Annotated in this window: 53 protein-coding genes and 1 pseudogene (1 of these 54 only partly in view); 16 read left to right on the top strand and 38 right to left on the bottom strand. The window is 70.7% G+C overall.

Going from position 1 to position 56156, the window contains the following annotated elements:
* Together G3I71_RS23660 and G3I71_RS23655 are read right to left on the bottom strand one after the other, a co-directional pair.
* A protein-coding gene (locus G3I71_RS23660) for a cation:proton antiporter regulatory subunit (protein ID WP_164316963.1) crosses the window boundary here: on the bottom strand, positions 1-433 show its 5' portion. It extends 53 nt beyond the left edge of the window; 433 of the gene's 486 nt are visible here — the first part of the coding sequence; it begins with the start codon at positions 431-433; the stop codon falls past the left edge of the window.
* A gap of 44 nt (positions 434-477) precedes the next feature.
* On the bottom strand, positions 478-1008 hold the full coding sequence (locus G3I71_RS23655) for a DinB family protein (RefSeq protein WP_203731110.1): 531 nt from the start codon (positions 1006-1008) through the stop codon (positions 478-480).
* Between the two features lie 151 nt (positions 1009-1159).
* On the opposite strand from G3I71_RS23655, the gene G3I71_RS23650 reads away from it, so the two are divergent.
* Positions 1160-2161, top strand: a complete 1002-nt coding sequence (locus tag G3I71_RS23650; protein ID WP_343243059.1) for an LLM class flavin-dependent oxidoreductase — start codon at positions 1160-1162, stop codon at positions 2159-2161.
* Positions 2162-2180: 19 nt separating this feature from the next.
* Here the strand turns inward: G3I71_RS23650 and G3I71_RS23645 are convergent, their stop codons facing one another.
* From G3I71_RS23645 to G3I71_RS23610, 8 genes are all read right to left on the bottom strand, one after another.
* On the bottom strand, positions 2181-2588 hold the full coding sequence (locus G3I71_RS23645) for a hypothetical protein (protein ID WP_164316959.1): 408 nt from the start codon (positions 2586-2588) through the stop codon (positions 2181-2183).
* Positions 2585-4117, bottom strand: a complete 1533-nt coding sequence (locus G3I71_RS23640; protein ID WP_164316957.1) for a hypothetical protein — start codon at positions 4115-4117, stop codon at positions 2585-2587. Before G3I71_RS23640 ends, G3I71_RS23645 begins: the two co-directional genes overlap by 4 nt.
* A gap of 472 nt (positions 4118-4589) precedes the next feature.
* Complete coding sequence (locus G3I71_RS23635; protein WP_164316955.1) at positions 4590-4829, bottom strand: hypothetical protein; 240 nt, start codon at positions 4827-4829, stop codon at positions 4590-4592.
* A gap of 56 nt (positions 4830-4885) precedes the next feature.
* Positions 4886-5722, bottom strand: a complete 837-nt coding sequence (locus tag G3I71_RS23630) for a 1-acyl-sn-glycerol-3-phosphate acyltransferase (protein ID WP_164316954.1) — start codon at positions 5720-5722, stop codon at positions 4886-4888.
* On the bottom strand, positions 5722-6495 hold the full coding sequence (locus G3I71_RS23625; protein ID WP_164316952.1) for a GNAT family N-acetyltransferase: 774 nt from the start codon (positions 6493-6495) through the stop codon (positions 5722-5724). Before G3I71_RS23625 ends, G3I71_RS23630 begins: the two co-directional genes overlap by 1 nt.
* A gap of 218 nt (positions 6496-6713) precedes the next feature.
* Positions 6714-7463 (bottom strand): succinate dehydrogenase/fumarate reductase iron-sulfur subunit, encoded by a 750-nt coding sequence (locus G3I71_RS23620; protein WP_164316950.1) that lies wholly within the window; start codon positions 7461-7463, stop codon positions 6714-6716.
* Positions 7460-9421, bottom strand: coding sequence for a fumarate reductase/succinate dehydrogenase flavoprotein subunit (locus G3I71_RS23615; RefSeq protein WP_164316947.1), 1962 nt, complete (start codon positions 9419-9421; stop codon positions 7460-7462). Before G3I71_RS23615 ends, G3I71_RS23620 begins: the two co-directional genes overlap by 4 nt.
* Positions 9422-10093 (bottom strand): succinate dehydrogenase, encoded by a 672-nt coding sequence (locus G3I71_RS23610; RefSeq protein ID WP_164316945.1) that lies wholly within the window; start codon positions 10091-10093, stop codon positions 9422-9424.
* A gap of 131 nt (positions 10094-10224) precedes the next feature.
* On the opposite strand from G3I71_RS23610, the gene G3I71_RS23605 reads away from it, so the two are divergent.
* Positions 10225-11109 carry a LysR family transcriptional regulator gene (locus G3I71_RS23605; protein ID WP_164316943.1) on the top strand — a complete coding sequence of 295 codons (885 nt, stop codon included), beginning with the start codon at positions 10225-10227 and terminating at the stop codon, positions 11107-11109.
* Between the two features lie 90 nt (positions 11110-11199).
* Here G3I71_RS23605 and G3I71_RS23600 read toward each other — a convergent pair whose 3' ends face one another.
* The 3 genes from G3I71_RS23600 to G3I71_RS23590 all read right to left on the bottom strand — a co-directional run bounded on the left by G3I71_RS23600 (position 11200) and on the right by G3I71_RS23590 (position 15517).
* Positions 11200-13344, bottom strand: a complete 2145-nt coding sequence (locus G3I71_RS23600; RefSeq protein WP_164316941.1) for an EAL domain-containing protein — start codon at positions 13342-13344, stop codon at positions 11200-11202.
* A complete protein-coding gene (locus tag G3I71_RS23595) occupies positions 13341-14153 on the bottom strand; it encodes an SAM-dependent methyltransferase (RefSeq protein ID WP_164316939.1) in 813 nt (270 codons plus the stop codon). Before G3I71_RS23595 ends, G3I71_RS23600 begins: the two co-directional genes overlap by 4 nt.
* Positions 14154-14536: 383 nt before the next feature.
* Complete coding sequence (locus G3I71_RS23590) at positions 14537-15517, bottom strand: SCO0930 family lipoprotein (protein ID WP_164316937.1); 981 nt, start codon at positions 15515-15517, stop codon at positions 14537-14539.
* Between the two features lie 290 nt (positions 15518-15807).
* Here G3I71_RS23590 and G3I71_RS23585 point away from each other — a divergent pair, with 290 nt between their 5' ends.
* The 3 genes from G3I71_RS23585 to G3I71_RS23575 all read left to right on the top strand — a co-directional run bounded on the left by G3I71_RS23585 (position 15808) and on the right by G3I71_RS23575 (position 18143).
* Positions 15808-16554 carry a hypothetical protein gene (locus G3I71_RS23585; protein ID WP_343243055.1) on the top strand — a complete coding sequence of 249 codons (747 nt, stop codon included), beginning with the start codon at positions 15808-15810 and terminating at the stop codon, positions 16552-16554.
* Positions 16555-16572: 18 nt separating this feature from the next.
* Positions 16573-17337, top strand: coding sequence for a DUF4239 domain-containing protein (locus G3I71_RS23580; RefSeq protein ID WP_203731108.1), 765 nt, complete (start codon positions 16573-16575; stop codon positions 17335-17337).
* Between the two features lie 281 nt (positions 17338-17618).
* Positions 17619-18143 carry a hypothetical protein gene (locus tag G3I71_RS23575; RefSeq protein WP_164316933.1) on the top strand — a complete coding sequence of 175 codons (525 nt, stop codon included), beginning with the start codon at positions 17619-17621 and terminating at the stop codon, positions 18141-18143.
* 95 nt (positions 18144-18238) lie between these two features.
* On the opposite strand, the gene G3I71_RS23570 is transcribed toward G3I71_RS23575, so the two are convergent.
* Positions 18239-18724, bottom strand: a complete 486-nt coding sequence (locus G3I71_RS23570) for a hypothetical protein (RefSeq protein ID WP_164316931.1) — start codon at positions 18722-18724, stop codon at positions 18239-18241.
* 342 nt (positions 18725-19066) lie between these two features.
* Between G3I71_RS23570 and G3I71_RS23565 the strand changes: the two genes are divergently transcribed.
* A complete protein-coding gene (locus tag G3I71_RS23565; protein WP_164316930.1) occupies positions 19067-19729 on the top strand; it encodes a class F sortase in 663 nt (220 codons plus the stop codon).
* Between the two features lie 45 nt (positions 19730-19774).
* On the opposite strand, the gene G3I71_RS23560 is transcribed toward G3I71_RS23565, so the two are convergent.
* Positions 19775-20620 (bottom strand): polysaccharide deacetylase family protein, encoded by an 846-nt coding sequence (locus tag G3I71_RS23560; RefSeq protein WP_164316928.1) that lies wholly within the window; start codon positions 20618-20620, stop codon positions 19775-19777.
* 146 nt (positions 20621-20766) lie between these two features.
* Between G3I71_RS23560 and G3I71_RS23555 the strand changes: the two genes are divergently transcribed.
* The 4 genes from G3I71_RS23555 to G3I71_RS23540 all read left to right on the top strand — a co-directional run bounded on the left by G3I71_RS23555 (position 20767) and on the right by G3I71_RS23540 (position 23504).
* Positions 20767-21243, top strand: coding sequence for a universal stress protein (locus G3I71_RS23555; protein ID WP_164316926.1), 477 nt, complete (start codon positions 20767-20769; stop codon positions 21241-21243).
* 251 nt (positions 21244-21494) lie between these two features.
* On the top strand, positions 21495-22043 hold the full coding sequence (locus tag G3I71_RS23550; RefSeq protein ID WP_164316924.1) for a sigma-70 family RNA polymerase sigma factor: 549 nt from the start codon (positions 21495-21497) through the stop codon (positions 22041-22043).
* A gap of 146 nt (positions 22044-22189) precedes the next feature.
* Positions 22190-22705: a hypothetical protein gene (locus G3I71_RS23545; RefSeq protein WP_164316922.1), complete on the top strand. Its 516-nt coding sequence runs from the start codon at positions 22190-22192 to the stop codon at positions 22703-22705.
* Between the two features lie 139 nt (positions 22706-22844).
* Positions 22845-23504, top strand: a complete 660-nt coding sequence (locus G3I71_RS23540; protein ID WP_164316920.1) for an anti-sigma factor — start codon at positions 22845-22847, stop codon at positions 23502-23504.
* 34 nt (positions 23505-23538) lie between these two features.
* Here G3I71_RS23540 and G3I71_RS23535 read toward each other — a convergent pair whose 3' ends face one another.
* From G3I71_RS23535 to G3I71_RS23485, 11 genes are all read right to left on the bottom strand, one after another.
* Positions 23539-24402 carry an Fpg/Nei family DNA glycosylase gene (locus G3I71_RS23535; protein ID WP_164316918.1) on the bottom strand — a complete coding sequence of 288 codons (864 nt, stop codon included), beginning with the start codon at positions 24400-24402 and terminating at the stop codon, positions 23539-23541.
* Between the two features lie 31 nt (positions 24403-24433).
* The gene (locus G3I71_RS23530; protein ID WP_164316916.1) at positions 24434-26521 is read right to left on the bottom strand and encodes a SpoIIE family protein phosphatase; all 2088 of its coding nucleotides are present in this window, start codon (positions 26519-26521) and stop codon (positions 24434-24436) included.
* Between the two features lie 64 nt (positions 26522-26585).
* Positions 26586-26849: a hypothetical protein gene (locus G3I71_RS23525; protein WP_164316756.1), complete on the bottom strand. Its 264-nt coding sequence runs from the start codon at positions 26847-26849 to the stop codon at positions 26586-26588.
* 89 nt (positions 26850-26938) lie between these two features.
* Entirely contained in the window at positions 26939-27775 is an 837-nt protein-coding gene (locus tag G3I71_RS23520; RefSeq protein ID WP_164316913.1) for an amidohydrolase family protein, read from the bottom strand.
* Positions 27772-28086: an L-rhamnose mutarotase gene (locus G3I71_RS23515; protein ID WP_164316911.1), complete on the bottom strand. Its 315-nt coding sequence runs from the start codon at positions 28084-28086 to the stop codon at positions 27772-27774. Before G3I71_RS23515 ends, G3I71_RS23520 begins: the two co-directional genes overlap by 4 nt.
* Positions 28083-29066 (bottom strand): aldo/keto reductase, encoded by a 984-nt coding sequence (locus tag G3I71_RS23510; RefSeq protein WP_164317029.1) that lies wholly within the window; start codon positions 29064-29066, stop codon positions 28083-28085. The genes G3I71_RS23515 and G3I71_RS23510 overlap by 4 nt, the downstream gene beginning before the upstream one ends.
* Before the next feature lie 56 nt (positions 29067-29122).
* The gene (locus G3I71_RS23505; RefSeq protein WP_164316909.1) at positions 29123-29878 is read right to left on the bottom strand and encodes an SDR family NAD(P)-dependent oxidoreductase; all 756 of its coding nucleotides are present in this window, start codon (positions 29876-29878) and stop codon (positions 29123-29125) included.
* Positions 29875-31215 carry an L-fuconate dehydratase gene (locus G3I71_RS23500; protein WP_343243058.1) on the bottom strand — a complete coding sequence of 447 codons (1341 nt, stop codon included), beginning with the start codon at positions 31213-31215 and terminating at the stop codon, positions 29875-29877. Before G3I71_RS23500 ends, G3I71_RS23505 begins: the two co-directional genes overlap by 4 nt.
* Before the next feature lie 72 nt (positions 31216-31287).
* The gene (locus tag G3I71_RS23495; RefSeq protein ID WP_164316905.1) at positions 31288-32313 is read right to left on the bottom strand and encodes an ABC transporter permease; all 1026 of its coding nucleotides are present in this window, start codon (positions 32311-32313) and stop codon (positions 31288-31290) included.
* Positions 32306-33832, bottom strand: a complete 1527-nt coding sequence (locus tag G3I71_RS23490; RefSeq protein WP_164316903.1) for a sugar ABC transporter ATP-binding protein — start codon at positions 33830-33832, stop codon at positions 32306-32308. The genes G3I71_RS23495 and G3I71_RS23490 overlap by 8 nt, the downstream gene beginning before the upstream one ends.
* Positions 33829-34908, bottom strand: a complete 1080-nt coding sequence (locus G3I71_RS23485; RefSeq protein WP_164316901.1) for a sugar ABC transporter substrate-binding protein — start codon at positions 34906-34908, stop codon at positions 33829-33831. Before G3I71_RS23485 ends, G3I71_RS23490 begins: the two co-directional genes overlap by 4 nt.
* A 165-nt stretch (positions 34909-35073) precedes the next feature.
* On the opposite strand from G3I71_RS23485, the gene G3I71_RS23480 reads away from it, so the two are divergent.
* Complete coding sequence (locus G3I71_RS23480; RefSeq protein ID WP_343243054.1) at positions 35074-35802, top strand: FadR/GntR family transcriptional regulator; 729 nt, start codon at positions 35074-35076, stop codon at positions 35800-35802.
* 140 nt (positions 35803-35942) lie between these two features.
* Here G3I71_RS23480 and G3I71_RS52740 read toward each other — a convergent pair whose 3' ends face one another.
* Positions 35943-36251 (bottom strand): discoidin domain-containing protein, encoded by a 309-nt coding sequence (locus tag G3I71_RS52740; RefSeq protein ID WP_343243057.1) that lies wholly within the window; start codon positions 36249-36251, stop codon positions 35943-35945.
* A 163-nt stretch (positions 36252-36414) separates the two neighbouring features.
* A pseudogene (locus tag G3I71_RS23475) lies at positions 36415-37524 on the bottom strand (beta-N-acetylhexosaminidase); the annotation flags it as partial.
* Positions 37525-37786: 262 nt separating this feature from the next.
* Here G3I71_RS23475 and G3I71_RS23470 point away from each other — a divergent pair.
* The gene (locus G3I71_RS23470) at positions 37787-39130 is read left to right on the top strand and encodes an amidase (RefSeq protein WP_164316899.1); all 1344 of its coding nucleotides are present in this window, start codon (positions 37787-37789) and stop codon (positions 39128-39130) included.
* A gap of 57 nt (positions 39131-39187) precedes the next feature.
* On the opposite strand, the gene G3I71_RS23465 is transcribed toward G3I71_RS23470, so the two are convergent.
* On the bottom strand, positions 39188-39685 hold the full coding sequence (locus G3I71_RS23465) for a GNAT family N-acetyltransferase (protein WP_164316897.1): 498 nt from the start codon (positions 39683-39685) through the stop codon (positions 39188-39190).
* Positions 39686-39750: 65 nt separating this feature from the next.
* Positions 39751-39924, bottom strand: coding sequence for a hypothetical protein (locus G3I71_RS50390; protein WP_343243053.1), 174 nt, complete (start codon positions 39922-39924; stop codon positions 39751-39753).
* Positions 39925-40364: 440 nt separating this feature from the next.
* Here G3I71_RS50390 and G3I71_RS23460 point away from each other — a divergent pair, with 440 nt between their 5' ends.
* On the top strand, positions 40365-40823 hold the full coding sequence (locus G3I71_RS23460) for an inositol oxygenase family protein (RefSeq protein WP_164316895.1): 459 nt from the start codon (positions 40365-40367) through the stop codon (positions 40821-40823).
* 55 nt (positions 40824-40878) lie between these two features.
* Positions 40879-41670, top strand: coding sequence for an SDR family oxidoreductase (locus G3I71_RS23455; RefSeq protein ID WP_164316893.1), 792 nt, complete (start codon positions 40879-40881; stop codon positions 41668-41670).
* Positions 41671-41755: 85 nt separating this feature from the next.
* On the opposite strand, the gene G3I71_RS23450 is transcribed toward G3I71_RS23455, so the two are convergent.
* The 6 genes from G3I71_RS23450 to G3I71_RS23425 form a co-directional block, all read right to left on the bottom strand.
* Complete coding sequence (locus G3I71_RS23450) at positions 41756-43267, bottom strand: SDR family NAD(P)-dependent oxidoreductase (RefSeq protein WP_164316891.1); 1512 nt, start codon at positions 43265-43267, stop codon at positions 41756-41758.
* 115 nt (positions 43268-43382) lie between these two features.
* A complete protein-coding gene (locus tag G3I71_RS23445; protein WP_164316889.1) occupies positions 43383-44729 on the bottom strand; it encodes a wax ester/triacylglycerol synthase family O-acyltransferase in 1347 nt (448 codons plus the stop codon).
* Positions 44730-44894: 165 nt separating this feature from the next.
* Positions 44895-47207, bottom strand: coding sequence for a GH92 family glycosyl hydrolase (locus G3I71_RS23440; protein ID WP_164316888.1), 2313 nt, complete (start codon positions 47205-47207; stop codon positions 44895-44897).
* Between the two features lie 228 nt (positions 47208-47435).
* Entirely contained in the window at positions 47436-48656 is a 1221-nt protein-coding gene (gene glgC / locus G3I71_RS23435) for a glucose-1-phosphate adenylyltransferase (RefSeq protein ID WP_164316887.1), read from the bottom strand.
* 53 nt (positions 48657-48709) lie between these two features.
* The gene (glgA, locus tag G3I71_RS23430; RefSeq protein WP_164316885.1) at positions 48710-49879 is read right to left on the bottom strand and encodes a glycogen synthase; all 1170 of its coding nucleotides are present in this window, start codon (positions 49877-49879) and stop codon (positions 48710-48712) included.
* A gap of 37 nt (positions 49880-49916) precedes the next feature.
* Positions 49917-50660 (bottom strand): IucA/IucC family C-terminal-domain containing protein, encoded by a 744-nt coding sequence (locus G3I71_RS23425; RefSeq protein WP_164316884.1) that lies wholly within the window; start codon positions 50658-50660, stop codon positions 49917-49919.
* 215 nt (positions 50661-50875) lie between these two features.
* Between G3I71_RS23425 and G3I71_RS23420 the strand changes: the two genes are divergently transcribed.
* The gene (locus G3I71_RS23420; RefSeq protein ID WP_203731106.1) at positions 50876-52009 is read left to right on the top strand and encodes a DMT family transporter; all 1134 of its coding nucleotides are present in this window, start codon (positions 50876-50878) and stop codon (positions 52007-52009) included.
* On the opposite strand, the gene G3I71_RS23415 is transcribed toward G3I71_RS23420, so the two are convergent.
* Positions 51999-53186: a transglycosylase family protein gene (locus G3I71_RS23415; protein WP_164316880.1), complete on the bottom strand. Its 1188-nt coding sequence runs from the start codon at positions 53184-53186 to the stop codon at positions 51999-52001. The genes G3I71_RS23420 and G3I71_RS23415 overlap by 11 nt on opposite strands.
* Before the next feature lie 339 nt (positions 53187-53525).
* On the opposite strand from G3I71_RS23415, the gene gndA reads away from it, so the two are divergent.
* Positions 53526-54965 (top strand): NADP-dependent phosphogluconate dehydrogenase, encoded by a 1440-nt coding sequence (gene gndA / locus G3I71_RS23410; RefSeq protein ID WP_164316879.1) that lies wholly within the window; start codon positions 53526-53528, stop codon positions 54963-54965.
* 527 nt (positions 54966-55492) lie between these two features.
* Here gndA and G3I71_RS23405 read toward each other — a convergent pair.
* Positions 55493-56134, bottom strand: a complete 642-nt coding sequence (locus G3I71_RS23405; protein ID WP_164316877.1) for an aspartate/glutamate racemase family protein — start codon at positions 56132-56134, stop codon at positions 55493-55495.
* Positions 56135-56156: the final 22 nt, after the last annotated feature.

Below are 56156 nucleotides of genomic sequence, written 5' to 3'. Positions count from 1 at the left end.
TCACGATGATGACGTCCCCGCCGGCCAGCCGGAAGGCGGGCGTCGGGGAGGGGATCGCCTCGGCCCGCCGCAGCACGGCGACCACGGAGGCACCGGTCTCCGTCCGCATCTTCGTCTCGCCGAGCACCCGCCCGTTCCAGCGCGAGCCGGCGGCCACCTCCACCCGCTCCGCCACCAGCCCCAGCGGCGTCGTGGACAGCAGGCTGGAGCTGTGGTGCGAGGGGCTCAGCGCGTCGATCAGCGAGGCGGCCTCGGGCGCGGTCAGCCGCAGCGACTGGGCGCACGAGTCCGGATCGTCGTCCCGGTACAGGTTCACGGTACGGCCGCCGTCGCGGTGGGCCACCACCGACAGATGCCGTTGCTCACGCGTGACAAGGTCGTACTGGACCCCGATACCCGGCAGCGGAGTCGCCCGCAGGCGTGGCGCAGACATGTTGGATCCCCTTGCTGGTTGGTTGACTTGAACCTTGTCGGGGCTCAGGTCCCCGTGGCCCCGTCGACGAGTTCGCGCAGGAGGTCGGCGTGGCCGTTGTGGCGGGCGTACTCCTCGATCATGTGCACCATGATCCAGCGCAGCGACAGCCCCTGGGTGCCGGCCAGGGCCGCCTCCGCCTCCGACAGACGTCCGGCCTCGTCCAGTGAGGCAGCGGCTGCGACCAGTTCCCTGCTCCGCGCGACCTCGGCCCGCCAGACGGCCAGCGCCTCGTCGAGCCCGCGCCCGGGGACGAGGGTGAAACCGTCGCCCTTGCCCTCAGCGTAGACGAGGGGCATGTCGAGGCCCGCGAACACCCGCTGGAACCAGTTCCGTTCCACCTCGGCCAGGTGCTGGACGAGCCCGAGCAGCGTCATCTCCGAGGGCGCCGCCGAGGCGAGCCTGATCTGCCGGTCGTCGAGGCCCTTGCACTTGAGGGCGAGGGTGGCGCGGTGGAAGTCGAGCCAGGCGCTCAGCATGGCTCGTTCGTCGGCGTTCGCGGGAGGTATGGGACGGCCGTCCGGTGTAGTCGACATGTTCCGCACCCTTCCACAGGTGCCCGGCGGGCCGCGAGGAATACCGGCGTCCAGGAGATCGCTGACAGGGACACAGCCGAGGACGTGCGGAGCAGCCATGCCGAACCCAGCAGATCAACCGGAGCCGTCGCGGCGACCGGCGCCGAAGCCGGTGCCGGGATCGGTGCTGTCCGCGACCCGGTTCTCCGTGCTCGACCGGTCCCGCACCAGGGAAGGGCGCCCGGACGCCGAGGCCCTGCGGGACACGGTCACGCTGGCCCTGGAGGCCGAGCGCCTCGGCTTCCACCGGTTCTGGGTCTCCGAGCACCACGGCGTGCCCGGGGTCGCCGGGTCCGCGCCCACCGTGCTTGCCGCGGCGGTGGCAGCCGCGACCAGCACGATCCGGGTCGGCACCGGCGGTGTCATGCTGCCGAATCACCAACCCCTGGTCGTGGCGGAGCAGTTCGGGGTGCTGGAGTCCCTGTTCCCGGGCCGGATCGACATGGGGCTCGGCCGCTCGGTCGGCTTCACCGACGGGGTACGCCGGGCGCTGGGCCGCGACAAGGACGTGGCCGACGACTTCTCGGCCCAGCTCGACGAGCTGCTCGGCTGGTTCGCCGGCACCTCTCCGACGGGGGTGCACGCCCGTCCCGCCGACGGCCTCGCCGTACCGCCCTTCGTGCTCGCCATGGGCGAGGGCGCCACGATCGCCGCCCGGGCGGGCCTGCCCATGGTGATCGGCGATCTGCGCTCCCGTGAGCGGATGCTGCGCGGCATCGACACCTACCGTGCCGGTTTCCGGCCCTCGGCCTGGGCGAGCGAACCGTACGTCGTCGTCTCGGGGACGGTCGCGGTGGCCGCCACCCCGGCGGAAGCCCGGCGACTCCTCGTCCCGGAGGCCTGGTCGATGGCGTACTCCCGCACGCACGGCACCTTCCCGCCGCTGCCGCCCGCCGAGCGGGTCGAGTCCCGCACGATGACCGCCAAGGAGCGGGGTTTCTACGAGTCCGGGCTCGCAGGCCAGCTCGCCGGTACGGCGGACGAGGTGGCCCACGAGTTGGAGACGGTGGTCAAGGAGACGGGGGCGCAGGAAGTACTCGTCACCACCAGCACGTACGACCGGGCGGCTCTGGTGGACTCGTACAGGCGGCTCGCCCGGGTCGTGGACCGGTGAGCGCGTGGCGGGAACGGCCTTAGAACAGCGCCGTCACGGCCTGCTGCACGGCGGTCGCCGCGCCAGCCAGAGCCGACACGGTCCGGCCTATGAGTCCGATCGTGTCGGCCGCGCCCTCAATGGTGTCGCGCTGGTCCTCGGGGTTGTCGAGAGCGCCTTCGATGCGGTCGGCCGCGCGCAGACCGGCGTCCCGGTCCTGACCGGCGCCGAGCCGGGACAGGACGTCCCGGAACTCCCTGAGGCTCGCTCGGACCTCCGCGACCGCCGTGTCGTCCGCCGGGGGCGACACCGACTGGCTGACGTTGCTGACGTCCCCTCCCGCGGTCGTCGACTGGATGACGTTGTTGTTGCCCGCCTTCACGTTCGAGGAGACCTGTCGGCGACCCGCCCCGCTCCGCCAACCGCCCTCGCGATGATTTCGGTTCATTCCCCGTCACCCTTCTCTGTCGCCTTGTCGCTCTCGTCCCGATCGGCGGGACGACTCGCCTGTCGGTCATGTGCGGCGTCCGCACCCTGACGTACGTCGCGGGCGTCCCGGCCGGCCGTCACCGTCTGGATGATGTTGTTGTCGCCGGCGTGGATGACCGTCATGATCTTCTGCACTTGGCGCTTGAACTCCGTGACGTCGACTCCCTTGAGTTCAAGGAAGTCCTCGACCGTGGAGAACATGGAGGACTGAACGATCGTCACATGCCTTACGGCGTCCTCGGACACGTGCATGTCGTCCGTGTAGACGGGCGTGTAGCGCTCTCGCAGGCTTGTGGGCATCGGCCGCTTCGGGACTTTGGCCAACTGCTCGCCCGACGCCGTCTCCTCGCTCTCGCGTGCCCACCACCTGAAAAATTGCCACCATCCGTGCCCAAGTGCCACGAGATCGCCTACGGCCTGTACGGGGATCTGTGCGAATGTGGTGATCCGGCGCAGTACCTCGGGGTCCACAGCCTCCTCGATGTCGTCGAAGAGCGGTGGCAGGACATGGGGGCGCACGACGAAGTGCAGTTCCTGACCCTCGATTACCGCCGAGGCCAGCACGGTGATGACCAGCTGTCCGGACCAGGTTTCGACCTGCGCGGACAGGTAGTGGCGGACGACGTTCTCGGAACCACCCTCGTCCGGTGACCGCCCCCACTGGGCGTACTCGTCGGCGTCGGTGCCTGCGTCGCCTTCGGCGCCCGCGTCGGAGGGGTTCTTCGACAGACGGGCCCAGCGCCGGGACGGCCCGCCCCGAACGTAGCGGACCTCGCACTCCAACGGCCGGGACGGTGGCTCCGCGATCCGTAGATCCTCCAGGTCCTGGCTCACGGCCGTAAGCAGTTCGTCGGTGTCGAAGGAAACGTAGTCCTTACGTATCTCCTCGTCCTCGTCGTCCTTCTCGCCCTGCAGCTTGATACTGATCGTCGCCCGACGCCAGAGGGCGTTGCCGGCTCCGATAAAGCGCCAGTAGCCGGCGTCGAGTTCATACGGGAGAGCGTTGCCGTTCTGCGCGCGTTCGATCGCGGTGATCCGGCCCCGCAGCCTCGGTCCCGTCCACGGATCGCGGCCGCCCCGGTCGCAGACCAGGGCGTAGACGACCGCGACGAGCCGGTCCACGATCCGTACACCCAGGTAGGCCAGCGCGGCGAACTCGACCGCCGCCAGGGTCTCCCCCGCCACCCGGCTCGTGGGACGGAACAGCATCACCAGCGACGGAAGCAGGACCATAGCGATCGCGCCGCCCCATGTCCGGCTGAACCGGCTGCGCCGTGGTCTGGCGCGCCACAGCGTGCGCCGAGGGGGCCAGGCGACCGCCAGCGCGAGCGCGACCGTGAACGCCCACAGCGCCACACCGAGCGGGAAGCGGTACGCAATCCAGCCCAGGACGGCCACGAGTACCGTGCGGCGCACGCGCCACTGTCGGCGTGCGGCGAGGCAGTGCGCGAGGACAGGGCCGAGATCGAAGCCGTAAGAGGGCACCACGCGTAGACGCGACAGAAGTATTTTCCCGATCGCCCACCTGGCGAGCGGCTCACCCAGCGGAGGACAGGTCGTGCCCTCCGGCTCCCATCGGGGACGTTCTTCGGCCAGGAGCGCGCGCACCGAGGCGAGGCCCCATCCATGAGTCGTGAGGTGCCGCGCAGCCGCTCCGAGCGGCTCCAGCCGATCGGGACGAGCGTGCGCGGCGGCGCACAGTCGCCTGGTCGCCTCTCTGGGAGGCGTGCGCTCTGCCCCCTCCTCGACCGGTTCTGCCGCGGGTACCTCGGACGTCGTGGCCGATATCGCACTCGGATGAACCGAGATGGCTTGGAAATAGCGTTCTCGCCGCTCCTGCGTGGAAGTTCCCACCCGACGTCCTCCCCCAAGAGGGTGCCGTGACGTGCACAGGCCGTCCTCTACGACGCTTCCCGGTACAGAGTCCACAGAATCCCGGCTGGACCAGATCCGCGCAGCATCAAATCCGGCCGTGTGCGAATCGGCCGGAAGGCCGACTCGACAGCTCCGCCCCTTGGCAGACCCGCACCTCCGTCGCCGCGTCCGCCGCGTCTGCGCAGACTCGGTCTCCCGCGTTCGGTTCGCCCAGGAGCAGCATGTCCGCGAGTCGGTCCTCGGCCTCCAGTCGGGTGTCGCTGCGCGGCGAGTGGACATCGCAGTCGGGCTGGTGACCAGGGTCGGCCCGCGGGTCCTCCGCCACGTCGGTTACCTCATTCCGGGAACCCGCCGCCGTCGGTGCTGATCACGTGTGTCTCGTCACCGAAGGTCGCGGCGCAGGTCACCGCGCTGCTGGCGGAGCACCTTTGCGGGATCATGTGGTGCAAGCAGCTGCGGCTGCGCCGCACGCGCCAGGGCACGCCGGTCCCGATGGCTTCCCGGCGCTATGGCGTCCCGCACCTCCACCTCCGCCACCAGCCCCCGCGCCGACACCACCCGCCACACCGACGTGAGCAACGAGTCCTCGCCGACGAAGGCGGGCGCCGTGCTGGCCGCTCCCCCGGTGAGCCGGTAGTGCAGGTGCACCGGCTGGACGGGGACGCCTGCGTCCAGCGCGGCCTGGAACACCGCCCGGCGGAAGTGGCCCTGGGCCTTGCCGCACCAGGTGCTGCCCTCGGGGAAGGCGACGACCGCCGTGCCCTCGCGCAGCGCGTCGGCGATCTTCGCGACGGTCCCCGGCAGTGCCCGCAGCCGGTCGCGCTCGATGAACAGCGCACCGCTGGTCGCGGTCAGCGCGCCCGCCACCGGCCACCGCCGGATCTCGGCCTTGGCGAGCATCCTCGCCGGTCGTACGGCGGCCAGCAGCGGGATGTCCAGCCACGAGATGTGGTTGGCGACCAGCAGTACGCCCCCGGTGGGCGCGGTGGGGCCGCTCACCCGGAGCCGGACCCCCGCGGCCCGCACGATGGTGCGGGCCCAGCGCCGTACCCACCCGGCAGGGATCTGCCTGCCGAGGGGGCACAGCATGATGCCGGCGAGCAGGACGACCAGGACGGTCACCAGTCGCAGCACGGCCAGGGGTACGGCCGTTGTGGATCCCGTCGTCTCCACGCACGCCCTGGGGGTGCAGGGCGCGCTGGGCAGCCAGACGCTCATCAGGCCGGGACGAGGGAGAGGAAGTGCCGCAGATAGCGCTGGTTGATCCGGCGCATCGACAGCAGCACGTACAGGTCGGCGACCCCGAAGTCCGGGTCGTGGGCGGGCTCCCCGCAGACCCAGGCGCCGAGGCGGACGTAGCCGCGCAGGAGCGGGGGCAGTTCGGTGCGGCCGGCCGGGCGGGTCACACCGTCGGCGGACCAGGGCAGCAGCGGGCGTACCCGGTACTCCTCCGGGGCCAGGTGCTTGGCCCGGACGCGGTCCCAGGTGCCGGCGGCGAGGGTGCCGCCGTCGGAGAGCGGGACGGAGCAGCAGCCGGCGAGCCATTCGTGGCCCCGGTCGACCATGTAGCGGGCGATCCCGGCCCAGATGAGGCCGATGACCGCGCCGTCCCGGTGGTCGGGGCTGACGCAGGAGCGGCCGACCTCGACAAGGCCGGGGCGGATCGCGTCGAGCGGGGAGATGTCGAACTCGCCCTCGGAGTACAGGCTTCCGGCGATCGCGGCCCGCTCCGGGGGCAGCAGCCGGTAGGTGCCGACGACCTGGCCGGTGGACGTGTCGCGGACCAGCAGGTGGTCGCAGTAGGCGTCGAAGGGGTCGATGTCGAGGCCGGGCTGCGGGGAGGACAGCAGGGCGCCGAGCTCACCGGCGAAGACGTCGTGGCGCAGTCGCTGCGCGGCTCGTACGTCGTCCTCGTCGCGGGCGAGGGTGACGGTGTAGCGGGTGGGTGTGGCGGGGAGCGGAGGACGTTCGATGGTGGAAACGCCGGTCATGGCTCTCTCCTGGTCACGGGCCGGGGACGGCGAGGGGTGAGCTGGCCGGTCCCGTTACGTCCGGCCGTATCAGTTCTTCCGACCGCGGCTGTCCGGCGCGTGACTCTCGAAGAGAGGTGGGGTGTGAGCTTGTTGAATGCCAGGGGTGCCTGGCGGGACCGGGGCAGAGCACCACTCCGGTCCCGCCCGTCCGCACCTCGCCGGCGAACGTTCTGGGGTCAGCGTCCGGACACTTTGCGCGTCGCCCGCAGCCACTCCCTGTTCATCCCGGTGATGGAGACGAGGGGGATGCCCTTGGGGCAGGCGGTGGCGCACTCCCCGGCGAGGGTGCAGCCGCCGAACCCCTCCTCGTCCATCTGGGCGACCATGTCGAGCACCCGGGTCTCCCGCTCGGGCGCCCCCTGCGGCAGCACGTTCAGGTGGTTGACCTTGGCGGAGGTGAAGAGCATCGCCGCCCCGTTCGGGCAGGCGGCCACGCATGCCCCGCAGCCGATGCACTCGGCGTGCTCGAAGGCGAAGTCGGCGTCCGGTTTCGGTACGGGGGTGGCGTGCGCCTCGGGGGCGGCGCCGGTGGGGGCGGTGACGTAGCCGCCGGCCTGGATGATCCGGTCGAAGGCCGACCGGTCGACGACGAGATCCTTCACCACCGGGAAGGCTGCGGCACGCCACGGTTCGACGTCGATGGTGTCGCCGTCGGCGAAGGACCGCATGTGGAGCTGGCAGGTGGTGGTGCGCTCGGGCCCGTGCGCGTCGCCGTTGATGACGAGCGAGCACGCGCCGCAGATGCCCTCACGGCAGTCGTGGTCGAAGGCGACCGGGTCGTCGCCCTTGAGGATGAGTTCCTCGTTGAGGGTGTCGAGCATCTCCAGGAAGGACATGTCGGCCGAGACGCCGTCCACCTCGTACGTGGACATGGCGCCGTCGGCGTCCGCGGCGCGCTGCCGCCAGACGCGCAGGGTGAGCTTCATGCGTAGCTCCGCTGGGTGGGGTGGACGTACTCGAAGACGAGGTCTTCCTTGTGGAGGACGGGGGCAGCGCCCGTACCGGTGAACTCCCAGGCGGCGGCGTACGAGAACTCGTCGTCCCTGCGCTCCGCCTCGCCGTCCGGGGTCTGGGACTCGTCGCGGAAGTGGCCGCCGCAGGACTCGGCGCGGTGCAGCGCGTCGAGGCACATCAGCTCGGCGAGTTCGAGGTAGTCGACGACGCGGTTCGCCTTCTCCAGCGACTGGTTGAACTCCTCGCCGGTGCCCGGGACCTTGATCCGCCGCCAGAACTCCTCGCGGATCTGCGGGATGCGGCTCAGGGCCTTGCGCAGCCCGCTGTCGCTGCGGGCCATTCCGCACAACTCCCACATCAGTTCGCCGAGTTCACGGTGGAAGGAGTCGGGGGTGCGGTCGCCGTCGACCGAGAGAAGGAGGTTCAGCCGGTCCTCGGTCTCCGCCAACACCTCCTGTACGACGGGGTGTTGCGCGTCCACGAGATCGCGGCCGGGGTGGCGGGCCAGGTAGTCGTTGATGGTGGCCGGAAGGACGAAGTAGCCGTCGGCCAGGCCCTGCATGAGGGCAGACGCGCCGAGGCGGTTGGCGCCGTGGTCGGAGAAGTTGGCCTCGCCGATCGCGAACAGGCCGGGGACGGTGGTCTGGAGGTCGTAGTCGACCCAGAGTCCGCCCATCGTGTAGTGCACGGCGGGATAGATCCGCATGGGGACGGTGTACGGGTCCTCGGCGGTGATCCGCGCGTACATGTCGAAGAGGTTGCCGTACTTCTCCTCGACCGCCCCACGCCCCATCCGCCGGACGGCGTCGGCGAAGTCGAGGTAGACGCCCTGGCCGCCGGGTCCGACGCCGCGCCCCTCGTCGCAGACGTTCTTGGCGGCGCGGGAGGCGATGTCGCGCGGCACCAGGTTGCCGAAGGACGGGTAGATGCGCTCCAGGTAGTAGTCGCGCTCGTCCTCGGGGATCTCGTTCGCGGGCCGCGTGTCCCCCTTGGCCTTCGGCACCCAGATCCGGCCGTCGTTGCGCAGCGACTCGCTCATCAGGGTGAGCTTGGACTGGTGGTCGCCGGTGCGCGGGATGCAGGTCGGATGGATCTGGGTGAAGCACGGGTTGGCGAAGAGGGCGCCGCGCCGGTGGGCGCGCCAGACGGCGGTGGCGTTGGAGTTCATGGCGTTGGTGGAGAGGTGGAAGACGTTGCCGTAGCCGCCGGAGGCGAGGACGACGGCGTCCGCGAAGTGGCTGGAGATCTCCCCGGTGATCAGGTCACGGGCGACGATCCCCCGGGCCCGCCCGTCGACGACGATCAGGTCGAGCATCTCGGTGCGCGCGTGCATCTCGATGTTCCCGGCGGCGATCTGCCGACTGAGGGCCTGGTAGGCGCCGAGCAGCAGTTGCTGTCCGGTCTGGCCGCGCGCGTAGAAGGTCCGCGAGACCTGGACGCCGCCGAAGGAACGCGTGTCGAGCAGTCCGCCGTACTCGCGGGCGAAGGGAACCCCCTGGGCGACACACTGGTCGATGATCTCGACGGAGATCTGTGCCAGCCGGTGCACGTTGGACTCGCGCGCCCTGAAGTCACCGCCCTTGACGGTGTCGTAGAACAGCCGGTGCACGGAGTCGCCGTCGTTGCGGTAGTTCTTCGCCGCGTTGATGCCGCCCTGGGCGGCGATCGAGTGGGCCCTGCGCGGGGAGTCCTGGTAGCAGAACTGGACGACGTGGTAGCCCTGTTCGGCGAGCGTGGCGCCCGCCGCACCCCCTGCCAGCCCGGTACCGACGACGATGACGGTGTGCCCCCGCCGGTTCGCGGGGTTGACCAGCTTGGCCTCGAAACGGCGCCTGTCCCAGCGTTCGTCGACCGGGCCGGCGGGCGCCTTGTGATCGACGACGGGCTCACCGGTCGTGAACTCGGTGTATTCAGCGTGTTCAGCGGTCATTCAGCTCACCACTCCGGTCATGACGCCCACGGGTACGGCGAGGAATCCGGCCGTGAGCAGCAGTGCGAGGACGTCGGCGCCGGTCTTGAGGGCGCGGTCGCGGGTGCGGCTGCCGACGCCGAGGGTCTGGGCCGCGCTCCAGAAGCCGTGCCGGATGTGCAGGCCGAGGGCGAGCACCGCGACGATGTAGATGACGTTGCCGTACCAGGTGGAGAAGGTGTCGACGACGTTCTGGTAGGGGTGGCCCGGCTGGAAGCCGCCCGAGTGGACGGTGCCGGTGGTCAGGTCGAGGACGTGCCAGACGATGAAGAGACCGAGGATGGTCCCGCCCCAGCGCATGGTGCGCGTCGCATAGCTCGTCCGTGCCTTCCTGTGCACGTACTTGCCCGGCCGGGCCCGGATGTCACGTCGGCTGAGCTGGTAGGCGGAGGTGGCGTGCGCGACGACGGCGGCCACGAGCACGACGCGGACGAGCCAGAGCGTCCACTCGTAGTGCATGAAGGGCTCGCCGACCGTGCGCAGCCAGTGGGCGTAGTGGTTGAACTCGCCGGGCCCGAAGAAGATCTTCAGGTTGCCGATCATGTGGACGACGAGATACAGCAGCATGATCAGACCGCTCACGGCCATCACGGTCTTCTTGCCGACGGAGCTGTCCCAGACCGTGCGTGCCATGGACGACCTTCGGTCCGTCCGCGTTGCCAGAGCCATGGGTCAAGACGCTAGGCCGAGAGACTCTGATCGGTCCAAGACATGGAACAGCTCGTTTCCATAGTCAATGCCTATGAGCGCCTTATCCTGGACGCATGCAGTTCCAGCAGCTCCAGTACTTCGTGGCGGTCGCCGAGACCCGGCACTTCACCCGCGCCGCCGATCTCGTCCATGTCGCGCAGCCGTCGCTCTCCCAGCAGATCAAGTCGCTGGAAAGGGAGTTGGGGGCCGAGCTGTTCCTTCGGGCCCGCGGCAACATCACCCTCACGGACGCGGGCGAGGCGCTCCTGCCGCTGGCCCGGCGCATCCTGGCCGACGCGGACACGGCCCGGCACGAGGTGCAGGAACTGGTCCAGCTCCGGTCCGGGCGGATCCGGCTGGGCGCGACGCCGAGCCTGTGCACGGGTCTGCTGCCGGACGTGCTGCGCGCCTTCCACGACCGCTATCCCGGCATCCGGCTGCTGATCGAGGAGGGCGGCTCGCACGACCTCGTACGGGAGCTGGCGCGCGGCGCCCTGGACCTGGCCCTGGTCGTCCTTCCGCTGCCGACCCCGTCCCCGGCTCTGACCACGGTGGAGATCCTGCGGGAGGACCTGGTGGTGGTGTCGTCCCCGGACGCGCCCGCGCCCGGCCGGGGCCGGCGCACCGTCCGCGTCGCCGACCTGGAGGGCGAGCGCCTGGTGATGTTCCGGCACGGCTACGACCTGCGGGAACTGACCGTGGCCGCGTGTCGCTCCGCCGGGTTCGAGCCGGACTTCGCGGTGGAGGGCGGAGAGATGGACGCGGTGCTGGGGTTTGTGCGGGCGGGCCTGGGCGTGGCCGTCGTACCACGCATGGTGGCAAGCCGGTCGGGGCGCGGGCTACGGGTGACTCCGTTGGCTCGGCCGGGGTTGTTCAGGGCGATTGCCCTGGCCCATAGGAGCGATGTGGCTCCGCCACGGGCGGCTCGGGAGTTGCAGCGGATGCTGCTTGAGCGGTAAGGGCCGCTGTGGTGCCGGGGCGCGAGGGTTGTGGACACAGCTCAGGTAGTACATGGCTGGTCACGCAGTTCCCCGCGCCCCTGGGTGGGGTCACCCCGCCGCGTCCGCCAGAACCAGGTCGTGCAGGCGGTCCGGGGGGCCGGGGCGGGCGTAGTACCAGCCCTGGGCCGTGTCGCAGCCGAGTATGCGGAGCTGCTCCGCCTGGGCGCCCGTCTCGACGCCCTCGACCGTGACCGTGAGGTTCAGGCTGTGGGCGAGGGAGACGATTCCCTCGACGATCTTGAGGTCTACGGGGTCCGCCGGGAACTGCTGCATCCCCTGGGTGAAGGAGCGGTCGAGCTTGAGGATGCTCACCGGGAGGCGGCGCAGGTTGGCGAGGTTCGAGTAGCCGGTGCCGAAGTCGTCCAGCGCGATGTCGACGCCCATCTCGGCAAGGCGACGCAGGGGTTTGAGGAGGTCGTCGTCGGCGCCGATCAACGCCGACTCCGTCACCTCCAGGCACAGGGCCTCGGGTTCGAGGCCCGCGCGTTCCAGGATGTCGACGGTGTCCTGCACCAGGCCGGGATGGGTGAGCTGGCACGGGGACAGGTTGACGTTGATGCACAGCGGGCCGCCGGCCGGGTGTCCCCCGAACTGGTCCTGCCAGTCACGGGCCTGGCGCACCGACTGTTCCAGGACCCAGCGGCCGAGCGGGACGATCAGGCCGGTGTGTTCGGCGAGCGGGATGAAGCGGTCGGGGCCGAGGACGCCGTGCTGCGGATGCAGCCAGCGCACCAGAGCCTCGGCGCCGCGGACACTGCCGTCGCCCAGGTTCACCAGCGGCTGGTACTCGATGAAGAACTCTTTCCGGTCCAGGGCGGCCGGCAGCGCCGTGGTGAGCCCGTGGCGGGTGATCGCCCGCAGGTCGGCCTCGGGATCGGCCAGTTCGAAACGGTTGCCGCCCGCCGACTTGGCCCGGTACATCGTGATGTCGGCGCTGCGCAGTACTTCCGCCGGGCCACGCTCACCCGCCGGGCCCTCCACGATGCCGATGCTGCCGCGCACGGTCAGCTCCCGGCCGTCGACGCTGACCGGTGCGATCATCGCGTTCATGATGCGGTTGGCGAGTTCGTCGACCTCGCGTTCGGTGTCGGGGCCGGTGGTCAGCGCCACGAACTCGTCACCGCCGAGCCGGGCCACCATCTCGCCCGGCGCGGTCGCGCAGGACTGCAGCCGGTCGGCGACCTCGACGAGCAGCCGGTCGCCGGCCGCGTGGCCGAGGCTGTCGTTGATGGTCTTGAAGCCGTCGAGGTCGAGGTAGCACAGGCCGAAACGCTGGCCATCGCCCGCCGACAGCGCCTTCTCCAGGCGTTCGAAGAACAGTGTGCGGTTGGGCAGCCCGGTGAGCGCATCGTGCGTGGCCTCGTACCGCAGCCGGAGGTTGAGGAGCCGGCGCTCGGTGGTGTCCTCCATCAGGGCCAGCTGGTACTGCGGCCGGCCGTCGGCGTCGCGCAGCAGGGAGACCGTGAGGTTGGTCCACAGGACCGTTCCGTCGGGGCGGTAGAACGCCTTCTCGACGTGGTAGTGCTCACGATCGCCGCGGACGAGTTCGTCGTACAGCCGCCAGACCTGCGGGGCGTCGTCCGGGTGGGTCCAGTCCGTGACCCTGCGGCCCCGTACGGTCTGCTCCGAGCCGCCGAACATGCGTTGCAGGGCGCCGTTGATCTGGAGGATGTTCCCGTCGAGGTCGGCGATGCCGATCCCTATGGCCGCGCCCTCGAAGACTGCCCGGAAGCGGGCCTCACTGTCGTGCAGCGCCTCGGCGACCGCGCTGCGCGCGCTCTGCGCGGCCCATGCGATCGCCTCCTGCTCGGCCAGTGTCCGGTCGCGCAGCGCGCCGGCGTATCCGGCGGCCATGGCGTGCTGGAGCCTCGCCGAACGGGCGCGCAGGTCCTCCTGCGGGCCGTCCTCGCCGCAGTACAGCACCAGATAGGCGTCCACGCAGTCGAGCGAGCGGCTGAGCGCCTCGGGGTCGGTGCAGTGCGCGGAGACCAACGCGGCACCGACCGCCCGGCCCTCCTCGGCGTCGAAGGTCCTGGCCAGCAACGCCTCGCTCAACCGCCCGGCGAGCGGCAGGAGTTGCCCCTCGAACTCCACTCGGGTGACTGATGTGGAAGTCACCTGGTAGACCGCCCGGCTCCAGATGGTCGCGAACCTGCGGAGTCTGTCCTGAGGGCCGTCCGGCTCGGCGGTCACGCCTTGCGCCCCACGCCGGCGAATCCGGAGAAGGAGTACGCGTCCTCGTCCTCCGGTGCCGTCTCCGGCCGCCACTGCGGCATGGGCACCAGTCCCGGTTCCACCATGTCGTACCCCTCGAAGAACCGCGCGACCGCTTCGCGCGAGCGCATGACCAGTGGGTTGCGAATGCCCTTGTATACGTCGACCGTGCCCTCGGCCCGCTCCGGCGACAGCGGGATTCCCTCGTACGAGGCATGCGTCAGGACGAGCAGGCTGCCGGGCGCGAGCGCGTCGCGCAGCTCGGCGACCGCCGCGTACGGGTCGTCCGTGTCTTCCACGAAATGCAGTATGGCAACGAGAAGCAGGGCCACTGGCCGGTTCTGGTCGATCAGGGCCCGCACCTGGGGGCTGTCCAGGATCTCCCGGGGCTTGCGCAGATCGGCCGCGAGGACGTCCGCGTGCTGGTCACCGGCCAGAACCGCCTGACTGTGTGCGACGGCAACCGGGTCGTGGTCGACGTACATCACCCGCGCCTCGGGGCTGACCGCCCGGGCCACTTCGTGGACGCTGCCGAAGGTGGGAATGCCGGAACCGATGTCGAGGAACTGGGTGATGCCCTCGGCGGCGGCGAAGCGGACGGCCCTGCGCATGAAGGCGCGGTTCGCCTGCATGATCTTCGGAAGTCCCGGCATGAACTCCATGGCCCTGCGGGCCGCTTCACGGTCGACCTCGAAGTTGTGCGATCCGCCCAGGTAGAAGTCGTAGATCCGGGAAACGCTCGGCACCGAGATGTCGATGCCCCGGGGGGCCCAGGCAGGACGCTCCATCTATCTCTCTCCCAGGAGTTGGCAGGCGTGGCGCTCGAGTGTTCGAGCTGAGGTTACTGATCGCCTGCCAAAGGGGCGAGCCTAAACGGAAATTGACCATCCGTTCCCGGTCACCGCCCGCGGCACGTGCCGAATTGACGTATCGCGAACTTCCTCCGAAAAGTATCCGGAGCATTCCAAAGACTTCTCAAGGGTTACGAAGTGTCGCCGTCGGCTCCTGGCGGGAATGCGGCGAGTCGGGGACGATTCACCGGCAAATCGCCCTGCCTACCGACGAGTTCCGGACATGCCGAAGCGGCCTGCTCCCTCCGCCCCGCACGGACTGTGCGGGGCGGAGGGAGCAGGCCCGGAGAAGTCGGTCTCCCCTGTTGCCTGTTCGGCTGTTACTGGTTCGGCGCGCCGACCAGCTTGCCGTCGGGGGCCACGGCGTACCAGGTGCCGCCGACGCCCTGGCCGTTGGTGTCGCCGGCCTTCTTGTCGTTGATGAAGGTGTAGATGGGCGAGCAGTTGAGCGTCTGCTGCTCGGCGCCGTCGGGCCGGGTGAAGTTCATGTAGCCCTTCTCCTTGATGCCCTTGGTGTTCTTGAAGGCGACCGGCTCGACGACCGGCCACTTGTCCAGGCAGGCGCCGACACAGGCGGACACCGGCTTGGGCCAGGCCTCGTCCTTCAGGAAGCGGTAGACCGTCATGCCGTTCTTGTCGACGACGATCGTCCCGAGCTTGGGGTCGTTGCGGGTGGACAGGCCGGGCAGTGCAGCCAGCGTGGCCTTCTTGCCGTCGGGAGCGAGGCCGTACCACTTGCCGCCCACACCCTGGCCCTTGATGTCACCGGGCGCGGTGTCCTTGGCGTAGTAGTAGGCCGCCCAGCCGCCGACGGTGAGCTGCTTGGTGCCGTCGGAACGGGTCACCTCGCCGAGGAGCGCGGCATCGATTCCGACACCGGCCGTGACATCGTCCGCCGGAACCGGCGGCCAGGCGGTGGCGCAGTCGCCGTCACAGTTGGACTTCGGCGGTTCGGCCGTGTCCTGGTCGAAACGGTAGAGCGTACGGCCACTGTTGCTGGCCAGCACCTTTCCGACCTGTGCGTTGGTGACCACGTTCAACTGGCCTGCGGCGGCCGAGCTACCGGCGGCGGCCTGCTCCCCGTTGGCCGCCGTACCGGTGTCGGTACCAGTGTCCGTACCCGTACCGGTGCCTGCCGTGCTCGTGCCGGCCACGGACCCGTATCCACCGGCGGCCGGAGCCGCTGCGCCGACGTTCTGGCTGCTTGTGTCGGTGGCCTTGTCCTGACCGCACGCCGTCGTCAGCGCCAGGACGGCCGCAGCTGACGCTACGAGTGAGGCGCTCCGCCAGGAGGTCTTCATTACGTACTCCCCGTAATCATTAGGGTGTTGCGACGCCCTGCTGGGCCGCCGCACGGTCCTAGGTACGGGCGGGGATGGTCACTGTGTTCAACCACCGCACAAAATTCTTTCCGAAGTCTGTGGCCACACCCGTCCCGCCAGCCCCACCCGCAGCACCTCGCACATGAGGACGATCACCGGCCGCACCTAGAACGCGTGATCCAAACCGCTGCACGACATGCGTCACTCGTTCGGGGCAATCCCTCGCGCTCCCGCGCGCGCGGGAGCGCTCAGCACACATGATCTTCGTCGTGTATGGACCCACACTGACCCGATTCGCCCTCGCCATACGGGTATTGGCGCCACTGGCCCTGACCTGGCTGCTCATCGGCGTGCCGGTCAGCACAGCCGACGCGGCGACCTGCGTCTCCGTCGCCACCGGCTCGGGCAACGGCACCTCGGTGACAGTCACCGGACCCGGCGCCACGGTCACGGTCGGCACCGGCGTGCCGTCCGCCACCGGACACGGCTGGTCGGTCAGCACGGGCAACGGCGGAACGGCCGTCACCGGCAACGGTACGGCCGTCGTCGTCGGCACCGACTCCTGGTGTCCGAGCCCGACACCGCCGCCCCCCTGCCCCACACCGACGCCCACCCCGACACCCACACCTACGCCGACTCCCCCACCGACACCCACGCCCACGCCCACGCCAGAACCGCCGCCACCACCGAACCCGAGGCCCACCCCGACCCCGCCCCCGAAGCCCACTCCCCCGCGGAAGGCGACGCCGGCACCGAAGCCACCGGCCGCCCCGCCCGCCCCGGCCCCGCGGCCGACCCCGAGCCCGCCGCAGCCCACACCCGCGCCCGCGCCGGCGCGCACCCCGTACCGGAGCCCGAGCCCGACCGCGTCACCGATCCCGGCTCCGGTCAGTTATCCGCCGTACCACGTGTCCGCCCGCAAACGGACCGTCCGCAGCGGCCCGTCGCTGGTCTCGTTCACCCTGCTCATCACCGTGCCCGCCGTGATCGCCGTCGCCGCACTGCGTCCGCGCTGACCCCTTGGAGGCATCCCCTTGTCGGAATGGCTTGTTCTCGCCGTCGCGATCGCGGCCGCGTGCGCGGTCGTCATCCTCATCACCTTCGTACGGGACCGCAGGGCCCCGGAGGACGAGGATCCGTCCGATACCCCGGACGTGATCGAGTACATGACGATGTGGATCGGCGTGGTGTACGCCATCGTGCTGGGTCTGGCCATCGCCGGCGTCTGGGAGGCGCGTGGCGTCGCCCAGGACCACGTCGGGACCGAGGCCCACGCACTGCACGAGATCTCGGAGCGGGTCCGGGTCTATCCGCCGGACGTCCGTGACCGCATTCGGGACGACGTCAACGCCTATGTCGGACACGTCGTCAAAACCGAGTGGCAGGAGATGGCCGACCACGGCCGGGTCACCAAGCGCGGCGACCAGTTGCTGCAGCGCGTCCGCGTCGACGTCACCGACTACGAGCCGGCGACGGACTTCGAGGCACAGGCCTACCAGCCGCTCCTCGACCAGGTGACCACGGCGGACCAGGCACGCACGGCCCGCGCCGACTCGACCGGGCCGACCATGCCCAGCGTCGTGTGGTTCGGTCTGATCGCGGGGGGCATGATCACGGTCGGCATGATCTTCGCCCTCCAGATCCGCCGCACGCCCCGCGAACTGATCCTCGCCGGGCTCTTCTCGACCCTGATCGCCTTCCTGCTCTTCCTGATCTGGGACTTCGACGCGCCCTACAGCCGTGGCATCACGGCCACGGCCGATCCGTTCCTGATGCTCTTTCCGGGCGCGGGCCGCTGACCGACCGCGGTCCGGCGGGGACCGGCGGGACCGGCAGGGACCGGCTGACGGTTCCTCACCGGCCGCGTCCACGGGGGACACCCGCCACACGCGCGTGTCCCCCGGCTTGCTCAACGAGATCCCCTGAGCGGCCCACATCCGTGCCCCATTCGCACGACACCGATCGCGCGTACGCACGTGTGTTCCTAGCGTTTCGGTCATCGAGGTGCATTTCTGGCGCGACCGGTACGGCGCGAGCGGAAAAGGTCCGCAGCTGCTCCTCGGGGACCCGGAGGACTCATATGCACGCGATACGCGTCGCCTCGGCCGCACTGCTGGGCGTCACCGCCCTCGTCTGCACCGCGCCCGCCGCTCAAGCGGCCGTCACGAACAACAGCGTCACGTCGTTCGGCTTCAGCGTCGTGCCCTCGACCATCGCGGCTGGCGGACAGGTCACCCTGCGCGTGGACAGCTGCGACGACGACACCCGGGTGTCCTCCGGTGTCTTCGATCCGGTCACCATCCCCAAGGGGCACTCGTCGGCGACGGCGAAGGTCGACTGGGACGCCAAGCCGGGGGCCGCGTACCGGGTGACGTTCACGTGCGGCGGCGAGAGCGGCCACACGGACCTCACCATCGCTGTCGGGCACCCCAGCGGCCCCACGCACTACCCCCTGCCTGTCCAACAGGGTGTGCACGCGGGCGAGGGCGGCAGCGTCGCCGGCTTCGACCTCAAGGAGATCGGCCTCGGAGCCGCGCTCATCGCGGGGTCACTGGGCGTGGCGTACCACTTCTCGCGCCGCCGCACCGGCGACGACAGCGCCTGACCCGGCAGCACCCGCACAGCCCTTCGCCCCGGACCCTGACGGGTTCCGGGGCGAAGGGCTGTTGACGTGCGGACCGCGTTCCGAAGGGGAGAGCGTCAGATCCGGCTCTCGGACCGGCGGCGCATCCAGAACACGCCACCGCCGACGAGCGCGGCGGTCACCAGCCCGCCCCCGATCGCCATGTCGGTCGGGGTGGCCCCGGCGGAACTGCTCCCACCGAGACCGCCTCGGACGCCACCGATGACCGTGAAGACACTGGTGAACGTGTTGGTCTTGCCTTCGCAAATGGTGGTGACGCTGTATGAGCCTGCACCGGCATTCGAGTTGACGGTCACTGTCGCCGTCGACGAGCTCGTTCCCCTGGGGGAGAGCGAGGTGCTCGGGAAAGCATTCGAACTGATGGTGCCGGAACGGGTGCACGCAGAGCCGTTGACCGTGAGCACCAGCTGCCCGCCCGCGGCGATGACGCTCGGTGCGGCCGTGACGCTGGACGGCTGGTCCCAGGCCGAGGCCGCCGGGGCGGCGAGCCCCAGCGCGGCAGCCGTGGCGGCAGACACCACCAGGGCGCGAGTTGTACGCATGTGAACCTCCGCGGAAGGCGCCCCGGGACCCGTCCCCGGTCGATCGGCGAGAAAACGCCTCCCAGACGAACCCTCAGATGCCTTGCGCGCAGCCGCATTTCGGGAATGGTCCGTCCTGGTGAGAGGACACGCCGACAGAAGACCGCACAATCAGATATTGCCGCAGGTCACGGACCGTCAGAAAAATACTTTCGACGCCGACCCGGATGGCTCACGAACGACACGTCCGCCACTCGTCCGCCACCCGTTCGCCGCTGCCCCGTCGCCGGTTTCCATCCGGGCACTTAGCGTTCTCGTATGCGCGATTGACACGGCGACGGCCGGGTCGAGAGGGGATGACGAATGTCTGCGTCCGAGCTGGCGGAAGAAGAGGAGCGGCGGAAGAAGCGCGCTCCGTGGGGCGTGATAGCGCTTGTTCTGCTGACCGGCCTCGCTCTCATTCGGAACGGTTCCGGAGAGTTCGACGTGGGTCCGCCACAGCCCGCGTCGGCGGCGGCAGCGGAAAGCCGCCTCCCCGGCGGCACCTTCTCCAGTGGCCCGGCCGCGCTGCCGTACTCCGTGGTCGACCGGGTGCGGATCCCGGCGATCTCGGTCGACGCGCCGGTGCTGCCGGTGGGTCTGGACGCGGCCGGGTGGGTGGACGCCCCGCCGCCGGAGGACCCGAACCTGGCAGGCTGGTTCACCGGTGCCGTGTCGCCCGGCGAGAAGGGCACCGCGGTGATCGTCGGCCATGTCGACAACAAACAGGGCCCCGCCGTGTTCTACGGACTCGGGGCCCTCAAGAAGGGACATCGCGTCGAGGTCCAGCGCCAGGACGGAAAGATCGCCGTTTTCGAGATCTACGGCATCGAGGTCTTCGAGAAGAACAACTTTCCCGGCGACCGCGTCTACGGCAGCAGGAACACCCCCGAATTGCGGGTCATCACCTGCGGGGGCGGTTTCTCCAAGCAGAACGGCTACAACGGGAACGTGGTGGTGTTCGCCCGCCTGGTCGAGGTTCGCTGAGCGTTCCCCGACCGGGCGGGCGAAAGCCCGTTGCCGGTGATTCGGTTATGTGTAATGCCGCGTCGGTACGGTGATGTGGTACCCGGAATCCAGCAGTTCCGGCAGATAGTCGCGCAGCGCCCGGACGCTCTGCGAGCGGTCGCCGCCCGCGTCGTGGGAGAGCACCACGACACCCGGGGCGGCGCCACGCTCGACCCGGTCGGCGATGGTGCGGGCGCCGGGGGCCATCCAGTCGAGGGTGTCGACGGTCCAGGCGAGCGGCTCCATACCGAGTTCGGCGCCGAGTTGGAAGGCGGTCCGGTTCCAGGCGCCGTAGGGGGCGCGGAACCAGACGGGCGGTTCACCGCAGGCGTCTTCGACGACCTTGCTGGTGCGCTCCATCTGGGAGCGGATCTCGGACCGCGTGAGGCGGGTGAGCAGCGGGTGGGACCAGGTGTGGTTGCCGACGACGTGCCCGTCGTCGGTCATCTCGGTGAGCAGGTCCTTGTTGTCGACCGCCATCTCCCCGCACACGAAGAACATCGCGCGGACGTCGTGCTCGCGCAGGGTCCGCAGGATGTCCGGGGTGTAGCGGGGGTCCGGGCCGTCGTCGAAGGTCAGCACCATGGTGCGGCCCCGTCCGGACACGCGCAGCAGCGGCTCGTGGCGGACCAGGGTGCGTCCGTGGGCGGCGGCGCGCGGAGGGCCGTAACCGGTGAGGGGTTCGAGGCGGTACGCGGAGGGCTTGAGCGCGCGGTGCGCCGGGGGGCCCGCGGCGGGGGCGGCGGCGGGGGCGGCCGGGGTCGTGTCCTGGCCGGCGGTGAGCAGCGCGGCCGTACCGGCCGCTCCCACGGCGGCGGCTCCGCCGATCATCAAAGCCCGGCGCCGTGTGAGCAACTGATCCTTCGTCATGACTCATCAGTCGCCCGGTCCGGTCCTGACGCCCCGCATCGACACCGGTGCGGCGGCAGGAAAGCACCCGCCTGGACCAGTGCGCGGGTTTGATCACGGCCGCCCCGCGTGCCCTGTGGACCCCCTGCTCCCGATAGCCTCGCAGCGTGACGGAACACCAGCACTCATCCCGGGGCGGGCATCAGTTCGAGCGGGGCACGGACGGTCCGAAGGTCATCGTGGTCGGCGTCGACGGCTCCGACTCCTCGTTCCGTGCCGCCGCCTACGCCGCGGGGCTGGCCCGGCGCCAGCACGCGCTGCTCGCCCTGGTGTACGTACAGCCGGTGCTGACGGCGGGCGCCGCGTTCGGGGCGCCGGTCGCGGAGGCGACGGACGGCATCGCGGAGGATCTCATCGCGCAGATCCGGGAGTCGACCGAGCAGGTCAAGGGGATATTCGATGTCCGCTGGGAGTTCCACACCCTCCGCGGGGACCCGTACACGGGCCTGGTGAAGGCCGCCGACGACCTCAAGGCGGACGCGGTGGTCGTCGGCACGTCCGAGCAGGCGGGCCACCGGATCATCGGCTCGGTCGCTGTCCGGCTGGTGAAGGCGGGCCGCTGGCCGGTCACGGTCGTGCCGTAGCGGGAGCGGGAGCGGACAACCGTTGGTGTCAGAGGTGCGGGCGAGGTGGGCGGCCTGGGCGCCGCCCGCGCGCAGCGGCGTGACCGCACCCGCCCCGCCCGCCGTGCGCGCCGATCCCGCGAGCCGTCCGGCCGACGAGGAACGCGCCGCTTCGACCGTTCGTCGCACCGTTCGTCGACGGGTCCGACCGTCCGCCGCACACTCCGGTCCACGGTCTGTCCCGAATCAGGACGCTGCGATGCCATACGGCCATGACGGCCGGAACCACCATCACCCACGGGACGACGACCGCCGAGCACGAGCTGGCCGCGCTGCAGCGCGAGCACGGCCGACCGCTCTTCGCCCTGCTGCTGCGCCTGTGCGACGGCGACCGGCAGCGCGCCGAGGACCTGGCGCAGGAGACCCTCGTACGCGCCTGGCAGCACCCCGAGGCGCTGCGCGCCGACGACTTCGACTCCGTACGCCCGTGGCTGCTGACCGTCGGACGGCGGCTCGCCATCGACGCGCGGCGAGCCAGGCAGGCGCGGCCCAACGAGGTCGGGGACGCGATCCTGGAGAACGCGCGGGTGTGCGCCGATCACGCGGAACGGTCCGCGGCGGCACTCGATGTGCGGGAGGCTGTGAAGACACTCACTCCTGAGCACCGTGAAGTCCTGGTGCTGGTGTATTTCCAGGGGGCGAGTGTGGCGGAGGCCGCCACGGCGCTCGGAATCCCGCCCGGTACGGTGAAGTCCCGCGCGTATTACGCGCTGCGCGCCCTGCGCCGAGTCCTTCCGGGTTATGCGGCCGACCTGCGGTGAAACCAATGGTCAGGTCAAACCTCGGTAAAGTGCCTTGCTGAGGACCATGGTTGAGCAATCAGCTGTCCTCATCCGTGTGCGGACCGGGCGAGTCCCGGAGGTCCGGGGTCGGGCGACGCGCACGCACCGGAGGAAGGCAGGAAGGGATGCTGCACAGAGGTCAAGAGAGCACCGACGGCACCGGCGGGGGCGAACTCACCGTCCCCATGGCCTGGTTGTACGCCGAGTACATCGCCGACGAACTGTTGCGGACGGGCGACCTGATGCCGCCCACGTCCTTCGAGTTCCGCGCGGGTCGGGACGCGCTGGCACTCACCATCTTCCTGTCCGACACCAGCGGTGAACTCTCGGGCATCCGGGTCATCACCCAACTGGAGAAATGGCTTTCGCTGACGGCGTACGACCAGCCCTGGCAGGACTGGGTCCGGACACGTATTTCAAGGTTGGCGGCCGACGCACTCGAATCGAGGGCGCCGGCACCGGACTTGGACATGGCCGCTGCCGCCTGGCGCTGGCTGGAGGAGACCGAGCTGCTCGCCCCGGACCTGGACGCCGTACCGGGAGGCGGGCCCGTGCTCGGTGAGGACGACGGACCGAAGGTGTGGACCCCGGCCTGGCGGCTGGGACTGCCTCTCGGGCATCTGGCGATCCATCTTTTCTAGAATCCGACCAATCCGCGGTCCACTCCGCTCCGAACACCTTTGGTCTCGATTCGGTATGGGGCTTGAGTGATTCCGCTGTCCGGTGCGTACCGGTGGTAGCAACAACACCCCACCCGTACCATCGGCACGAGGATTCGTCATGAGGTCCCTGGAACGGCATCGCGACGTCGGCGCATACGCGCTCGGCGTGCTCGACGAGGCGGACGCCTTCCGCTTCGAGGACCACCTCATGGAGTGCCCCGAGTGCACCCTCCATGTGACCGAATTCGGTCCCGCCACACGGCAGTTGCTGCTGTACCGGCGAGCCACGCCGCGCTCCGTGCACCCCATGGCCCAACCCGGTCCCAGTTTTCTGGACCGGCTGCTCGGCGAAGTCGCGGCCCGTCAGCGGGTCGGCCGTCGGCGCTGGCTGTACGCCGTGGCCGCCTCGGTGGTCTTCGCCGTGGCCGGGCCCGGCATCGCGATCATGGCGAGCGGCAGCGGCGCCGCAGACCGCACGCAGCAGGTCGCCGCGACCGACGAGCGGTCGGGCGTCTGGGCACAGGTCACCAGTGAGAACACGGTCTGGGGCAGCCAGATCGAGTTGAAGGTCAAGGACGGCGCCGGCCCCCGTGCCTGCCACCTCGTCGCCATCGCGGACGACGGCACGGAAGAGACGCTGACCAACTGGAAGGTGCCCGAGCACGACGCCCGCGCGAGCACGATGATGGGCGCCTCGACACTCCACCCGAACCAGATCGACAGGTACGAGCTGCGCACCACCAACGGTCTGCACCTGGTCACGCTGGATGCCCCCTAGCCCGACGGGCGCCTGCCATGGGCCGTCTGCCGGCCTACTTCAGCAGGCGTGACATACGGCGGTCCGCGAGCGGTTTGCCGCCCGTCTGGCAGGTGGGGCAGTACTGGAGCGAGGAGTCGCTGAAGGAGACCTCTCGGACGGTGTCCCCGCAGACCGGGCAGGGTTCGCCGGTCCGGCCGTGCACCCTCAGGCCGCTCTTCTTCTCCGCCTTCAGGCGTCCGGCCGCAAGGCCCCGGGAGCGTTCGATCGCCTCGGTGAGCGTCGTACGCAGCGCCTCGTACAGCCGCCGGTTCTCCTCCGGCGTGAGCGAGGCGGCGAGCTTGAACGGGGACATCCGAGCGGCGTGCAGGATCTCGTCGCTGTAGGCGTTCCCCACCCCCGCGATCAGGCTCTGGTCGCGCAGCGCCCCCTTCAGCTGCCGCCGCTCCCCCGCCAGCAGACCGGCGAGGCGTTCCTCGTCGAAGTCGTCGGCGAGGGGGTCGGGGCCGAGGCGGGCAACGCCTGGCACCTCCTGCGGATCGTGTACGACGTACACGGCGAGCCGCTTCTGGGTGCCGGCTTCGGTGAGGTCGAAGCCCTCGCCCGTCTCCAGCGCGACACGCAGCGCGAGCGGGCCCTTTCCGGGCTTCGGCGGGCCGTCGGGGAGGCGGTCGCGCCAGTGCAGCCAGCCCGCGCGGGCCAGGTGGGTCACGAAGTGCGGGCCGCCGTCCGTCGTCAGGTCGAGGAACTTGCCGTGCCGGTGCACGGCGGTGACCTCGCGGCCCTCCAGGGCGGTGAGCGGTGGGTCGTACGTCTTCAGGACGCTGATCGCGACGGGCAGCACGCGGACCATCTCGTGGCCCACGAGGCGGTCGGTCAGGAAGTACCTGAGCGCTTCGACCTCGGGAAGTTCCGGCATACGTCCAGAGTGCCACCGCGCGCCCCGGCGCTCAGCTCGTGGGCGGCACCGCGAACTCGCACCACACGACCTTGCCGCCGCCCCGCGCCTCGACGCCCCAGTCGTCCGTGAGGAGGTCGACCAGGAGCAGGCCGCGCCCGGAGACCCCCGACTCCCCCGCCTCCCGGCGGCGCGGCAGCGCGCTGGAGGAGTCCTCGACCTCGACGCGCAGCCGGCGTTCGGCGCCGCTCAGCACGCGCAGGGTGACGACCGCCGCGCCCTCGGTGTGCATCAGGGCGTTGGTGATCAGCTCGTCGGCCACCAGTTCGACCTCGTCGGCACGCTCGCGGGCGCCCCAGGCCCGGACCGCCGCGCCGATCATGTGCCGGGCCTCTCTCAGCGCGTCGGGATCGGCCGACGCGACGTGCTGCTGGAGCCGTCCGCCGGACTGTTCGGCGGCCAGGCCCCGGCGGCGCAGGAGCAGCAGGGCCACGTCGTCGTCCCCGCTCCGCTCGTCGGCCACCTCGATGAGGCAGTCGGCGAGTTCCCAGACACTCTCCGGGCCGGCCGCGATGAGCGCCCGGAGGGTCCGCAGCCCGTCGTCGAGGTCGGCGCCGGGCTGCTCGATCAGCCCGTCCGTGCACAGCACCAGGGTCTCGCCGGGGTCCAGTTCGAGGGTGGTCACCGGGTAGGTGAGGTGCCCGAACTCGGCGGAGAGGCCGAGCGGCAGCCCGCCGTCGACCGGGACGCGGCGGCAGGTGCCGTCGGCGCGCCGCACCAGCGGGTCGAGGTGGCCGGCGCGCACCGCCTGGACCACCCCGGTGGACAGGTCGACCTCCGCGTAGAGGCAGGTCGCGAAGCGGCCGGTGTCGAGTTCCCGCAGGAAGACGGAGGCGCGGGCCATCACCGTGGCGGGCGGGTGTCCCTCGGCCGCGTACGCCTTCAGGACGATCCGCAGCTGGCCCATGACGGCCGCCGCGTGCGTGTCGTGGCCCTGTACGTCCCCGATGACCGCGCCGACCCGGCCGCCCGGCAGCGGGATCACGTCGTACCAGTCACCGCCGATGTCCCGGCCGAGCTGTCCGCCGGAGGACGCGGCGCGGTAGCGGACGGCGATGTCGGCGCCCGGCACGTCGGGGATGGAGCGCGGCAGCATGGCCTGCTGGAGCCCCTGGGCGAGGTCCTTCTCCTGCTCGAACAGCATGGCCCGCTGGAGGCTCTGCGCGATGCTGGTGCCGAGCGCGACGAGTACGGCCCGGTCCTCCGCCGAGAAGCCGTACCGGTCGCTGTAGAGCAGGCCCATCCCGCCGATCGGCCGGGCCTGCGCGATGAGCGGCAGATAGGCGGCCGAGGTGATCTTCAGGTCGGTGAGATGCGGCCACAGGATCGGATAGCAGGCCGCGAACTCCTCCGGCGACTCGATGAAACGCGGGCTGAGGGTCCGTACGACGTCGCCCATCGGGTAGGGCTCGTCGATACGGGTGATGCGGGTGCCGGGTACGGAGGCGCCCGCCGGGCCCTCGGCGACCAGCCGGATGCGGCCGGCCTCCACCAGGCCCATGACCAGGCTGGCCGCCCCGAGGTGGGGCACGTCGTGGGAGTCGGTGAGGACGTCGATGACGTCCTCCACGGTGCGGGCGTGCGCGAGGGCGGCCGTGACGACCTGTACGACGTTGGTCTGGCGGCGCCTGACCTCGTCCTGGGCGGCCTGTTCGGTACGGGACTGGCTGTCCCGCAGCTCCTGCGTGGCGTCGCGGACGATGCCGATGACCCGGCGCGGGCGGCCCGTCTCGTCGCGGCGGATGTAGCCCTGGGTGTGGGTCCACTGCAGGACGCCGTCGCGGCGGCGGAGGCGGAAGTAGGCGCCGTAGTTCTCGCTGCCGTCCTTCATGGCCTCGGCGACGACGGAATCGAGCCTCAGGCCCTCCATCCGGGGCACCCGCACGCCCAGGCTCTCCGGGTGGCCGTCGTATTCGTCCGGGCGCAGATCGAAGATCTCGTGCGCCAGGGCGTCCATGTGGAACAGGCCTGCGTCCAGGTCCCAGTCGAACGTCCCCATGCGGTTGAGCGCCAGAACCGGGTCCGGGTGGGCGGGCCATTCGTCCGGGAGTGACAGGGCGCTCGCTCCCCGATCAGCCATGGGCCTACCCTGTCAGTTTTTGGCTGATTATTCGACTTGTCCGACGCCTTTCGCGGGGCGCCTCTCACTCGCCGACGTCCTCGCAGGGGTCGTACGGGACATAGGAGCCGTACGCGGTGGTGGTCTCGTCGGGAATCAGGCCACCGCCGTCAGGGAGGTCGGGAATCTCCGGGACCCTGTCGGGGCCGATGTCGCTGCAGGCGTCCTGGGCGGTGCCGAGTCCGACGTCGTCCGGGGACACGACCTCCTCGCCCGGCGGGTCGCCGTCCCAGCCGCCGACGAGCAGAGCCGCGGAGAGCGCGCAGGCGGTGACAAGGGTTCGGTGCATCTCTCATTGTCTGCGTCACCCGCTCGGCGAACGCAAGCCGAGAACGGTCACCCACGGTCACAGTGGAGGGAAAGCAGAGGGAGGGTGGGTCAGAGTCCGTAGACGCGGGTCGCGGTGCCCGCGAAGACCTGCTCGCGTTCGTGCCTGTCGAGTGAGGCGGCCAACTTCTGTGCCAGGGACAGCACTTGGCCGTACGACGCCGCGAGCGTGCACACCGGCCAGTCCGAGCCGAACATCAGTCGGCCGGGGCCGAAGGCGTCCAGGGCCGTGTCGGCGTACGGGCGCAGCTCGGCGGGCGTCCAGGAGGCGTGGTCCGCCTCGGTGACCAGGCCGGAGAGTTTTCCCACCGCGTTGGGCAGGGCGGCCAGAGCGCGGAGGGCAGAGGCCCAGGGCTCCAGCGCGCCGGAGGCGATCGGCGGCTTGCCCAAGTGGTCCAGGACGAAGGTCAGTTGCGGCAGCGACTCGGCCGCCCTGACGCACCCGGGCAGTTGGTGCGGAAGGACGACCAGGTCGTACACCAGGTCCGCTTCGGCGACGGCGGTGAGGCCACGGCGTACGTCCGGGCGCAGCAGCCACTCCGGATCCGGCTCACCCTGGACCTGGTGGCGGATGCCCTTCAGGTACTCCCCGCCGGGGAGTTCACGCAGCCGGGCGAGCTCGTCGGCGATGTCGGTACGGGTCAGGTCCGTCCAGCCGACGACGCCCGCGATCAGCTCGTGCTCCGCCGCGAGCGCCAGGAACTCCGGGGTCTCCTCGGGCACGGTGATCGTCTGGACGAGGATCGTGCGGTCGACGCCGGCCGCGCGGGTCTCCGGCCGGAGGTCCGCCATGGTGAAGTCCCGGCGCAGTGGGCTGTCCTCGGCGATCCAGTCCTGGTCCCGGACCGACAGGTCCCACACGTGGTGGTGCGCGTCGACGACCGTCACGGCAGCTCCCAGACCACCGGCAGGCCCGACTCCGTGCCCTCGGCGGAGTAGTCGTGCACCACGTCGAGGAGTTCGGCCATCCGTGCCTGCCAGGCCACGTTGACCGGCAGTTTCTCCAACTCGGCGAGGAGCAGGGCGTAGTCGGCGCACTCCAGGACGTGGAAGAGGTCGGTGCCGCTGCGCCAGATCGTCCAGGAGGTGGCACCGGCGGCGCGGATCGCGTCGGTCAGCTCGACGGGGACCTCGCGGTGGGCGGCGTCGTACTCGGCGACGCGGTCGGCGCGGACCTTGGTGTGCAGGGCCACTCTCATGACGGATCCTCCGACGGCTCTTCGGTGGACAGCAGGCCGGTGTCCCTGAGTTCCTGCCAGAAGGCATCGGGCACGGGGGCGGCGAACTGCTGCGCGCAGTCCCGGACTTCGGCCGCCGAACGGGTGCCGACGAGGACTCCGGCGACGGCCGGGTGGGCCGCGCAGAAGGCGAGCGCCGCGGCCCGCAGGGTGATGCCGTGCCGGTCGGCGACAGCCTTCATGCGCAGGGCGCGCTCCAGCAACTCTCCCGACGCCGTCGCGTAGTTGTACGTCGCCCCGGGCCTCGGGTCCGCCAGCAGACCGGAGTTGAAGGCACCGCCGATCACCACGGACGTACCGCGTGCCACGGCGGCGGGCAGCAGTTCGGTGAGCGCGCTCTGGTCGAGGAGCGTGTAGCGGCCGGCGCACAGGACCACGTCGACGTCCGTGTCCCGGACGAAGCGGGTGAGCATCTCCGCCTGGTTCATACCCGCGCCGATCGCCCGCACGACGCCTTCCGAGCGGAGCTTCTCCAGCGCCGGGTAGGCCTCGCGGAAGGCCTCCTCGGCGTGGTCGTCGGGGTCGTGGAGGTAGACGACGTCGACGTGGTCGACGCCGAGCCGCTCCAGGCTCGCCTCCAGGGTGCGGCGTACGCCGTCGGCGCCGAAGTCCCAGACGCGGTGGTGGGCGGCGGGGACCGCGAAGCCGTTGGCGAGGTCGTCGCCGGCCGGGGCCTCGGTGGGTTCGAGGCGGCGGCCGACCTTCGTGGAGATCGTGTACGCCGAGCGCGGGTGCTCGCGCAGGGCCGCGCCGAGGCGGCGTTCGGAGAGGCCGATGCCGTAGTGCGGCGCGGTGTCGAAGTAGCGGATGCCCGCGTCCCAGGCGGCGGACACGGCCTCGTGCGCCTGTTCCTCGGTGACCTCGGTGAAGAGGTTGCCGATGGCGGCGGCGCCGAAGCCCAGGCCGGTGACCTCGACGCCGCTGCGGCCGAGCGCGTGCACCGGCATGGGCACGGGGACGGACACGGGAGTGCTCTTTGGTGTGTTGTCCGGCATGTTCACCGGGCCGCCGGGCGCAGTCGCAAGCCCTGCATACCGCCGTCGACGGCGAGGGCGGTGCCGGTGGTGGCGCCGGACAGAGGGCTCGCCAAGTAGGCGATGGCGCCCGCGACTTCGGCGGCCGAGACCAGGCGGCCGGAGGGCTGGCGGGCCTCCAGTGCGGCGCGTTCGGCGGCGGGGTCGGCGGCCGAGTCGAGGAGGCGGCCGACCCAGGGGGTGTCGGCCGTCCCCGGGTTGACGCAGTTCACGCGAACGCCCTCGCGCACGTGGTCGGCGGCCATCGCCAGGGTCAGCGAGTACACGGCGCCCTTGGTGGCGCTGTACAGGGCGCGTTGCGGCAGGCCCGCCGTGGCCGCGATCGAGCAGGTGTTCACGATGGCGGCGTGCTCGGAGTTCCGCAGGTGCGGCAGGGCGGCGCGGGCGACACGGACCATACCGAGCACGTTGACGTCGAAGACGCGGTGCCATTCGTCGTCGTCGTTGGCCTCGACGGTACCCTGGGCGCCGATCCCGGCGTTGTTGACGACGATGTCGAGTCCGCCGAGGTCGGCGACGGCGGCGGCCACCGCCTCCCGTACGGAGGTGTCGTCGGTGACGTCGGCCCGGTAGCCGAGCAAGGGTTTCCCGACCGACGACGGGTCCAGGTCGAGGACGGCGACCTGTGCGCCGCGCGCCGCCAGCAGTTCCGCGGTGGCCCGGCCGATGCCGGACGCGCCGCCCGTGACCAGCGCCTTGAGACCCTCGAAGTCGGTCATGCGGCCTGCCCCTTCTCCTTCGCCAGGTCGGCGGCCCAGAAGCCGCCGCCGGGGAACGTGAACTCCGCGATGGACTCCGGCCGCATGGTCGCGGAGAAGCCCGGCGCGGTCGGTGCCAGGTAATGACCTTGCCTGATCACCACGGGGTCGAGGAAGTGGCCGTGCAGATGATCGACGTACTCGATGACCCGGTTCTCGGTCGTGCCGGCCAGAGCGACGTAGTCGAACATCGACAGGTGCTGGACGAGTTCGCACAGGCCGACGCCGCCCGCGTGCGGGCAGACGGGCACCCCGAACTTGGCCGCGAGCAGCAGGATGGCGAGGTTCTCGTTGACGCCGCCGACGCGGGCCGCGTCGATCTGCACGATGTCGAGGGCGTCGGCCTGCAGGAGCTGCTTGAAGACGACACGGTTCTGGACGTGCTCGCCGGTGGCGACCTTGACGGGGGCCACGGCCCGGCGGATCGCCGCGTGGCCGAGGATGTCGTCGGGGCTGGTGGGCTCCTCGATCCAGTAGGGGTCGAACTCGGCGAGCGCCTTGGTCCAGCGGATCGCCTCGTCGACGTCCCAGCGCTGGTTGGCGTCGATAGCCATACGGATGTCTGGGCCGACGACATTGCGGGCGACCCGGCAGCGGCGGATGTCGTCCTCGAGGTCCGCTCCGACCTTGAGCTTGATCTGCTTGAAGCCGTCGGCGACAGCCTCGGCGGCGAGCCGGGTGAGCTTCTCGTCGTCGTAGCCGAGCCAGCCGGCGGAGGTGGTGTAGGCGGGAAAGCCCTTCGCCAGCAGGTCGGCCGTGCGTTCGGCGGCGCCCTCCCGGCCCCGGCGCAGCAGGTCGAGAGCCTCCTCGGGGGTGAGCGCGTCGGTGAGGTAGCGGAAGTCGATCTGCTGGACGAGCCACTCGGGTTCGGCCTCGGCGAGCAGCTGCCACAGGGGCTGGCCTGCTCGTTTCGCGGCGAGATCCCATGCGGCGTTGACGACCGCGCCGATCGCCATGTGCATCACGCCCTTCTCGGGGCCGAGCCAGCGCAGCTGGCTGTCGCCGATCAGGTCGCGGTTCAGGGTGCCCGGGTTCGCGCACAGCTCGTCGACGGACCGGCCGACCACATGACCGCGCAGCGCGTCGATCGCGGCGACCTGGACCTCGTTGCCCCGCCCGATGGTGAAGGTGAATCCATGCCCCTCGTGCCCGTCGGCCGCGTCGGTACGCAGCACGACGTAGGCCGCCGAGTAGTCGGGGTCGGGATTCATCGCGTCGGAGCCGTCGAGCTCACGCGAGGTGGGGAACCGGATGTCGTAGGTGTCGACCGCGGTGATGCGGGCGGAGGTCGGTGACACGGAGTGCCTTTCGGTCAGCGGCAGGGGCTCCATGGGGGGAGCCTCGGAGGTGCGTGAGGGTGGGGGCGGGGATCAGTCCTGAGCTCGGCCGGTGGTGAGACGGGCTATCACGAGTGCGAGCAGGATGATCCCGCCGTAGATGGCGTCGATCCAGAAGGACGGCACCTGGGCCATGGTGAGCATTGTCTTGACCACGCCCAGCAGGAGAACGCCGGTCAGGGCCCCGAACATGGTGCCCCGGCCGCCGTCGAGGCTGATGCCTCCGATGACGGCAGCGGCGAACACGGTGAAGATCATGTTCTCGCCCTGGTTCGCGCCGATCGCGCCCACGTAGCCGGTGTACATGAGTCCACCGACCGAGGCGAGGACACCGGCGACGACGTAGACCCCCAGGCGGACCCGGTCGACTCGGATGCCCGCGGCGCGCGCCGCTTCCAGGTTGCCGCCGATCGCGTACAACGACCGGCCGACCCGGTGGTACTTGAGCACCAGCCCGGCGACGGCGAACGCCGCGGCGGCGAGCCACACAGACAGGGGGATGTGCAGGAAGGTGGTGGTGGCCAGCGAGAAGAACGCGTCCGGCATGCCGAACAGTGTCTTGCCCTTGGTTGCCCCGACGAGGAGTCCGCGCAGGACGATCAGCATGGCGAGGGTGACGATGAACGCGTTGAGCTTCACCTTCACCACGAGGAAGCCGTTGAAGGCACCGACGACCGCGCCCGCCAGGGGGATGGCCAACAGGGCTACGCCCACAGGGAGTTCGGTACCCCAGCCGGCCTGGGCGGCCGGCAGCACCAGGAGCGCCGCCACCGCCGGCGCGATGCCGACCATCGATTCGAGCGACAGGTCGAACTTGCCGGTGATGAGCACCAGCGACTCGGCGAGTACCACCATCGCCAGCGCGGCGGACGAGGCAAGGATGGAGATCAGGGTGGCTTCGGTGAAGAAGGAGTCGTTGAGTACGGCACCGAGCACTAGCAACAGCAACAGCGCCGGAACCAGGGCGAGTTCGCGCGCCCGCCGCACCAGCACGGCCCTCGCCGACCGGGTGTTGGGCACGCTCACCGGCTTCACCGGCAGAGCCTTGGTGTCAGCCATGGTCCACTCCTTCGATGGAGGCGATCAGCTCGTGGTCGCGCCAGCCCGCCGGATGCTCGGCGACGACGCGGCCGTGGAAGAGGACGAGGACGCGGTCGCAGCGGCGCAGGTCGTCGAGTTCGTCGGAGACGACCAGGACGGCGGTGCCGTCCTCGCGGGCGCTGTCCATGCGCGCGAGGAGGGACTCCTTGGACTTCACGTCGACGCCCGCGGTGGGGTTGATGAGGACGAGCAGTTTGGGGTCGGAGGCGAGGGCGCGGGCCATGACGACCTTCTGCGCGTTGCCGCCGGACAGGTCGGAGACGGGCTGGTCGGGGCCCTCGGTGTGGATGTCGAGGCGTTCGATGAGCGCGGTGGCGAAGCCTCGTTTGCGGTCGCCGGAGACGAATCCGTACCGTCCGAGCCTGCGCAGGACGCTCATGGTGGCGTTGTCGCCGACGGTCATGCCGGAGACCAGACCCTGTTCGTGCCGGTCGCGCGGCACACAGGCGACGCCCGCCGTCAGCGCCGCCTGCACGTCCCCGAACGGCAGCCGCTTGTCGTCGAGTCGAGCCGATCCGCCGGTCGGGGTGTGCAGACCGGCGAAGGACTCGGCCAGCTCGATCTTGCCGCTGCCGCTGGACCCGGCGAGTCCGACGACCTCACCGCGGCGAACGGTCAGGTCGATGTTCTCGTACGCCGGTGAGGTGAGCCCCTCGGCTGCCAGCAGCACCGGCCGCCCCGGCTCGACTCCCCTGGGCGTGACGGTCTGTTCGGCGATCAACTCCCCGGCCATGGCCTCGATCAGGGCCTGGCGCGGAAGGTCGGCGACGGGGGCTGTGGTGATCCAGCGGGCGTCGCGCAGGACGGTCACCGTCTGGCACACCTCGTACACCTCCTGGAGGTGGTGCGAGATGAACAGGAAGGTGACCCCGGAGTCCTGGAGTGCGCGCATCCGGGTGAAGAGCCGCTCGATCTCCCGGCTGTCGAGCTGGGCGGTCGGCTCGTCGAGGACGATGAACCGGGCGCCGAAGCTCAACGCCCGTGCGATCTCCACCATTTGGCGGTCCTCGACCTTGAGGTCGGCGGTGCGGGCCTCCGGGTCGACGTGCACGTCCCAGGTCCCGAGGAGTTCGGCGGCCTCGGTCCGCAGCCGGCGCCAGCTGATGACTCCGCCGCGGCCGGTCGGCTGCCGGTTGATGAAGAGGTTCTCGCCGACCGTCAACTCGGGGACGACCGTGGGCTTCTGGTAGACGCAGGCCACCTTGGAGCGCCAGGCGTCGCGGTCGGCGAGCGGGGGTGCGGGCCGGCCGTCGAAGTGGACCGTGCCCTCGTCGGGCGCCTGGAGGCCGGTGAGGATGGTGACCAGGGTGGACTTTCCGGCGCCGTTGCGGCCGACCAGGGCGTGCGACTCACCGGCCAGGACGGTGAGTCGACCGTCCTGGAGCGCGGTGGTCGGACCGTACCGCTTGGCGATGCCGTGTGCCTCGACAAGCGGTACGGGAGAGGTGTCCGGGGTTTCCCGTTGCTGGCTGCTCATCCGACCGAGTTGCCCCAGAGGTCGGGGTCGTCGACGTTCTCCTTGGTGACCAGGGGCGCGGGCAGCTGGTCCTCCAGGATGCCGCTGGACAGCTTGACGATCTCGGAGTCGTGGTCGGTGGGCCCCACCTTGAACGTCTTCCCGGCCATCGCCGCCTTGATGTAGTACATGCCGTACTTGGCGTAGAGGTCGGCGGGCTGCGAGACGGTCGCGTCGATCTCGCCCTTGCGGATGGCGTCGAACTCCTGCGGGATGCCGTCGTTCGAGACGATCGCGATATGACCGGCCTCGCCCGTCTTCTTCAGCAGCCCCTTGGACTTGAGGGTCTGCAGCGTGGGCGCGAGGTAGACGCCGCCGGCCTGCATGTAGATGCCCTTGATGTCCGGGTTGGCGTTGAGGAGCGTGTCGAGCTTGGAGGCCGCGGTGTCCGACTCCCACTTGGCCGGGATCTCCAGCACCTTGAGCTTCGGGAACTTCTCCTTCACACAGGCCCGGAACGCCTCCGACCGGTCCCGGCCGTTCACCGACGCGAGATCGCCCATGATCTGGACGACCTTGCCCGAGGTGATGTGCTTGCCGAGGTAGTCGCAGGCCTGCTCGCCGTACGCGACGTTGTTGGCGCGTACGACCATGGCGACCTTGCCCTTCTCGGGCGCCACGTCGACGGCCACCACGGGCACGCCCTTGCGCTCGGCCTGGTCGAGGCCGGCCTCGATGGCGGCGCTGTCCAGCGGCGCGACCACCAGACCCTTCACGCCCTGGTTGAGCTGGTTGTTGATGTCCGTGATCTGCTGCGAGGGGTCACTGTTGGAGTTGACCGTCTTCAGCGCGTCGACGCCCTCGGACTTGGCCATCTTCGGCACGTAGTCGTTGTACGACTGCCAGAACGGCGAGGTCAGCAACGGCAGGATCACTCCGACCTTGCCCGTCCCGTCACCGTCACCGTCCGAGGAGACGGTGTCCTTGGTGCTGCCGCAGGCGCTGAGCACCAGGCCGGTACAGGCGGCCAGGGCCACCACACCGAGGCTCCGCGCTCTGCCGCGCTTCTTCGGTGTCCCCACTGTTCGGTCGAGCATCTGAATAGCTCCTCGTTGAGCGTGATCGAGCGGATTCCGCATATTTATCAGACCACTTCCCGGTTGGGACACCCCACAGAGCCAAATTTTCCCGGATTCCGACAGTAGTGGTCCTACCAACCCTCTGGTTAGACTGCGGCGGACCCGGCTACAGGAGGACACGGCGTGGACGAGATCCCGGCCAGGAACAGTGAGGCCGCCCCGCAGAAGGGCACCGTGACGCAGCGCGCCATCGACCAGATCAAGGCGCTGATCGGCGAGGGCCGGCTGGAGCCTGGTGAGCGGCTGCCCACCGAGCGCGACCTCGCCGTCCGGCTGGGTATCTCGCGCAGCTCGATGCGGGAGGCGATCCGGGCGCTCACCGTGATGGGCGTACTGGAGGCCCGGCACGGCTCGGGCATCTACGTGACCCAGCTGGAGGCCGGCGACCTGCTGGAGACCTTCGGGGTGGTCGCGGACCTGTCGCGGGGCCCTCAGCTGGCCGAGCTGCTGGAGGTCCGGCGCATCCTGGAGTCGACGGCGACCGCGCTGGCCGCCGCCCGGATCACCCCGGACCAGCTCGCGGAGGTGGAGAAACACCTCACTGCGATGAACGCCACCGACGATCCCGAGGAGATCCTCGCCCACGACCTGGCCTTCCACCGCGAGATCACCGCCGCGGCAGGCAATGACAGCATGGCGGCGATCCTGGAAGGGCTCTCCTCACGTACGTTCCGCGCCCGCGTATGGCGCGCCTACCAGGAGGAGGGCGCCTTCGCCCGCACCCGCCGTGAGCACGCGGCGATCCATCGCGCGCTCGTCGCCCGCGACCCGGAGGCGGCCCGCGCGGCAGCCGCTGCCCACGTCGGCGAGGTGGAGCAGTGGCTGCGGGGTCAGCCTGACGCTCCGCGGTAGGGCCGTGATGTGACTGCGGACCGGTAAGGGCTGATCGCGCCCACGCGGCGGAGCCACACAGGTCACAGCCCCGCGCCCCTTTCAGGGCGCGATGCCGCAACCGTCCGTCCACGCCCGCACAGGCCGCCCCCGGGGGCCTGTCAGCCCACAGCCGACCGGTACAGCCCGAACTCCGCGATCGGCACCTCGGCGCGGGCCCGGGTCACCCGAACCCGCCACCGCCGGGCCCGGACAGGAGACGTCAGCCGCAGAATCCGGCTCGCGCCGACCGTGCCGGACCCCGCCACCCGGGTCCAGCGGCCCCCGGTGAACACCTCGACGACGAAGGCCTCGACCTGCTGTCCGTGCCGGATGTCCTCCGCGAGCCGGACCCGGTCCACCTCGCGCTCCCTGCCGAGATCGACGGTGACGGGACCCGGAGTCCGGGTGACCGTGGCCCCGGTCGTCATCAGGTCGGCCGGCAGTTCCCGGTCGACGCGCTCCCGGAACTCGCGCAGCCTGGTGACGTCGGAGCCGGCGAGCAGGCCGTCCGTGTCCGGCGGGACGTTGAGGAGGAGCACGGCGTTGCGGTCGACCGAGCCGAAGTAGATCTCGGTCAACTGGTCGACCGTCTTGGGCTGATGGTCCGGCGGTCACGGGCACGGTGTTGGCGCCGGTGAGACCGTCGTTCCAGATACGCAGCTTCTTGCCCTTGGCGACCAGGTAGGTCTGGGTTCGGTTGACGAAGTCGATGAAGGTGTCCTGCGGGGTGGCGTTCGCCCCGTACTTCTCCCGGGCGTACCGGAGCATCTGCGGGTACTTGGCGAAGTCGGAGCCGAGCATGTACTCGTCGGCGCCCATGTGCCAGGAGCCGCCGGTGAACACCTGCGCGTACTCGTCGATCAGGCTCGTGTAGTGGTCGAAGGCGGCCGGCTGGGTGATGTCGAGCCTGCTGGGCTGCTTGTTGCCGTCGGAGTCGGTGAGCTGGAGATCGGGGCGGTTGTCGATCCAGGGGTCCATGTGGCCCGGGGAGTCGATCTCCGGAACGATCTCGACGTGGTACTTGTCGCCGAGGGCGACGAGCCGCCGTATCTCGTCCTTGGTGTAGTAGCCCCAGGTGTCGGCCTCGGGGTGGGCGTCGCTCTTCACCTTGAGTTCCAGCAGCAGCTGGTTGAGCTTGTGATACGCCATGTCACGTACGAGGTTCTCCAGCCACGGCGTCGAGATGTGGACGTAGCAGGCGCACACGCCGACGCCCCGCTCCGCGTACCGGGGTACGTCGACCGTGCGTCCGGCGGGGACCCGGTCGCCCTGGGCGAGGAGCTGGAGGACGGTTCGGGTGCCGTAGAACGCGCCTGTCTCGGTCGCGCCGGTCACCGACAGCCGGGCGCCTGCCCGGAGTTCGTACCCCTCGGCGCCGAGTGCGACCCGCCCCGGGACCACGTCGATAACGATGTCACCGGCCCGCGCGCCGCCGCTCACCACGGGGACGAGACCATGGCCCGCGTCGCGCAGATCGTCGGCGAGGGTGTCCGCGACTCTGCGCTCGGGCGCGGAGTCGGCGACCAGTCGGGCAGCAGCATCGAACTTGTAACTCCCCTGCTCCGACGTCCAGTTGGTGAGTGCCGGCACGGTGACCGGGACACTCGCCGCCGCTGTGCGCGCGACGGCCGGGACCGGGGCGGCCAGCAGCAGGAGGGTCACCAGCGCACCCAGAAGCCGACGTCTTGGATACCTACTCATCTGGAAGCTCCCATTCATCGGAGGTGCGATGATTGAGCGCGCCCTCGGCACTGTCAATGGGGTCCTGAGCAAGGCGAGTTGGGTCAGTGATCGGATGACCAGCGACTCTGTGACGGGAAGCGGAAGCCCCGGCGCCAGAAAAGTCCAAGAGACACGGGCCGAATGTCCAAGCTCGACGACACTCGACGCCCCTCCGTACTCGCGAGTAGCCTCATCGCCTCACGCGTTGCACGATGTGTTGCATCCACCCCGAGGAGCCTCCGTGACCAGCTGGGTCGGCCGAACCGCCGCCGAGATCGCCGCCGCCGTACGCGAGAAGCGCGTCACCCCGCGCGAAGTCGTGGCCGAGCATCTCGCGCGCATCGAACTGCTGGACGCCCGGGTGGGAGCGTTCCGCCGGGTGCGGGCCCAGGAGGCGCTGGCCGAGGCGGACGAGGTGGCCGGGCGCGCAGACCTGGCCGACCTTCCGCTCGCGGGCGTACCCATCGCGGTGAAGGACAACCTGGGCGTGCGCGGCGAGTCGACCCGGCACGGTTCCACCGCGACGCCGGACACCCCCGCCGACCACGATCACGTCACCGTGGCCCGGCTCCGGGCGGCGGGCGCGATCGTCGTCGGGGTCACCAATGTGCCCGAGCTGTGCATCTGGGGCACCACGGAGGGTCCTCTCGGCACGGCCCGCAACCCGTGGGACACCACCCGCACGGCGGGCGGTTCCTCGGGCGGCAGCGCCGCGGCCGTCGGCGCCGGGATGGTGCCCGTCGCGCTGGGCAACGACGGCATGGGCTCACTGCGCATCCCCGCCGCCAACTGCGGTGTCGTCACCATCAAGCCGGGTCTCGGGGTCGTCCCGGCGGGCATCGGCAACGGCGACTGGTTCGGCATGTCGGAGAACGGCCCGCTGGCGACGACGGTCGAGGACGCCCGCCTGCTGCTGTCGGTCCTCGCGGACACCCCGTTCGTACGGTCGGACGCGCACGCCGGCCGCAAGATCGCCCTCTCCGTCCGCAGCCCCATCACCGGCGTCACCATCAGCAGGCCGTACACCTCCGCCGCGCGCGAGGCCGCCGCGCTGCTGGACGGCGCCGGTCACGAGGTGCGGCCCGCCGACCCGCCGTACCCGCTGTCGATCGGCGTGACCTCGTTCACCCACTGGACGGCGGGCACGGCGCGGGACGCGCAGGGCTTCGACCGGAGCGGGCTGACCCGGCGCACCCGGGTCCACGCGGCCGTCGGGCGCCGGTTCGTCGGCTACGTCGAGCGCGGGCAGCACAAGGAACAGCTGCGCCGGCGCCTCGAACCGTTCTTCGCCGAGCACGACGTGCTGCTCACCCCCGCACTCGCCCGGCGCTCACCCACCGCCGCGGCCTGGCACGAGCGGGGCTGGCTGCGCAACGTCCTCGCCAACACGAACTACTCGCCGATGACGCCCCCGTGGAACCTGACGGGCTGGCCTGCGATGGCGGTACCGTTCGGCACCCTGCCCTCGGGCGCGCCCTGCGCCGTGCAGCTGGTGGGCCGCCCGGGCTCGGAGGCCGTACTCCTCGACGTGGCCCAGCAGTTGGAGGAACTGCACCCCTGGCAGCGGACGGCTCCGCTCACATAGAGGCTGCCCAGCGGCTGCCCAGAATGCCTGGAACCTGCCTGGAACCTGTCGAGCGGGTCAGTCGCAAAGGGCCTTGTGCATGATGTGCAGGCCCACCCGGCCGTGCCGGGGATGGTCGAACGCGTCCGGCACCGTGCCGAGGATCGTGAAGCCGAGCGAGGTCCACAGTTCGACCGCCGGGTTGGTCTCGACGACGGCGTTGAAGACCATGCCCCGATAGCCGTGGGCCTCGGCCTCGCTCAGGACGTGTTCGGCGAGGGCGCGGCCGATGCCACGGCCGCCGCAGTCGGGGTCGACCATGAAGCCGGCGTTGGCGATACGGCCGGCGGGGCCGGCGTAGTTGGGGGCGAGGAAGGCGGAGCCGACGACGTCACCGGCGCTGTCCTCGGCGACGTACACACGCTTGGCGGGGCTCATCCACAGGGCGCGGGCCGCTTCCTCGGAGGTGTCCGGGTCCCAGGTGTAGGTATCGGCGGCGGCCACGATGCGGTGCCAGAACGGCCAGATCCGCGGCCAGTCGTCGGCCGCGGCTCGCCTGATCTCTGCGCTCAGCATGGGCGTGAGTCTGGCACGCCCATGCTGACGACAATCCCGATGGGTCCGGGGGTCCTTGCCGGGCGTCAGTCGACGCTGGGCAGGATGTGGGGCTCGGCGAGGTCGTCCTCGTAGCCCGCCAGACGGATGGGGGCCGACCTGGCCCACACGTCGAGGCTGCCGAGCCGGTCGCTTCGGTCGATCGTGGCCGCCGTACGTTCTTCAGGGCCCTGTTCGAGATTCGTCTTCTCCGGTGTCACCGCGCACTCCTTATGTGTCGGGTCACCCTCAGGACATTCGGGACCAGTCTGGTGCCGGCCGCTCCACGTCCACTCGGGTCTGGGTCAAGAGCAGTAAGGACGCGGTGGCGCCGGTAACGGACCGTGGGTGTGGGTGGAACCCAGTCATGCTGTCCGTCCGCTCCAGTATTAACCAAATGAGCGGGCGCCCGCTCGATGGGGTGAAAACAAGGAGTAAAGAACTCAAGTCACTCAGTGTTCATTCAGCCCTAATTTGCGGTTGTTTGTGATGTCGAGCACGGTTTGCGCATCACCCGTACGGACCAATCGACGCACCCGCGTACGCCATTGCCGGAACGCGTCCGGCAGTTCAGCTCCCGTTGGCCCGCGCGCAAGTCGGCCATGGTGTCCTGGCCGACGGCAACGGCTGGTCCCGCGGTTGGACTCGGGAGGACTGACGTATGGAGCTGCGCGGCGTCGAGGAGCTGATGGATCTGCTGAACGCCTGCCGGGGCATCCCCGAGCACGGCGGCGGCCAGGTCGGTCCGGTCGATCTGCACCAGCACGCCCTCCAGACGGCCGCCCTGCTGCGCCGAAGTCGCCCCGCCGACAAGGAACTCCAGGTGGCAGGCCTGGTACACGTCATCGGCCGGGTCCTGACGCCCGGCACCCCCACCCGGCACGCCCGGGTCGCGGCGGACGCCGTCCGGCATCTGCTGGGCGAACGGGTCGCCCGCCTCGTACACGACAGCCCCTACGCCACGGACCTCGACCCGCACATGGACGCCGACGCGCTTGCCCTGCGTCAGGCGGACGAGGCCGGCCGGGTCCCGGGGTTCGACGCGGGCGTCCTGGAGGACTGGCGCACACTGCTCGAACTGGTCGCGCAACAGCACTCCCGGCTGGGCGCCGTCGACTGAACCCCCGTACGTCCAGGGGCTGTTGGCTGACGGTTCGTCATGAGACGGTACGCGGATGACGTCGCCGTACGGACTCGACGGGCGGGTCGCCCTGATCACCGGGGGCACGCGCGGGATCGGGCTGGCCGTCGCCGGGGCGCTCGCGGGTGCGGGGGCGAGGGTGTGTGTGACGGCCCGTGACCCGGAGGGGGTGCGGCGGGCTGCCGAGACGCTCGGCGGGGTCGGACTGGCGGGCAGCGTCGCCGATCCCGCACATCTGTCGGCGTTGACCGAGTTCACACTCGACGCGTTCGGACGGCTCGACATCGTGGTGAACAACGCGGCCACCAACCAGCCCTACGGCCCGCTGATGGACGCCGACCCGGACGCGTGGCGCGAGGCGTTCACCATGAACGTCGAGGCTCCGCTGCGACTGACGCAGCACGCGTGGCGGGCGTGGATGCGCGACCACGGCGGCACCGTGGTCAACATCTGCACGGAGGGCGCCACGCACGTCGGCCCCAACATTGGCGCGTACGGCACCAGCAAGGCGGCGCTGCTGCACCTGACGCGACAGCTCGCGGGCGAACTGGCCCCGCGGGTACGGGTCAACTCGGTCTCCCCCGGCCTCGTACGGACGGAGATGGCCCGCTTCGTGTGGGAGCACGGCGTGGACGCCGGCCTACCGCTGGGCCGGATCGGCGAACCCGAGGACATCGCCCGCGCGGTGCTCTGGCTGGCGTCGGACGCGGCGGAGTGGGTGACGGGGACGGACCTGCTGGTGGACGGCGGAACCCGCGTCCGCCCAGCGCGAACGGCAACGACATACACGGTCCATGAACACTTGCGGCTACACGAACCGACCTAGGAGCGCGGGGCAGTGTCGATATGCGGCTCCGCCGCGTGGGCGCGACCAGCCCACCACTACCCCCACGCGCACCACCAACACCCGCCTACCACTTACCAGGCGCGTAGTCCTTCATGAAGACCCCGTACAGATCCTCCCCCGCCTCACCCCGCACGATCGGGTCATAGACCCGAGCCGCACCGTCCACGAGGTCGAGCGGCGCATGGAACCCCTCGTCGGCCAGCCGCAGCTTGTCGTAGTGCGGGCGCTCGTCCGTGATCCACCCGGTGTCGACCGAGGTCATCAGAATCCCGTCGGCCTGGAACATCTCCTGCGCGCTGGTCCGCGTCACCATGTTCATCGCGGCCTTCGCGGCGTTCGTGTTCGGATGCCCCGCACCCTTGTACCCGCGCCCGAACACCCCCTCCATCGCCGAGACGTTGACGACATACGCGCGCTTGCTCACCGCGTCGCGCGCCGCCCCGGCCATCGCCGGCCGCAGCTTGCTGATCAGGATGAACGGCGCCGTGTAGTTGCACAGCTGGGTTTCGAGAAGCTCCACCGGGGAGATCTGCTCGATGGTCTGCACCCAGGTGTTGCTGTCGACGACATCGGGGACGAGGCCGCCCGCGTCGATGGCGGTGCCGTCGAGGTGCCGGGCGATGCTGGCGTTGCCCGCGACCAGGGCGAGGTCGGCGACCTTCTGTGCGTCGAGGCCGCTGATACCGACGGGCAGGGCGGTGAGTCCGTCGACCGCGCCGGAGTTGAAGGCGCCGATGACGTGGTGGGCGGGCAGCTCACCGGCCGGCAGCGGGGCGCTCTCGGCCTCGACGAGCGCGGCGTACGCGGAGGGCAGTCGGCGTACCGTCTGCGTCGCGTTGTTGATGAGGATGTCGAGCGGGCCCTGCTCGGCGACCCGGTCGGCCAGCGCCACGACCTGCGCGGGGTCGCGCAGGTCGGTGCCGACGACCTCCAGGCGGTGGATCCAGTCCGCGGAGTCGTCCATGGCCTTGAAGCGGCGGATGGCGTCCTTGGGGAAGCGCGTGGTGATGGTGGTGTGCGCGCCGTCGCGCAGCAGCCGCAGCGCGATGTACATGCCGATCTTGGCCCGGCCGCCGGTGAGGAGCGCGCGCTTGCCGGTGAGGTCGGTACGGGCGTCGCGGCGGGAGCGGTTCTCGGCGGCGCAGCTCTGGCAGAGCTGGTGGTAGAAGTAGTCGACCTCGACATAGCGCGCCTTGCAGGTGTAGCAGGAGCGCGGGCGCTGGAGTATCCCCGCGATCTGCCCCTCCTCGGTCACCGACGACGGCAGGATGCCCTCGGTCTCGTCGTCGATGCGCTGGGCGGAGCCGGTAGCCGTGGACTCGGTGACCGCCTTGTCGTGGGCGGTCTTGGAGGCCCGGCGCTCCTGCCGACGGCGCTGCTTGACCGTGCGGTAGACGCCGGCGGTGGCGCGGCGCACGGCGATGGCGTCGGGGTGGTCGACGTCCAGCTTGTCGAGTTCATCGAGCACGGCGAGGCAGACGGCCATGCGCTCGGGGTCGATGCCGGGACCGTGGGAGACGTCGTCCGCGTCGTCCATGCCGTCCACGGCCGTCGGGCCGTCCTCTGTCACCGTCATCGCGCTGCCGTTCCCTGGGTCGCCATCGCGGCGCTCAGACCGCGCCCGCTCTCGAACAGGCGATTTTACGGAAGCCCGGGCCCAGTCACCAAACCCGCGACGATCATGACGCAGGTCACAGGGTGCAGGCGGCGACCAGCGTCTCCACCTCGGCCGACAGCGCGGCGGCGAACCGGTCGAGGTCCGGGACGGCTTCCGCGTCCGCGACGAGCCCGAAGTGGACCTGTCCGCGGTAGGTCGAGATGGCGACCGCCAGCGACTGGCCCTGGGCGAGCGGGGCGAAGGGGTAGACCTCGGTGAGCGGGTTGCCGCCGAGCCGGAGTCCGAGGCTGGGCAGCGGCACACTGGTGACGAGGATGTCGAACCAGAGCCGTGCGGCCTGCTTGACCAGCGGTCCGCCCAGCCGGTGCCCGAGCGGCGGCACATGGTCGGCGAGCAGCGCGACCGCGCCGGCGCCCCGCCCGGGACCCGCGTCCTTGTTGCGGTCCATGGCCGTACGCACACGGGCCAGGCGCCGGAGCGGGTCCGCGTCGTCGACGGGCAGCCGCATCAGGTACCCGGAGAGCCGGTTGCCCTGCGGTTGCGCGGTGCGCGGTCGCCGTTTGGAGACGGGGATGAGCGCGCGCGGGGCGACTCCCTCGGTCCCGTCGCCCCGCTCGTCGAGCCAGCGGCGCAGGGCTCCCGCGACGACGGCGATGAGTACGTCGTTCACGGTGCCGCCGACGGTCTTGCGCACCCGGTGGACGTCGTCGAGGTCGACGGCGACTCCGGCGGTACGGCGGGTTCCGGTCGGTTCGGCGACGAGCGCGGCCGACGAGCGGTTGCTGAGGTTGTCCAGACCGGAGCGGGCGACGGAGGCGCCGATGTCCAGGGCGCGGCCCACGTCGGAGAGGGCGCCGCGCACCAGTCCGGGCAGCTTGCGCACGTCCGGGAAGAGGCCGGTGGCGGGTTGTTCGGGGCGCGGGCGCGGTTTGGGCAGGTCGAGGGGGTCCATGACGCCGGCGGCGAGGGTCAGCGCGCGCAGGCCGTCGGCCAGGGCGTGGTGGAACTTGAAGAGCACGGCGAAGGAGGTGCCGTCCTCGCCGGGCAGCACATGGGCCTCCCACGGCGGCCGGCCGCGTTCCAGCGAGCGTTCCATGAGCCGTCCGGCCTCGGCGTGGAAGTCGGCGGTCGGGGCGTGCAGCCGGACGTGGTCGAGCGGGTCGAAGTCCGGTGCGGTCTCGCGGGTGGCTCCTCCGAAGGCCAGCGGGAGCAGGGGCTGCCAGACGTCCCGGATGCGCATGCGCAGTCCGGGTACGGCGACGGCGCGGGCGGCGAGCAGGTCGGCCGCGTGGGCTCCGGCGGTGGGCGAGTGGGCCGAGAAGACACCGAGGGCGCCCAGGTGCATGGGGTGCAGATCGGAGTCGATGTGCCAGAACGCCAGGTCGAGGGGGGCGAGCAGGTCCGAGGTCTCAGAGGTCAAGGGATCGCTCTCGCGTCGACGACGGGTGAACCAGCAGTCAATCGCTAGTGCGCGATTACGGTCAAGTACGATCAAGCTACGCTCAGTTAACAACGCATTAAGTCCCACCGCTGCCGGAGCGGTGGGACTTAACTGATTTATGAGCTTACGTCAGGTAGGAGACGGCTATTTCAGGGCGGGCGGCGCCGCATCCGCACCGGTTCCCCACCCGGACGGCTCCGGACCGACCGTGAAGTCGAGCGAGCGGGCACCCCGCAACGTCCCGCTCGTCACATACGTACGGCTGTACGGCGCCCCGTCGACGGCCACCGACTGGACGTACCGTCGGCTGTCCGACGTACCCGGTGCCGTGACCGTGAGGGCGCCGAGCGGGTAGTAGCGGGGGTCGAGGGTGAGATCGACCCGGTCGAAGACCGGGGTGGACAGGCCCCAGGTGTCGTAGCCGGGCTGCACCGGGAAGATCCCGATCGCCGACAGGACGTGCCAGGCGGACATGGTGCCCATGTCGTCGTTGCCGGTCATTCCGGTCGGGCCGTCCGTGTACAGGGTCAGCGCGGCGTGCACGACCTCGGTCGTCTTCCAGGGCTGGCCGGTGGAGAGGTAGGTGTACGGGGCGGTGAGGTCGACCTCGTTCTGCGGGTTGTACTTGTCCGCGTTGTAGTAGGCGTACGGGCCGTTCACCCACACCTCGCGGGCCGTCCCGGCCGGGTCCGCCTTCATCCGGTCGTAGGCGAAGAACGCGTCGAGCCGGTTGTTGGCCGCCTCCCTCCCCCCGAGCAGGTCCACCAGGCCCGGCAGGTCCTGCGGGACCAGCCACTGGTACTGCCAGGCCGTGCCCTCGTGGAATCCCTCGCCCTTGGCCGGATCGGGGTCGCCCGTGAAAGCGCCGGAGCCGTCCCGGGGCCGGAAGAAGCCGGTCGAGGGGTCGAAGACGTCGCGGTAGCTCTGCGCCCGGTCCGCGTAACGGGCCGCGTCGGCCTCGTGGCCCAGTTCGCGTGCCATCTGGGCCAGCATCGCGTCGGACAGGGCGTACTCCAGGGTGACGGACGCGCCCCAGTGGTAGTCCGAGTCGCCGAGCTTGGTGCGCGGGCGGCCCTTGAGATAGGGCGCGAAGCCGTTCTCGATGTACTCGCGGTTGGCCTCGCGCCCCAGCATGGGCAGCGCGGCGGGCGGTACACCGTCCGCGTTCTTCTTCAGGGCGCGGTAGGCCCGCTCCTCGTGGCCGTGCAGCAGACCCTGCTGGTAGGCGTGGGTGAGGAACGGGGTGACCGGGTCGCCGGTCATGATGTTGGTCTCGACCGTGCCGTACCCCCACTTGGGCAGCCAGCCGCCCTCCTCGTCGATCTTCAGCACCGAGAGCGCCATGTCCCGGGCCTCACGGGGTGCGAGCAGCGACAGGAGCTGGGCCTGGGTGCGGTAGGTGTCCCACAGGGACCAGTTCTGGTAGTACGTGAAGTCCCGCGCACGATGGATCTTCAGGTCCCAGCCGGTGTAGCGGCCGTCGGCGTCGCTGCCGATGCTGGGGGCGAGGAAGCTGCGGTACAGGGACGAGTAGAAGGTCCGGCGCAGCGTGTCCGAGCCGCCGGTCACGCCCACGTCGTCGAGGCGCGCCTCCCAGGCGCCCCGGGCCGCCTCCCTCACCTCGTCGAACGGCCGTCCGCCCTCGGCGCGCAGGTTGCCGGCCGCGCCGTCCGCGTCGACGTACGACAGGGCGGTGGTCGCCTCGACGGTGCGGTCGCCGTCCGTCGTGTCGAAGCGGACGTAGGCGCCGTCGCCGCCGGTCCGGGAGCCGCCGGTGACCGTGGTGCCGTCCCAGGTGCCGTACGCCGTGAAGGGCCGGTCGAAGCGGGTGACCGTGTGGACGGTGTACGGCTTGGTTCCCCGGCAGAAGCCGGAGCCTGTGATCGTCGTGCGGACGGTCCGGTCGTCGAGGATCTCGACCCGGTTCGCCACCTTCGTGTGCAGCGACTGGCCCGCGTTGAGCAGCACGTTGGCCTTGCTGGTCGCGGGGAAGGTGTACCGCTGGACGCCGGTGCGGGCGGTCGCCGTCAGCTCGGCGTCGATGCCCGACTTCAGGCCCACCTTGTAGTAGCCGGGGTTCGCGCTCTCGGTGTCGTGGGTGAACTCGGCGGCGTAGGACGCGTAGTCGGTGCTCGTGATGTCGCCGGTCGTGGGCAGGACCGGCAGGTCGCCGCCGATCCGGCAGCCGACGCCGGAGAGGTGGACGAGGGAAAAGCCCCGGATGCGGGTCTGGGAATAGCGGTAGCCGGTCTTGTGCCCGGTGTCGGGCGAGAGCTGCACCATGCCGAAGGGCACGGTCGCGCCGGGGAAGGTGTTGCCCTCGTTCTCCGTGCCGATGAACGGGTTGACCAGGTCGGTGAGCCGCTCGTCACGTGCGTGGGCGGCCGGTGCGGCGAGCGCGCCGGCCAACAGGGCGGCGGCCGTCACCGCCCCAGCGGTGCGCAGCGTCCATCTCACAGGGCAGTCCTCCGTCGGCTCGGACAGCTGTCGGGGAGCCCGGGAGGCACCCGGGTCCGTGTCCCGGATCTGTTCCTCTCCGGACGTCCCGATCCGCGCCGCAGCCCGCACGGTCACCTCGGAGCCGTACGGCAACAGCCCGTTCGGCTCACTCGCCGGGCCCCGGACACGCCGACGGCCCCGGTGAGCACGGGCTCACCGGGGCCGAGGGTGTGTGTGCGTACCTGTCTATGACACGTGCTGGCCCTTCCCGAGGCCGATCACGCCGCCCTTGGAAACGGTGTAGAGGTCGGCGTCGCGCTCCGGGTTGACGCCGATCGTCGCGCCCGGCGGGACCTCGACGTTCTTGTCCAGGACGGCCCCGCGCACGATCGCGCCCCGCCCGATGCGCACGTTGTCGTGCAGGATCGACCCCTGCACGACGGCACCGGGATCGACCCGGACGCCGGGCGAGAGTACCGAGCGCGTGACCTGGCCCCGGATCAGGCACCCGGCGCTGATGATCGACTCGCTGGCGATGCCGCCGGCGTTGAAGCGGGCGGGCGACAACTGGCCGGAGTGGGTGTAGACGGGCCAGGTGCGGTTGTAGAGGTTGAACGCGGGCCGCTCGGCGATCAGGTCCATGTGGGCGTCGTAGTACGCGTCTAGCGTGCCGACGTCCCGCCAGTAACCCTGGTCGCGGGTTGTCTCGCCGGGCACGTGGTTCTGGCTGAAGTCGTACAGCTGGGCCTCACCGCGGTCGGTGAGCGCGGGCAGGATCGAGCCGCCCATGTCGTGCACGGAGTCACCGTCCTCGGCATCCCGCTGAAGAGCCTCGATGAGGGCCTTGGTGGTGAAGATGTAGTTGCCCATCGAGGCGAAGACGCACCCGGGGTCGCCGGGCAGACCAGGCGGGTCGGCGGGCTTCTCCAGGAAGCCCTGCACGGTCTGGCCGTCCGAGCCGGGACTGATCACACCGAAGGACGACGACTCGGCGCGCGGCACCTTGATGCCCGCGACCGTGACCCCGGCGCCGCTCTCGATGTGCTGGCTGAGCATCTGCCGGGGGTCCATGCGGTAGACGTGGTCGGCACCGAACACCGCGACATAGTCGGGCTGCTCGTCGTGCACCAGGTTGAGCGACTGGAGGATGGCGTCGGCGCTGCCCAGATACCAGCGCGGACCGAGGCGCTGCTGGGCGGGGACCGGGGTGACGTAGTTGCCGAGCAGACTGGACATCCGCCAGGTGGTGGTGATGTGCCGGTCCAGCGAGTGCGACTTGTACTGCGTGAGCACGCAGATGCGCATGATGTCGGCGTTGACGAGGTTGGACAGGACGAAGTCGACCAGGCGATACGTTCCGCCGAAGGTCACCGCTGGTTTCGCGCGGTCCGCGGTCAAGGGCATCAGTCGTTTGCCCTCTCCGCCCGCCAGCACGATCCCGAGCACAGAAGGCCCACCACGACGCATCGCCGCTCCCCTCACCGTGGTTGTGCACGTTGCTTTCCCGTACGCCGGTCGGGCTAAGCCTGTTGACCTTGTTTGAGGGTCTCCTCATAAAGCCTTACCGTCCGTCTGGCCACGGCGTCCCAGCCGAACTCTTCCACCGCACGCTCCCGTCCGGCGTCTCCCATGCGGCGCGCGGCCTCCGGATCACCGATGACGGAGTCCAGGGCCCGCGCGAGGTCCGCCTCGAAGACACCCGGGTCCTCGTCCAGGGACACCAGTACCCCGGTTCTCCCGTCCTCCACCACCTCGGGAATGCCTCCGACCCGGGAGGCCACGACGGGAGTTCCGCAGGCCATCGCCTCCAGGTTGACGATACCCAAGGGTTCGTACACCGAAGGACAGACGAACACGGCGGCGTGTGTGAGGAGCTGGATGACGTCCGGGCGCGGCAGCATCTGCGGGATCCAGAAGACGCCCTCGCGTACGGCGCTCAGCTCCTGGAAGAGTTCGCGGAACTCCCGGTCGATCTCCGGAGTGTCCGGGGCGCCCGCGCACAGCACGACCTGGGCCGCCGGGTCGATGTCCCGCACCGCCCGCAGCAGGTGGGGCACGCCCTTCTGGCGGGTGATCCGGCCGACGAACAGGACGTACGGACGGCTCGGGTCGACACCGATCCGGGTGAGGGCGTCCGTGCCGTGGTCGGGGCGGTAGAGGCTGGTGTCGATGCCGTTGTGGACGACATGGACGGTGGCCGGGTCGAGGGCCGGGTAGCAGGCGAGGATGTCCTCGCGCATGGCCCCGGACACGGCGATCACGGCGTCGGCGGCCTCGACGGCGGTGCGCTCGGCCCAGCTCGACAGGGCGTATCCGCCACCGAGCTGCTCGGCCTTCCAGGGGCGCAGGGGCTCCAGGGAGTGCGCGGTCATCACGTGCGGTATGCCGTACAGGAGCTTGGCGAAGTGGCCGGCGAGGTTGGCGTACCAGGTGTGCGAGTGGACGAGTTCGCGGCCTTCGAGGGCGGCGGCGATGGAGAGGTCCGTGGAGAAGGTACGCAGCGCGTCGTTGCTCCCGTCCAGCGCCGGCCAGGACCGGTGCCGGACGACGCCGACTCCGCGGCCCTCGCCCCAGCAGTGCACCTCCAGGTCGGTGAGGGCGCCCAGCTCCCGGGCGAGGAACTCGACATGGACGCCCGCACCGCCGTACACATCCGGCGGATACTCCCGGGTCAGCAGGCCCACACGCACCCAAAACTCCCTGTCTCGGCGGTTGGTCCCCACATGGTCACCCAGATGTGGCGTTCGGGGAAGACCATGGTGCCCTGGTGAAGCAGCAGTCGCCGCAGATCCCGCCTCCGGGCACCCGGTAGTAGAGGCAGCAGCTGCGCCGCCGGAAGGCGCTGCCGGTGAGGGTGCCGGTCGGGGCGAGGCGGGGGTGGGTGAGCAGTTCGGCGGCGAGGACGTGGGCGCGCGCACCGGCGTCCGCACCCGCCCCGCCCGCCCCGCGCGCCCAGCGGCCGAGCTCGCGGGCCGCGCCGGCCAGTGCCGAGCCCGCGTTGCCCCACAGCAGGCCCTCGGCGACGCCGTAGCGGGCGTGCAGGGCGGCCGTGAGGGGCTCCAGATGCCCTTGTACGACGAGGTCCGCGACCGTTGCCGCGTCGGCCGGCCGGGGGCGCACCTCGGCCAGCGACAGGTCGTCGGGGGCGCTCGCTGCGGGGTCCCAGTGGAGCAGGCGGGGATCGAGGTCGGGGACGCTGCCGTACAGAACGGCGCAGCCGAGGGCGACGGACCACAGACGGGCCGCGAGCGCCTGTTGGGCGATCGACGCGGAAACCCGCAGCTCAGGGGCGTGAATACGATCCGCGACCGTTCGGACGCGAAAAGTTATGGAATCCGCGTAAACATCCTCGCCGCGATGGGCGTACGCCTGCGCGAGTGTCGGCGGTGGGTCGGCGGGGGCTCCGGCCGTGCGTAGTACGAAGAAGCCGCCGAGCGGTCGGAGCGCCGCGAGATCGGGGTCGAGGTCCACGAGAGGCAGTAGTACCAGTTCGGGCAGTAGCCGAGAGCAGCAGCTCCGTCCCCGCGTCACCCACCCTGGGGAGGACGTGGAGCCCGGCGTACTCCATCGGCAGTAGGACCCAATGGATGCTCTGGTACGACGCGGCGGCGCCCGCGAGGGGGGATCGTAGTCACCATGGAAGCCGATCGTTCGCCGCGCCCCCGCCGCACGCAGAGGAGTTGCTCATGAGCGCCCTCGCGTTGTCCATCCTGCTGTCGCTCGTCTCCGCTGTCGCCTACGCGGGCGGGGCGATCGTGCAGGAGCGGGTCGCGGACTCCGGGCACGGCCCGTCCTATGCGCCGATGCGCAGGCCGGTCTGGTGGGCCGCCGTGGCGTTGAACGGCTTCGGCGGAGTGCTGCACGTGGTGGCGCTGGCGTTCGGGCCGCTGAGCGTCGTCCAGCCGATGGGTGCCCTGACCATCGTGTTCGCGCTGCCGATGGCGGCGATGTTCGTAGGCCGCAAGGCCGGGGCGGCGGCCTGGCGCGGCGCGATCATGGCGACGCTCGGACTCGCGGGCCTGTTGTCCCTGGTCGGCACGTCCGAGGCACAGTCCATGGGCACCACCGAGCGGGTGCTGCTGGCCGTGGTCACCGGCTCCGCGGTGGTGGCGCTGATGGTGGCGGGGCGTGCCGCGCACCGGCACCCGGCGGTGCGCAGCACCCTGCTGGCCATCGCGTCCGGTATCGCCTTCGGTATGTCGTCGGTGTTCACGAAGGTGGTCGCCGTGGACTGGTCCGGCGGCCTCACGGTCGCGGATGTGCCCTCACTGGCGTTGATCGCGGTACTCGGTGTCTCCGGGCTGCTGCTCTCGCAGGCGGCCTACCGGGGCGGCGGCCTCACGGCGCCGCTCGCGACGCTGACGGTCGTGAACCCGGTGGTGGCGGCGGCGGTCGGCATCACGATGTTCGGCGAGACGTTCCGGTACGGCACCACGGGCACCATCCTCGCGCTGAGCTGCGGTGTGGTCGCGGCGGGCGGCCTGATCCTGCTCACCACGGAGCGCCTGCAGCACGCCACGCACACAGACGCTCTGCCCTCCGCCTTTCCTGCCCCTGCTTCCCCTGTTGCCGTTCCTTCGGCACCCTCGGTACCGGAACCGGCCGGATCCGGTACCGAGGAGCACGAGGAGACGCCGGCGGTGAGCGAGGAGCCCGCCCAGCCGGTCCTGGCCGCCGCGGCGGCACCGGCGCCGGTGACCGTGCGGGACGTGTTCGACGAGGAGCCCATTCCCTACGGGGCTTTCTACGGCATCCCCTACGTGTCGATCCCGATTCCGATGTCCGCCCGCGACCGGCACCGCATGCGGGTCAAATCCTGACGCCGCCGGCCCTGAGATAGGCCAGCGGGTCGATGTCGCTGCCGAAGCCGGGTCCCGTCCGCACCTCGAAGTGCAGATGCGGGCCCGTGCTGTTGCCCGTGGAACCGGAGCGCCCGATGCGCTGCCCGGCGGACACCGACTGTCCGGCCCGGACGGAGATCGCGGACAGGTGCGCGTACTGCGAGTAGCGCCCGTCGGCGTGCCGGATCACCACCTGGTACCCGAAGGACCCGCCCCAGCCCGCGTCGACGACCTCACCCACACCGATCGCCTTCACGGAGGTACCGGTGGGCACCGGGAAGTCGACGCCCGTGTGGTAGCCCTTCGACCAGGAGGAACCCGCCTTGTGGTAGGGCGTCCCGGTCGTGGCGCTCACGGGCGCGGTGAGCGTGGTGGTCGTGGTGCGGGGGGCCTTGGTGGCGGCCTTCTCGGCGGTGTGCGAGGGGGCCTTCTCCGTCCGGGACTTGCGGGCGGGTTCGGCGGTGGCGGGGGCGTGCGGTGCGGCCTTCGTACGGAGGTTCAGCCGCTGGCCGGGGACTATCAGGTCCGGATCGGTGCCGATCGTCGTGCGGTTGGCGGCGTAGAGGCGCTGCCAGCCGCCCCGGACGTCGCTGTCGTCGGCGATGCCGGAGAGGGTGTCGCCGTGCACGACGGTGTACATCTCGGCGGTGCCCGCCTGGGACTGGGGCGTGGTCTGCGGTTTCACGTCACGGACGGTCCGCTGGGACTTCCGTTCCGAGTCGCCCGCTTTGGCGGAGCTGCCGGACTTGCCGGAGGGGTTGATGTCGGGGGTGTCCCCGCCCCGGGTGAGGCCGGCGCGGACCGAGCAGGTGGGCCAGGCGCCGGGGCCCTGTGCCTTGAGCACCTTCTCAGCCACGGCTATCTGCTGATCCTTGGTGGCCAGATCCGCACGCCCGGCGTAGACCGTGCCGCCGTACGCCTCCCAGGTGGACTGGCTGAACTGGAGCCCGCCGTAGTACCCGTTGCCGGTGTTGATGTTCCAGTCGTTCGTGGACTCGCAGGCGGCGACCTTGTTCCAGGTCGCCATGTCCGCCGCGTCCGCCACTCCGGCGCCGACCAGCGGGAGCGCTATACCGGCGCTGCCCGCGGTGACAGTGAGAGAGGCCCGGTTGATCCGGTTCGGCTGGTACCGGCGATGCTTGCCGCGTACGGCCATGGAAGAGCCCCCTCGTCCGTTGCCAGGAACCGTAAAAGTAAACGCTGTGAACAGGCCACGACAAGACTGCAAACCAGCCTCTGTGCGGCCGAAGTTCGCCCGGGGCGAAACCGAGGGGAGACCGAAGTGGCCAGGAATACGGGTCGATTGCGTGAATGCTGAGGCAGGTGGGGGTTCTGGTCCGTATCTGCGTACGCAGGAACGGCAGCCCGGATGTGCGGTCGGCGTACCGGCACGCCAGGATGGCCCGAAAGGCAATACTGGCGAGCAGGTACGGCACCACCGATTCCAGGACCTACCGGCACCACCGTTTTCCAGGACCCACTAGGAGTCATCCGCATGAGCAACTCAGCCCAGATCGGCGTCACGGGACTCGCGGTGATGGGCCGCAACCTCGCCCGCAACTTCGCGCGCAACGGCTACACGGTCGCGCTGCACAACCGGACTGCGGCGCGTACGCACGCTCTGGTCGAGGAGTTCGGGACCGAGGGCGACTTCGTCGCGGCCGACACCGCCAAGGAGTTCGTGGCCGCGCTGGAACGGCCGCGCCGCCTGGTCGTCATGGTGAAGGCCGGTGACCCGACCGACGCGGTGATCCAGGAGTTCGCCCCGCTCCTGGAGCCCGGCGACATGATCATCGACGGCGGCAACGCGCACTTCGCCGACACCCGGCGCCGCGAGCGCGACCTGCGCGAGCAGGGCATCCACTTCGTCGGCATGGGCGTCTCCGGCGGCGAGGAGGGCGCGCTGCTCGGCCCGAGCATCATGCCGGGCGGTCCGGTCGAGTCGTACGACTCGCTCGGTCCGATGCTGGAGAAGATCTCCGCGAAGGCGGAGGACGGCACCCCCTGTGTGTCGCACGTGGGTCCGGACGGCGCCGGGCACTTCGTGAAGATGGTCCACAACGGCATCGAGTACGCCGACATGCAGCTGATCGGCGAGGCGTACCAGTTGCTGCGCGATGTCGCCGGGTACTCCCCCGCGCAGATCGCCGACATCTTCCGCACCTGGAACACGGGCCGTCTCGACTCCTACCTGATCGAGATCACCGCCGAGGTGCTGTCGCACGTGGACGCGGCGACGGGCAAGCCGTTCGTGGACGTGGTGGTGGACCAGGCCGAGCAGAAGGGCACCGGCCGCTGGACCGTCCAGATCGCCCTCGACCTGGGCGTGCCGGTGTCGGGCATCGCCGAGGCGGTCTTCGCCCGCTCCCTCTCCGGCCACGCGGCGCTGCGCGAGGCCTCGCGCGGGCTGGCCGGCCCGAAGGCGACCCCGCTGGGCGAGTCGGAGGCGGCGGCCTTCGCCGACCGCGTCGAGCAGGCGCTGTACGCGTCGAAGATCGTGTCGTACACGCAGGGCTTCCACGAGATCGCGGCGGGCGGCGCGGAGTACGGCTGGGACATCGACCTGGGTGCCGTCTCCGCCCTCTGGCGCGGCGGCTGCATCATCCGGGCGGCCTTCCTGGACCGTATCCGCGCCGCGTACGACGCGCGGGCGGACCTGCCCAGCCTGCTGTCCGACGACACGTTCGCGCAGGAGATCGCGGCGGCGCAGGACGACTGGCGCGAGGTGCTGGTCGCGGCGACCCGTCAGGGTGTCCCGACGCCGGGCTTCGGCGCGGCCCTCGCGTACTACGACGCGCTGCGCGCGGAGCGCCTCCCGGCCGCGCTGACCCAGGGCCAGCGGGACTTCTTCGGCGCGCACACCTACCGCCGCACGGACCGCGAGGGCGCGTTCCACACCCTGTGGGGCGGCGACCGGTCGGAGATCACCGGCTGAGACGGCCTCCGACGGTACGGAGTGATGGTGGGGCGGCCGGATTTCCCGGCCGCCCCACCTGGCGTTACAGTCCCTGCCCGGCTTCAGAGCAGCGGCGGGCCCGGTTCGAGATCGGGGTCCGGCTTCCCGTCGGCGGTACGGGGTGACGGTGGGCGGTGGGGTTTCCCGGCCGCCTCCTGGCGTTACCGCCTCGTTGCCGCTTCAGGTCAGCGGTGGGCCCGGTTCGGGGTCGGGGATCGGCTCGGGGCCCGGAGGCTGCGGGATGGGGGACGGAGCGGGGCCCGGTGGCGTCGGGGTCGGTGGTTCCGGATCGGGGCCCGGCGGTGGTGGAGTCGGGCCGGGGATCGGTGGTTCCGGGGCGGGGCCCGGGGTCGGGAAGGGGCCGGGGGTGGGGCCCGGCGGTACGGGGTGGGGATACGGGTCCGGTTGCGTCACTGTGTCCTCCCGCCAGTGGGTTCGTCGGCTCTGGACTTCTCCCCCGCGTACCCGGCGCACGCGCCCCCACTCGCTCCGTTCACTCCGTCGCGCTACGCCCGTGCGACCGCCGCGCCCGCCGCCAGTCCCGGGCGGGGGCTGGACAGCACCGGCAACGCGGTGGTCGTCAGCGACTGCGCCGGGGTCATGGAGGCCTGGGCGAGGATGATCGCGTCGGCGCTGTCACCGGGGACCGAGTCCACCGCATCGGCCACCGAACGGACATAGCCCTCCGTGTCGCCCGCCTGGAAGAGGGCCCAGGCGCCGTCCACGAACAGCTTCCGTACGTCGGCGGGGAGCCCGGCGCGGCGCGCCTCCTCCTCGACGAGGGCCACCGTGGGCCCGAACGTGCTCTCCGAGGTCGCGACGACGACCACCCTCGGGCCGATGGCCACCGCGGCGGCGGCCATCGGGCGGTCGACCCGCAGCACGGGCACCCCGACCTCCGCGGCGGCCGCCTCCGCGACACCGCCGATGGAGGAGCAGGTGCAGAGCACGGCGGCGGCGCCGCCGGCGACGGCCTGCTCCAGGACGGCCCGGACGTCACCGGCCACGGCGTCGGGTCCGTCGGCCCGGGCCCTGGTCAGCAGGTCCTCCTGGACGAAGTGGGCGAGTTCCAGGCCCTGGTGGTCCTCGTCGCGCAGGGCGTCGAACACCGGGACGTGCACGGGCGAGGTGTGCAGAAGGGCGAGCACGGTGCGGTGAGTCCTCTTGTCG

It is taken from the genome of Streptomyces sp. SID12501 (assembly GCF_010550245.1).
Classification (GTDB): domain Bacteria; phylum Actinomycetota; class Actinomycetes; order Streptomycetales; family Streptomycetaceae; genus Streptomyces.
This window is presented reverse-complemented; position numbering and strand designations above follow the sequence as displayed.

What these genes read in the sequence shown, in the direction of transcription:
- G3I71_RS23450 (WP_164316891.1), bottom strand. Translation starts at nt 43,267, where the DNA reads ATGACGGTGACAGAGGACGGCCCGACGGCCGTGGACGGCATGGACGAC.
- G3I71_RS23530 (WP_164316916.1), bottom strand. Translation starts at nt 26,521, where the DNA reads ATGGCTGATCGGGGAGCGAGCGCCCTGTCACTCCCGGACGAATGGCCC.
- G3I71_RS23505 (WP_164316909.1), bottom strand. Translation starts at nt 29,878, where the DNA reads ATGACCGACTTCGAGGGTCTCAAGGCGCTGGTCACGGGCGGCGCGTCC.
- G3I71_RS23525 (WP_164316756.1), bottom strand. Translation starts at nt 26,849, where the DNA reads ATGCACCGAACCCTTGTCACCGCCTGCGCGCTCTCCGCGGCTCTGCTC.
- G3I71_RS23535 (WP_164316918.1), bottom strand. Translation starts at nt 24,402, where the DNA reads ATGCCGGAACTTCCCGAGGTCGAAGCGCTCAGGTACTTCCTGACCGAC.
- G3I71_RS23615 (WP_164316947.1), bottom strand. Translation starts at nt 9,421, where the DNA reads ATGACCGCTGAACACGCTGAATACACCGAGTTCACGACCGGTGAGCCC.
- G3I71_RS23625 (WP_164316952.1), bottom strand. Translation starts at nt 6,495, where the DNA reads ATGACCGGCGTTTCCACCATCGAACGTCCTCCGCTCCCCGCCACACCC.
- G3I71_RS23420 (WP_203731106.1), top strand. Translation starts at nt 50,876, where the DNA reads ATGAGCGCCCTCGCGTTGTCCATCCTGCTGTCGCTCGTCTCCGCTGTC.
- G3I71_RS23485 (WP_164316901.1), bottom strand. Translation starts at nt 34,908, where the DNA reads ATGCTCGACCGAACAGTGGGGACACCGAAGAAGCGCGGCAGAGCGCGG.
- G3I71_RS23570 (WP_164316931.1), bottom strand. Translation starts at nt 18,724, where the DNA reads ATGCGTACAACTCGCGCCCTGGTGGTGTCTGCCGCCACGGCTGCCGCG.
- G3I71_RS23645 (WP_164316959.1), bottom strand. Translation starts at nt 2,588, where the DNA reads ATGAACCGAAATCATCGCGAGGGCGGTTGGCGGAGCGGGGCGGGTCGC.
- G3I71_RS23545 (WP_164316922.1), top strand. Translation starts at nt 22,190, where the DNA reads ATGCTGCACAGAGGTCAAGAGAGCACCGACGGCACCGGCGGGGGCGAA.
- G3I71_RS23465 (WP_164316897.1), bottom strand. Translation starts at nt 39,685, where the DNA reads ATGCTGAGCGCAGAGATCAGGCGAGCCGCGGCCGACGACTGGCCGCGG.
- G3I71_RS23590 (WP_164316937.1), bottom strand. Translation starts at nt 15,517, where the DNA reads ATGAAGACCTCCTGGCGGAGCGCCTCACTCGTAGCGTCAGCTGCGGCC.
- G3I71_RS23515 (WP_164316911.1), bottom strand. Translation starts at nt 28,086, where the DNA reads ATGAGAGTGGCCCTGCACACCAAGGTCCGCGCCGACCGCGTCGCCGAG.
- G3I71_RS23610 (WP_164316945.1), bottom strand. Translation starts at nt 10,093, where the DNA reads ATGGCACGCACGGTCTGGGACAGCTCCGTCGGCAAGAAGACCGTGATG.
- G3I71_RS23460 (WP_164316895.1), top strand. Translation starts at nt 40,365, where the DNA reads ATGGAGCTGCGCGGCGTCGAGGAGCTGATGGATCTGCTGAACGCCTGC.
- gndA (WP_164316879.1), top strand. Translation starts at nt 53,526, where the DNA reads ATGAGCAACTCAGCCCAGATCGGCGTCACGGGACTCGCGGTGATGGGC.
- G3I71_RS23550 (WP_164316924.1), top strand. Translation starts at nt 21,495, where the DNA reads ATGACGGCCGGAACCACCATCACCCACGGGACGACGACCGCCGAGCAC.
- G3I71_RS23655 (WP_203731110.1), bottom strand. Translation starts at nt 1,008, where the DNA reads ATGTCGACTACACCGGACGGCCGTCCCATACCTCCCGCGAACGCCGAC.
- G3I71_RS23415 (WP_164316880.1), bottom strand. Translation starts at nt 53,186, where the DNA reads ATGGCCGTACGCGGCAAGCATCGCCGGTACCAGCCGAACCGGATCAAC.
- G3I71_RS23575 (WP_164316933.1), top strand. Translation starts at nt 17,619, where the DNA reads ATGCACGCGATACGCGTCGCCTCGGCCGCACTGCTGGGCGTCACCGCC.
- G3I71_RS23605 (WP_164316943.1), top strand. Translation starts at nt 10,225, where the DNA reads ATGCAGTTCCAGCAGCTCCAGTACTTCGTGGCGGTCGCCGAGACCCGG.
- G3I71_RS23595 (WP_164316939.1), bottom strand. Translation starts at nt 14,153, where the DNA reads ATGGAGCGTCCTGCCTGGGCCCCCCGGGGCATCGACATCTCGGTGCCG.
- G3I71_RS52740 (WP_343243057.1), bottom strand. Translation starts at nt 36,251, where the DNA reads ATGACGACCGGGGCCACGGTCACCCGGACTCCGGGTCCCGTCACCGTC.
- G3I71_RS23495 (WP_164316905.1), bottom strand. Translation starts at nt 32,313, where the DNA reads ATGGCTGACACCAAGGCTCTGCCGGTGAAGCCGGTGAGCGTGCCCAAC.
- G3I71_RS23560 (WP_164316928.1), bottom strand. Translation starts at nt 20,620, where the DNA reads ATGACGAAGGATCAGTTGCTCACACGGCGCCGGGCTTTGATGATCGGC.
- G3I71_RS23620 (WP_164316950.1), bottom strand. Translation starts at nt 7,463, where the DNA reads ATGAAGCTCACCCTGCGCGTCTGGCGGCAGCGCGCCGCGGACGCCGAC.
- G3I71_RS23540 (WP_164316920.1), top strand. Translation starts at nt 22,845, where the DNA reads ATGAGGTCCCTGGAACGGCATCGCGACGTCGGCGCATACGCGCTCGGC.
- G3I71_RS23565 (WP_164316930.1), top strand. Translation starts at nt 19,067, where the DNA reads ATGTCTGCGTCCGAGCTGGCGGAAGAAGAGGAGCGGCGGAAGAAGCGC.
- G3I71_RS23630 (WP_164316954.1), bottom strand. Translation starts at nt 5,722, where the DNA reads ATGAGCGTCTGGCTGCCCAGCGCGCCCTGCACCCCCAGGGCGTGCGTG.
- G3I71_RS23455 (WP_164316893.1), top strand. Translation starts at nt 40,879, where the DNA reads ATGACGTCGCCGTACGGACTCGACGGGCGGGTCGCCCTGATCACCGGG.
- glgC (WP_164316887.1), bottom strand. Translation starts at nt 48,656, where the DNA reads ATGCGTCGTGGTGGGCCTTCTGTGCTCGGGATCGTGCTGGCGGGCGGA.
- G3I71_RS23490 (WP_164316903.1), bottom strand. Translation starts at nt 33,832, where the DNA reads ATGAGCAGCCAGCAACGGGAAACCCCGGACACCTCTCCCGTACCGCTT.